At 65.5% G+C, this 54123-nt stretch carries 58 protein-coding genes and 1 pseudogene (2 of these 59 running past the window's edge); 28 read left to right on the top strand and 31 right to left on the bottom strand.

Annotated features, from left to right (window positions below):
* From BrevBR_RS08320 to BrevBR_RS08305, 4 genes are all read right to left on the bottom strand, one after another.
* Window positions 1-57: the start of a hypothetical protein gene (locus BrevBR_RS08320; protein WP_340000588.1), read on the bottom strand. It extends 198 nt beyond the left edge of the window; the window shows 57 of its 255 coding nt (coding positions 1-57); the start codon lies at window positions 55-57; its stop codon lies beyond the left edge, outside the window.
* A 1149-nt stretch (window positions 58-1206) separates the two neighbouring features.
* The gene (locus BrevBR_RS08315; protein ID WP_340000587.1) at window positions 1207-1599 is read right to left on the bottom strand and encodes a hypothetical protein; all 393 of its coding nucleotides are present in this window, start codon (window positions 1597-1599) and stop codon (window positions 1207-1209) included.
* Window positions 1600-2217: 618 nt separating this feature from the next.
* Window positions 2218-2493 (bottom strand): hypothetical protein, encoded by a 276-nt coding sequence (locus BrevBR_RS08310; protein WP_340000586.1) that lies wholly within the window; start codon window positions 2491-2493, stop codon window positions 2218-2220.
* A gap of 154 nt (window positions 2494-2647) precedes the next feature.
* Window positions 2648-3097: a hypothetical protein gene (locus BrevBR_RS08305; protein WP_340000585.1), complete on the bottom strand. Its 450-nt coding sequence runs from the start codon at window positions 3095-3097 to the stop codon at window positions 2648-2650.
* Window positions 3098-3255: 158 nt separating this feature from the next.
* On the opposite strand from BrevBR_RS08305, the gene BrevBR_RS08300 reads away from it, so the two are divergent.
* Window positions 3256-3723 (top strand): hypothetical protein, encoded by a 468-nt coding sequence (locus BrevBR_RS08300; RefSeq protein ID WP_340000584.1) that lies wholly within the window; start codon window positions 3256-3258, stop codon window positions 3721-3723.
* A gap of 120 nt (window positions 3724-3843) precedes the next feature.
* Here BrevBR_RS08300 and BrevBR_RS16545 read toward each other — a convergent pair whose 3' ends face one another.
* The 3 genes from BrevBR_RS16545 to BrevBR_RS08290 all read right to left on the bottom strand — a co-directional run bounded on the left by BrevBR_RS16545 (window position 3844) and on the right by BrevBR_RS08290 (window position 4746).
* On the bottom strand, window positions 3844-4122 hold the full coding sequence (locus BrevBR_RS16545) for a phytanoyl-CoA dioxygenase family protein (RefSeq protein WP_445214753.1): 279 nt from the start codon (window positions 4120-4122) through the stop codon (window positions 3844-3846).
* Window positions 4119-4448: a hypothetical protein gene (locus BrevBR_RS08295; protein ID WP_340000583.1), complete on the bottom strand. Its 330-nt coding sequence runs from the start codon at window positions 4446-4448 to the stop codon at window positions 4119-4121. The genes BrevBR_RS16545 and BrevBR_RS08295 overlap by 4 nt, the downstream gene beginning before the upstream one ends.
* A 118-nt stretch (window positions 4449-4566) precedes the next feature.
* Window positions 4567-4746 carry a hypothetical protein gene (locus BrevBR_RS08290; protein ID WP_340000582.1) on the bottom strand — a complete coding sequence of 60 codons (180 nt, stop codon included), beginning with the start codon at window positions 4744-4746 and terminating at the stop codon, window positions 4567-4569.
* A gap of 296 nt (window positions 4747-5042) precedes the next feature.
* Here BrevBR_RS08290 and BrevBR_RS08285 point away from each other — a divergent pair, with 296 nt between their 5' ends.
* The 3 genes from BrevBR_RS08285 to BrevBR_RS08275 all read left to right on the top strand — a co-directional run bounded on the left by BrevBR_RS08285 (window position 5043) and on the right by BrevBR_RS08275 (window position 9717).
* Entirely contained in the window at window positions 5043-6920 is a 1878-nt protein-coding gene (locus BrevBR_RS08285) for a ParB/RepB/Spo0J family partition protein (protein ID WP_340000581.1), read from the top strand.
* Window positions 6921-7165: 245 nt separating this feature from the next.
* Window positions 7166-8791: a recombinase family protein gene (locus tag BrevBR_RS08280; protein ID WP_340000580.1), complete on the top strand. Its 1626-nt coding sequence runs from the start codon at window positions 7166-7168 to the stop codon at window positions 8789-8791.
* A 317-nt stretch (window positions 8792-9108) separates the two neighbouring features.
* Window positions 9109-9717 carry a hypothetical protein gene (locus BrevBR_RS08275; RefSeq protein ID WP_340000579.1) on the top strand — a complete coding sequence of 203 codons (609 nt, stop codon included), beginning with the start codon at window positions 9109-9111 and terminating at the stop codon, window positions 9715-9717.
* Between the two features lie 708 nt (window positions 9718-10425).
* Here the strand turns inward: BrevBR_RS08275 and BrevBR_RS08270 are convergent.
* Together BrevBR_RS08270 and BrevBR_RS08265 are read right to left on the bottom strand one after the other, a co-directional pair.
* The gene (locus BrevBR_RS08270; RefSeq protein WP_340000578.1) at window positions 10426-11025 is read right to left on the bottom strand and encodes a 3'-5' exonuclease; all 600 of its coding nucleotides are present in this window, start codon (window positions 11023-11025) and stop codon (window positions 10426-10428) included.
* 81 nt (window positions 11026-11106) lie between these two features.
* Window positions 11107-12483, bottom strand: coding sequence for a patatin-like phospholipase family protein (locus BrevBR_RS08265; RefSeq protein ID WP_340000577.1), 1377 nt, complete (start codon window positions 12481-12483; stop codon window positions 11107-11109).
* Between the two features lie 147 nt (window positions 12484-12630).
* Between BrevBR_RS08265 and BrevBR_RS08260 the strand changes: the two genes are divergently transcribed.
* Window positions 12631-13107 carry a GNAT family N-acetyltransferase gene (locus tag BrevBR_RS08260; protein WP_340000576.1) on the top strand — a complete coding sequence of 159 codons (477 nt, stop codon included), beginning with the start codon at window positions 12631-12633 and terminating at the stop codon, window positions 13105-13107.
* On the opposite strand, the gene BrevBR_RS08255 is transcribed toward BrevBR_RS08260, so the two are convergent.
* Together BrevBR_RS08255 and BrevBR_RS08250 are read right to left on the bottom strand one after the other, a co-directional pair.
* Complete coding sequence (locus BrevBR_RS08255) at window positions 13104-13958, bottom strand: aKG-HExxH-type peptide beta-hydroxylase (RefSeq protein ID WP_340000575.1); 855 nt, start codon at window positions 13956-13958, stop codon at window positions 13104-13106. The two genes, BrevBR_RS08260 and BrevBR_RS08255, sit on opposite strands and share 4 nt — an antisense overlap.
* 296 nt (window positions 13959-14254) lie before the next feature.
* A complete protein-coding gene (locus BrevBR_RS08250) occupies window positions 14255-14977 on the bottom strand; it encodes a sulfite exporter TauE/SafE family protein (protein ID WP_340000573.1) in 723 nt (240 codons plus the stop codon).
* Between the two features lie 184 nt (window positions 14978-15161).
* Between BrevBR_RS08250 and BrevBR_RS08245 the strand changes: the two genes are divergently transcribed.
* From BrevBR_RS08245 to BrevBR_RS08235, 3 genes are all read left to right on the top strand, one after another.
* On the top strand, window positions 15162-16112 hold the full coding sequence (locus BrevBR_RS08245; RefSeq protein ID WP_340000572.1) for a hypothetical protein: 951 nt from the start codon (window positions 15162-15164) through the stop codon (window positions 16110-16112).
* A complete protein-coding gene (locus tag BrevBR_RS08240) occupies window positions 16105-16476 on the top strand; it encodes a hypothetical protein (protein WP_340000571.1) in 372 nt (123 codons plus the stop codon). Before BrevBR_RS08245 ends, BrevBR_RS08240 begins: the two co-directional genes overlap by 8 nt.
* Window positions 16477-16564: 88 nt before the next feature.
* Window positions 16565-16756, top strand: a complete 192-nt coding sequence (locus BrevBR_RS08235) for a hypothetical protein (protein ID WP_340000570.1) — start codon at window positions 16565-16567, stop codon at window positions 16754-16756.
* On the opposite strand, the gene BrevBR_RS08230 is transcribed toward BrevBR_RS08235, so the two are convergent.
* Window positions 16753-17460 (bottom strand): hypothetical protein, encoded by a 708-nt coding sequence (locus tag BrevBR_RS08230; RefSeq protein ID WP_340000569.1) that lies wholly within the window; start codon window positions 17458-17460, stop codon window positions 16753-16755. The two genes, BrevBR_RS08235 and BrevBR_RS08230, sit on opposite strands and share 4 nt — an antisense overlap.
* Before the next feature lie 599 nt (window positions 17461-18059).
* Between BrevBR_RS08230 and BrevBR_RS08225 the strand changes: the two genes are divergently transcribed.
* The 3 genes from BrevBR_RS08225 to BrevBR_RS08215 are packed head-to-tail and all read left to right on the top strand — an operon-like array spanning window position 18060 to window position 23720.
* Complete coding sequence (locus BrevBR_RS08225) at window positions 18060-19127, top strand: DNA cytosine methyltransferase (protein ID WP_340000568.1); 1068 nt, start codon at window positions 18060-18062, stop codon at window positions 19125-19127.
* Entirely contained in the window at window positions 19124-22159 is a 3036-nt protein-coding gene (locus BrevBR_RS08220; protein ID WP_340000567.1) for an ATP-dependent helicase, read from the top strand. Before BrevBR_RS08225 ends, BrevBR_RS08220 begins: the two co-directional genes overlap by 4 nt.
* A complete protein-coding gene (locus BrevBR_RS08215; RefSeq protein WP_340000566.1) occupies window positions 22146-23720 on the top strand; it encodes an ATP-dependent nuclease in 1575 nt (524 codons plus the stop codon). The genes BrevBR_RS08220 and BrevBR_RS08215 overlap by 14 nt, the downstream gene beginning before the upstream one ends.
* A gap of 578 nt (window positions 23721-24298) precedes the next feature.
* Here the strand turns inward: BrevBR_RS08215 and BrevBR_RS08210 are convergent.
* On the bottom strand, window positions 24299-24733 hold the full coding sequence (locus tag BrevBR_RS08210) for a helix-turn-helix domain-containing protein (protein ID WP_340000565.1): 435 nt from the start codon (window positions 24731-24733) through the stop codon (window positions 24299-24301).
* Window positions 24734-24740: 7 nt separating this feature from the next.
* On the opposite strand from BrevBR_RS08210, the gene BrevBR_RS08205 reads away from it, so the two are divergent.
* From BrevBR_RS08205 to BrevBR_RS08190, 4 genes are all read left to right on the top strand, one after another.
* On the top strand, window positions 24741-25334 hold the full coding sequence (locus BrevBR_RS08205) for a hypothetical protein (protein WP_340000564.1): 594 nt from the start codon (window positions 24741-24743) through the stop codon (window positions 25332-25334).
* Window positions 25335-25356: 22 nt separating this feature from the next.
* Window positions 25357-25779: a hypothetical protein gene (locus tag BrevBR_RS08200; protein WP_340000563.1), complete on the top strand. Its 423-nt coding sequence runs from the start codon at window positions 25357-25359 to the stop codon at window positions 25777-25779.
* A gap of 7 nt (window positions 25780-25786) precedes the next feature.
* Entirely contained in the window at window positions 25787-26365 is a 579-nt protein-coding gene (locus tag BrevBR_RS08195) for a hypothetical protein (RefSeq protein ID WP_340000562.1), read from the top strand.
* An 86-nt stretch (window positions 26366-26451) separates the two neighbouring features.
* The gene (locus tag BrevBR_RS08190; protein ID WP_340000561.1) at window positions 26452-26928 is read left to right on the top strand and encodes a hypothetical protein; all 477 of its coding nucleotides are present in this window, start codon (window positions 26452-26454) and stop codon (window positions 26926-26928) included.
* A gap of 190 nt (window positions 26929-27118) precedes the next feature.
* Here BrevBR_RS08190 and BrevBR_RS08185 read toward each other — a convergent pair whose 3' ends face one another.
* From BrevBR_RS08185 to BrevBR_RS08165, 5 genes are all read right to left on the bottom strand, one after another.
* Window positions 27119-28105 (bottom strand): DNA/RNA non-specific endonuclease, encoded by a 987-nt coding sequence (locus BrevBR_RS08185; RefSeq protein ID WP_340000560.1) that lies wholly within the window; start codon window positions 28103-28105, stop codon window positions 27119-27121.
* Between the two features lie 38 nt (window positions 28106-28143).
* A complete protein-coding gene (locus BrevBR_RS08180) occupies window positions 28144-28437 on the bottom strand; it encodes a hypothetical protein (protein WP_340000559.1) in 294 nt (97 codons plus the stop codon).
* 67 nt (window positions 28438-28504) lie between these two features.
* A complete protein-coding gene (locus tag BrevBR_RS08175) occupies window positions 28505-28978 on the bottom strand; it encodes a DUF1353 domain-containing protein (RefSeq protein ID WP_340000558.1) in 474 nt (157 codons plus the stop codon).
* A gap of 24 nt (window positions 28979-29002) precedes the next feature.
* Window positions 29003-29212 (bottom strand): hypothetical protein, encoded by a 210-nt coding sequence (locus BrevBR_RS08170; RefSeq protein ID WP_340000557.1) that lies wholly within the window; start codon window positions 29210-29212, stop codon window positions 29003-29005.
* Window positions 29213-29349: 137 nt separating this feature from the next.
* The gene (locus tag BrevBR_RS08165) at window positions 29350-29613 is read right to left on the bottom strand and encodes a hypothetical protein (protein WP_340000556.1); all 264 of its coding nucleotides are present in this window, start codon (window positions 29611-29613) and stop codon (window positions 29350-29352) included.
* Window positions 29614-29775: 162 nt separating this feature from the next.
* On the opposite strand from BrevBR_RS08165, the gene BrevBR_RS08160 reads away from it, so the two are divergent.
* The 3 genes from BrevBR_RS08160 to BrevBR_RS08150 all read left to right on the top strand — a co-directional run bounded on the left by BrevBR_RS08160 (window position 29776) and on the right by BrevBR_RS08150 (window position 33559).
* On the top strand, window positions 29776-30678 hold the full coding sequence (locus BrevBR_RS08160) for an ArdC family protein (RefSeq protein WP_340000555.1): 903 nt from the start codon (window positions 29776-29778) through the stop codon (window positions 30676-30678).
* Between the two features lie 107 nt (window positions 30679-30785).
* Complete coding sequence (locus tag BrevBR_RS08155; RefSeq protein ID WP_340000554.1) at window positions 30786-31964, top strand: type IV secretory system conjugative DNA transfer family protein; 1179 nt, start codon at window positions 30786-30788, stop codon at window positions 31962-31964.
* 89 nt (window positions 31965-32053) lie between these two features.
* A complete protein-coding gene (locus tag BrevBR_RS08150; RefSeq protein ID WP_340000553.1) occupies window positions 32054-33559 on the top strand; it encodes a recombinase family protein in 1506 nt (501 codons plus the stop codon).
* Here BrevBR_RS08150 and BrevBR_RS08145 read toward each other — a convergent pair.
* From BrevBR_RS08145 to rdgB, 7 genes and pseudogenes are all read right to left on the bottom strand, one after another.
* Window positions 33517-34560: pseudogene (locus tag BrevBR_RS08145) on the bottom strand (YifB family Mg chelatase-like AAA ATPase); the annotation flags it as partial. The gene BrevBR_RS08150 and the pseudogene BrevBR_RS08145 sit on opposite strands and share 43 nt — an antisense overlap.
* An 84-nt stretch (window positions 34561-34644) precedes the next feature.
* Window positions 34645-35589 (bottom strand): glutathione synthase, encoded by a 945-nt coding sequence (gene gshB, locus BrevBR_RS08140; RefSeq protein ID WP_340000552.1) that lies wholly within the window; start codon window positions 35587-35589, stop codon window positions 34645-34647.
* 100 nt (window positions 35590-35689) lie between these two features.
* Entirely contained in the window at window positions 35690-36505 is an 816-nt protein-coding gene (locus BrevBR_RS08135; protein WP_332638878.1) for a SirB1 family protein, read from the bottom strand.
* Window positions 36502-36900: a YraN family protein gene (locus tag BrevBR_RS08130; RefSeq protein ID WP_332638889.1), complete on the bottom strand. Its 399-nt coding sequence runs from the start codon at window positions 36898-36900 to the stop codon at window positions 36502-36504. Before BrevBR_RS08130 ends, BrevBR_RS08135 begins: the two co-directional genes overlap by 4 nt.
* A 50-nt stretch (window positions 36901-36950) precedes the next feature.
* Window positions 36951-37823, bottom strand: a complete 873-nt coding sequence (gene rsmI / locus BrevBR_RS08125; protein ID WP_332638877.1) for a 16S rRNA (cytidine(1402)-2'-O)-methyltransferase — start codon at window positions 37821-37823, stop codon at window positions 36951-36953.
* 42 nt (window positions 37824-37865) lie between these two features.
* Window positions 37866-39029 carry a radical SAM family heme chaperone HemW gene (gene hemW / locus BrevBR_RS08120; RefSeq protein ID WP_340000551.1) on the bottom strand — a complete coding sequence of 388 codons (1164 nt, stop codon included), beginning with the start codon at window positions 39027-39029 and terminating at the stop codon, window positions 37866-37868.
* Window positions 39022-39624, bottom strand: a complete 603-nt coding sequence (gene rdgB / locus BrevBR_RS08115; RefSeq protein ID WP_340000550.1) for an RdgB/HAM1 family non-canonical purine NTP pyrophosphatase — start codon at window positions 39622-39624, stop codon at window positions 39022-39024. The genes hemW and rdgB overlap by 8 nt, the downstream gene beginning before the upstream one ends.
* Window positions 39625-40186: 562 nt before the next feature.
* On the opposite strand from rdgB, the gene BrevBR_RS08110 reads away from it, so the two are divergent.
* The 4 genes from BrevBR_RS08110 to BrevBR_RS08095 all read left to right on the top strand — a co-directional run bounded on the left by BrevBR_RS08110 (window position 40187) and on the right by BrevBR_RS08095 (window position 41863).
* Complete coding sequence (locus tag BrevBR_RS08110) at window positions 40187-40693, top strand: DUF2975 domain-containing protein (RefSeq protein WP_332638875.1); 507 nt, start codon at window positions 40187-40189, stop codon at window positions 40691-40693.
* A gap of 91 nt (window positions 40694-40784) precedes the next feature.
* Window positions 40785-41045, top strand: a complete 261-nt coding sequence (locus BrevBR_RS08105) for a helix-turn-helix domain-containing protein (RefSeq protein WP_332638874.1) — start codon at window positions 40785-40787, stop codon at window positions 41043-41045.
* Window positions 41042-41587: a Smr/MutS family protein gene (locus BrevBR_RS08100; RefSeq protein WP_332638873.1), complete on the top strand. Its 546-nt coding sequence runs from the start codon at window positions 41042-41044 to the stop codon at window positions 41585-41587. Before BrevBR_RS08105 ends, BrevBR_RS08100 begins: the two co-directional genes overlap by 4 nt.
* Before the next feature lie 3 nt (window positions 41588-41590).
* Window positions 41591-41863: a hypothetical protein gene (locus BrevBR_RS08095; protein ID WP_340000549.1), complete on the top strand. Its 273-nt coding sequence runs from the start codon at window positions 41591-41593 to the stop codon at window positions 41861-41863.
* Here the strand turns inward: BrevBR_RS08095 and BrevBR_RS08090 are convergent, their stop codons facing one another.
* Entirely contained in the window at window positions 41864-42883 is a 1020-nt protein-coding gene (locus BrevBR_RS08090) for an adenosine kinase (protein WP_332638871.1), read from the bottom strand.
* Between the two features lie 62 nt (window positions 42884-42945).
* On the opposite strand from BrevBR_RS08090, the gene BrevBR_RS08085 reads away from it, so the two are divergent.
* Window positions 42946-43845, top strand: a complete 900-nt coding sequence (locus BrevBR_RS08085; RefSeq protein WP_340000548.1) for an ATP-grasp domain-containing protein — start codon at window positions 42946-42948, stop codon at window positions 43843-43845.
* A 6-nt stretch (window positions 43846-43851) separates the two neighbouring features.
* Here the strand turns inward: BrevBR_RS08085 and nth are convergent, their stop codons facing one another.
* Both nth and BrevBR_RS08075 read right to left on the bottom strand, forming a co-directional pair.
* On the bottom strand, window positions 43852-44589 hold the full coding sequence (gene nth, locus BrevBR_RS08080) for an endonuclease III (RefSeq protein ID WP_445214748.1): 738 nt from the start codon (window positions 44587-44589) through the stop codon (window positions 43852-43854).
* On the bottom strand, window positions 44586-45866 hold the full coding sequence (locus BrevBR_RS08075; RefSeq protein WP_340000547.1) for a flavin monoamine oxidase family protein: 1281 nt from the start codon (window positions 45864-45866) through the stop codon (window positions 44586-44588). Before BrevBR_RS08075 ends, nth begins: the two co-directional genes overlap by 4 nt.
* Window positions 45867-45987: 121 nt before the next feature.
* Between BrevBR_RS08075 and BrevBR_RS08070 the strand changes: the two genes are divergently transcribed.
* The 5 genes from BrevBR_RS08070 (at window position 45988) to BrevBR_RS08050 (ending at window position 50605) form a co-directional block, all read left to right on the top strand.
* Window positions 45988-47100: an HlyD family secretion protein gene (locus BrevBR_RS08070; RefSeq protein WP_340000546.1), complete on the top strand. Its 1113-nt coding sequence runs from the start codon at window positions 45988-45990 to the stop codon at window positions 47098-47100.
* Window positions 47097-48671 carry a DHA2 family efflux MFS transporter permease subunit gene (locus BrevBR_RS08065; protein ID WP_340000545.1) on the top strand — a complete coding sequence of 525 codons (1575 nt, stop codon included), beginning with the start codon at window positions 47097-47099 and terminating at the stop codon, window positions 48669-48671. The genes BrevBR_RS08070 and BrevBR_RS08065 overlap by 4 nt, the downstream gene beginning before the upstream one ends.
* On the top strand, window positions 48671-49264 hold the full coding sequence (locus tag BrevBR_RS08060) for a TetR/AcrR family transcriptional regulator (RefSeq protein ID WP_332638866.1): 594 nt from the start codon (window positions 48671-48673) through the stop codon (window positions 49262-49264). The genes BrevBR_RS08065 and BrevBR_RS08060 overlap by 1 nt, the downstream gene beginning before the upstream one ends.
* 61 nt (window positions 49265-49325) lie before the next feature.
* The gene (locus BrevBR_RS08055; RefSeq protein WP_332638865.1) at window positions 49326-50081 is read left to right on the top strand and encodes a creatininase family protein; all 756 of its coding nucleotides are present in this window, start codon (window positions 49326-49328) and stop codon (window positions 50079-50081) included.
* A gap of 20 nt (window positions 50082-50101) precedes the next feature.
* Entirely contained in the window at window positions 50102-50605 is a 504-nt protein-coding gene (locus BrevBR_RS08050) for a phasin (RefSeq protein ID WP_340000544.1), read from the top strand.
* Window positions 50606-50638: 33 nt separating this feature from the next.
* On the opposite strand, the gene BrevBR_RS08045 is transcribed toward BrevBR_RS08050, so the two are convergent.
* From BrevBR_RS08045 to BrevBR_RS08035, 3 genes are all read right to left on the bottom strand, one after another.
* Entirely contained in the window at window positions 50639-52084 is a 1446-nt protein-coding gene (locus tag BrevBR_RS08045) for an AMP nucleosidase (protein WP_340000543.1), read from the bottom strand.
* Window positions 52085-52160: 76 nt separating this feature from the next.
* Window positions 52161-53018, bottom strand: coding sequence for an alpha/beta hydrolase (locus BrevBR_RS08040; RefSeq protein WP_332638861.1), 858 nt, complete (start codon window positions 53016-53018; stop codon window positions 52161-52163).
* A gap of 72 nt (window positions 53019-53090) precedes the next feature.
* A protein-coding gene (locus BrevBR_RS08035) for an AsmA family protein (RefSeq protein WP_340000542.1) crosses the window boundary here: on the bottom strand, window positions 53091-54123 show its 3' portion. 1010 nt of this gene lie beyond the right edge of the window; the window shows 1033 of its 2043 coding nt (coding positions 1011-2043); its start codon lies off the right edge, out of view; the stop codon is at window positions 53091-53093.

Genomic DNA, 54123 nt, shown 5'->3' with positions numbered 1-54123 from the left:
ATCGTCACCGACATCGGGCAATTGCTCGCCCGGCGAGAGATATATGACCTTGGTCATCCGACGATCATATCTTCAAGCCCACCGATGTCCGCAATGGGTCGAGAGCAGACTGTCGCCTATGGGTGGAAAGCGGACTCTTCTGCCATCGTTGGGACCCGGCCTTCGCATGACGAGGTTCTGTGGTATCGACCAACATGCATGAAGGCGCGTCTGATCCGATTCGAAAGCCCCAGCGGAAGATGGGGTGCTTTGTGGGCCTCGTTGCGGTTTTGCTACTATGTAGCGCGGGGTGGGCAGGCATCACCGGCTATCTACCGGTTTACTTTTTCGACTCTGCCAGTTGGAAGAATCCGCAATCCGGTTACACGCGCGTCAGGATGGTGAGCGCGCTTCTGCTCACTCATGACCTCAAAGGAATGACCAAAGCCGAAGTGATCGAGCTACTCGGCGAACCGCCACCCAGCAATTATTTTCGAGACTGGGATTTCGTTTATAATCTTGGTCCCGAACGAGGGCTTTTCAGTCTCGACTCTGAATGGCTTGTTCTACGATTTGGACCTGATGGTCGGGTGTCTGAATGGGATATTGTGAGTGATTAAACCCTCCGCTTTGAGGTCGGTAGCTGACGTATCGTGATCGGGCTGATGCCGATTAAAAAGGGGTCGGCTTGGAGACCTTTCACCCGACCGGGTTCTGGTTCACCATCGGTAGATGCAGGAGTTTCTAGGCACCTTCATCGGCGACCCGTATGACTGGGGTGGCATATACATGGCTGTCTATCTTGCCTTCCCGATCCTCGCGACCGCCGGGCTATCATTGCATTGGCGGCATGTGAGAAAGACGATAATTGTCATCCTCGCCACTACGACTTCAGCTACGGTCTTCATCCTTCTTTACTGCGTCGCTTGGGGCGTTCATTCGACCATCGGTATTGGCTTCATGTTTGCCCTGTATGTCTTCTCGCTAGTTAGCGTGGCCACCGTGCTTGCGGTGCGCGCAGCGCAAAGCGTTTGGCCTCCGCGCCCTAGGAGACGACCAGATTAGCTCGTCCCTTTCCGCTCAGAACGCTCAAGGAGCGGTCGGCGACCGACGTCCGCAATGGGTCGGGTGCTGTCATCTGCACCCCGCCTGGAACCGGACCTTCGACCGGCGCACCATCAGCGGACATCCCGAGGTCGGTTAGGTGTGGGAAGCGGTCTTTGACGATCAGCCTTTCCGCCGATCCAAGAAATACCGCCACGCGACTTTCCTATAGTCCGGATCGAGAGTGTCGAACTCAATTTCGTCGAACTTGGTAGGCGACTTTCGCCATCGCTTAGACCATGTGGCGAAACGAACCTCCTGCTCTGGTGACGTGAATATAAGTCCGAAGTTCACCGCCCAGCAAAGCGGAACCATGATAGCGAGCACTGCCGACCATATTCCGTAGTCGCTACCGTGCCGAGACAACGGTAGATGTTGAACGAGGCTCCGCGTGCGGTCGGAGAAGATCAGACTGACAAGCAGCAGCACGGTGAGCAGGGCCGCCATAATCGAAAGCCGAGCAATCGCTTTGATCTTCTGGTCTTGGTAGGTCAATCCGAAGCCCGGCTTGTGCATGACCTGTTATCTTCGCATCCGCCCCGCAATGTCCGCAACGGGTCGGGAGCCGACTGCCGTGGAGAGCGGAATACGGACCTTCGGCTTGTCATCAGGGACTCCGACAGAGAGACTTGACTGCTGGCTAGGTCGCGGAGTGTCGATGTCGAAAGCACGCATCGCTGGTTCGATATTCGCCGCCCTTGCGTTGGGGTGTGCGGGCTTGGCTTGGTCCGGGAGTGAAGTGTTGGTTGCAGAACGATGGGAAGAACCTGAGACACCGGCATTGGCAGTCGCGCTCAGTGGTCGTTGGGCTGACGGAACGCCCGTAAACCTCAATAAGCTTCGACTGAAATGCACCTATTTCACCGGCTCCTCGCTAGACCGAAGGGTCTACAAGGTCGATCATCAGCGGGGCGAGGGAACCTTCAGTTGCCCATCATTCGTTGGCGGCGAGCCGGTCGCCGCCAACGTCCGCTAAGGGTCGAGAGCTGACCGTCGCCTGAGCGTGGAAAGCGGAAGATCAGGACATGCGCCGCACCAGGGTCCTGAGCCAGTTGAAGAGGGCTGCCTGTAGGCCAAACCCAACGGCGAAACTATAGCGAATTTGTATTTGACAAATCTGTCGCTAGGGCTGGGTCAGTTCCAGCGCCCGTAGACATACCGGCGGGCGATTCCGCAGCCCCAGCCGAACGCAACGACTCCGCCAAGAACCCAAAACTCCAGCGGTGTGACCCCGCGTTGTTTGGCCCAGACGAACAACGCGAACAGGCTGAGAGCGCCGACGCCCATGCCCGCCCCCAGCGCCCATTCACCTTTTGGAGCGTCAGCCCCAGCCTGCCCGGAGACGCGAGGGCGGCGGCTTACGGCTACCGTCGCGATGGCCAAGATCGTGACTACGAAGGCGACGATCAACCTTTCCGCCTCCTGAGTCATTCGCTTGCAAAGCCCTGCGCCAGGCGCAGTCGCCGACTGACGCACCCTGTCCTCGAAGGGCGATGGGCGCAATGTCCACTTCGGGTCGTGAGCCGACCGTCGCCTAAGGGTGGGGAGCGGGCCATCCGGCCCGTTAGCTCCCACACCCCCAGCTGGCTTGGAACTGTTCTCGTTGATCCCCCGAGGCCACCGTCACTTGCGCTTCGGAAGCGGTGCCTGCGCGGACGTCGATTGTCAGACCATCGGTCTCGTAGCGGCCTCCCTCCCAGTCGAACCCTGATTGACCTCCGCTGAGCTTCCTGACTATGCCGCCGCTCTTTGCAATCGACCCCTCCCCGAGGATTACGAGCAACAGAAGATGCTCTCCACTGTAAAGACTGCAGCCGATGCCGTCTTTGATATTGGCCTGCAATTCGGTCTCGGACATCGGCTGAAGGAGCTTGACCGGCTCGACCTTTTGCTCGGGAGCGGCCTCGTTTCTGACAACCGGAACGGACGGAGATTCTGAGGTAGAGGAGCGGTCCGGACCACAGGCCCCTACCGTCAGCGAGGCGATCGCAAGAATGAAAAGCCGGGGCGTCATACGGTAGTTTCTCACAGTTCCTCGCTCGGGGCGAGGAACGTCCGCTAAGGGTCGAAGGCGGTCGGTGGTTTAAGGGCGGAAAGCGGACGCCGCTTGTCTTTGCATTTCGGGGATGAAACAGTCGGTCAATACTGAAATACGATAGGGGTTGTCCGCCAATGCGTGGCGTTGCTGTTGCCCTGATTGTTATGACGTTGGGAGCCGCCCTGCTTGCAGGCGCGATGGCCTCCGAACGAAGTGCCCACTTCGATCCCGCATTGTCGCAGCGCGACTACCCCTGCTCCTGGAATTCATCTCAAAAGCCTGAGCCGTTGTGGCCAGATTTCGATAGTTGGTTCGGCGGTGCTCTTCGCGGAGCAAATGAGCCCTCCCTCTATCGCCAAGCCCAAGCCGACCCCTCCAAGGAGACGATTCGCCTTACGTTCCTGCCGTCCTTCACCGATACCCGGGTCCGCCCGGCCAAGGTCGTCCATAGCTCCTTGGCAGATAGCCCGACAGCAATAGGCGAAACCAATGCAGCCCCTGCCCATCCGCGTCCCAAGTCTGACATGTCGGGGGAGAAGGCGAGCACTATCCATGGCGCAGCTGCGGGCACGAACCAGATCGCAGCGCGCTTTGCGTGGTAGGCCGGATTGCGGTGGGCAATGATCAAGCGGTTTTCCCCTCAACGCCGACGATCTTCGCAGGTGCTCAAGAGTCCGCAATGGGTCGGGAGCGGACTGTCATTCTTGGCTGGTGAGCAGAGGTTAGACGCCAAGCCATTCCAGTCCGTGGGGGAGAGCTTCAGCAGCGAAATCGACCTGAAGGACGCGTCTGCTCGTTGGGTCGGTGGCCGCCTCGGACGCATGAAGAATGGGGGTCGCGTAGAGCCATACATCCCCCGCTTCTGCGAGGCAGGTGGCGGTACCGCACTGCTTTACAACTTGATCAACATCCTCGACGGCGATCCGTCCGAATGTATGCGAACCAGGGGCGATCAGCAGGGGTGCGTTGCTGCTGGGCACGTCATCAAGATGCGCCCTCAGGGCACCATTTTCGACAATAGTTCAAATGGCGGCGCGACGTGAAGCATGCCGCCCTTCACCGTCCACGGTCCAAACCCCGGGGCTTCGCGCCTCTCTCTCACGCAGATCGTCCGATCCTGATGCCAGGCCAGCGACCAGTTGGTTTCGGCTGACTTGTTGAACAAGATCGCCCGAACCGGCTTCGCGCCTTGACCCAGCACGCTCGCGGCGACGGCCCCGATACAGCCCTCAGTCGCCAGTAGCGGTGCAAGTGGCTTCAATCCGTGAAGCCGGATCCCGACTTCGTCCGTGCGAAGCGTCGCAAGCGCGGCTTCGAGCAGTGCCATGCATGGCTTCAACGAGCCTTCGAAACGCTGTGCGCCATACGTGGCGAAGTCTGGGTGTGCCGTCAGCATGGAGACCGGTTAAGCCCTAATCTGGCGCCGGCACAACGTCCGCTACGGGTCAGAAGCCGACCGTCGCCGAGGGGTGGAAAGCTGTCGGCTCTGGGCCGGAGCGGTCCGTGTGAAAGCGGCTCCGCTCGACACGGGCCTGCGCAACGATCGCGGCCGCATCGCCCTGGACGCTCGGCGTCCAGCTGGCCAGGAGCCAGGCGCCGGGGTCCAGCGCGGTCGGCGACCGCATCTACCTCGCCCGCGAGGACCGTAAGTCGGCCGCCCTGCCGTCCCCGCCCGAGGGCCGCCTGGCCCGGGACCTTCCGAGACCGCAAGGGCTAGGGGACTCCGTCCCCCGCGCGCGCCAGGGTTCGCGGCTGCGCCGCCGGACCGCGGGGTGTCCCCGGTCTTCCTCCGCTTCGCTCCGTGCAGACCGGGTGATCCCCCTCCCCGCGGTCCGCCCTGGCGCTTGCTACCCCTGGTCTCGCCGACGGGCAGGGGTTCGGGCGGCTTTGCGCCCGCACCCCAAGCCCAAGGAGCGATCCCATGACCATCCACCAAGCCCGGCCCGCCCAATGCGCGGAAGAAGTCTTCATCCCCCTCGACCGGCTGAAGAAGTCGCCGCGCAATGCGCGTAAGACGCCGCACGCGGCGTCGGACGTGGAGGCGCTCGCCGCCTCCATCGCCGTCAAGGGCGTGCTGCAGCCGCCCGTGGTCGAGGCCGAACGCAACGGCGACGGCGCGGAAACCGGCGACTATCTCGTCACCATCGGCGAAGGCCGGCGGCTGGCGTTGCGGCTTCTGGCCAAGCGCAAGAAGCTGTCGAAAACCGAGCCTGTCCGCTGCCTGCTCGACAGCGCCAACGACGCCTTCGAGATCAGCCTCGACGAAAACATGACCCGCTTCGCCATGCATCCGGCGGACCAGTTCGAGGCCTTCCGCGAACTCGCTGAAACCAAGGGCTGGAGCGCCGAGGAGATTGGCGCGCGTTTCGGCGTCTCCCCCACCCTTGTGCGACGGCGACTGCGGCTCGGCGCGGTCAGCCCGGTGTTGATGGCGGCCTACCGCCTCGATGCCCTGACCCTCGACCAGCTGATGGCCTTCGCCGTCAGCGAGGATCACGCCCGCCAGACCCAGGTCTGGGGCGACCTCTCTCACAACCGCTCTCCGGCCTACATTCGCCGGTTGATGACCGAGCACGAGGTCGAGGCCTCCGACCGCCGCGCCCGGTACGTCGGAGCCGAGGCCTATCAGGCGGCGGGCGGGCGCATCCGCGCCGATCTGTTCGGCGAGGATGGTCAGGGCTGGTTCGAGGACGCGGCCCTGCTCGACCGGCTGGCGCTCGAAAAACTGTCGGCCGAGGCCGAGGCGGTGCGCGCCGCCGAAGGTTGGGCGTGGGCCGAGGCCCGGCTGGACTATCCGCACGACCATGGCTGCCGCCGCGTCTATCCGCGCACCGTCGAACCCGACGCCGAAACCCAGGCCCGGCTCGACGCCCTCGCCGAGGAATATGACGCCATCGTCGCCGCCTGCGGCGACGACGTCATTCCCGAAGCCGACGACGCCCGGTTGACCGAGATCGACGCCGAGCTGGCGGCGGCCTGTCCGGACGTTTACGACCCCGACGCCGTGGCGCGCGGCGGGCTGTTCGTCATCCTTGGGCAAGGCGAACCGCGCATCGAGCGCGGTTTCATCCGGCCCGAGGACGAGGCTCCACCCGAGGACGCGTCTGGCGTCGAAGACCCCGATGCGGAAGAACAGGCGGAGGCGGGTCCCAAACCCCTGCCCGAGCGGCTGGCCGCCGACCTCACCGCCCACCGCACGGCGGCGCTGCGCGACGCCATGGCCGAACAGCCGCGCCTCGCCTTTCTCGCGGCCCTGCACGTCCTGACGCTGCAGGCCTTCTATCGCGGGGCCGAAAGCTGTCTCGACCTCAAGGTCACGAGCTCCAGTCTCGAGTCCTGGGCCGAGGGTCTGAACGAGAGCGTCGCGGGCCGGGCCATGGAGACTCGTCACGGGACGTGGGCGGGGCGTCTGCCGGAGGACCCCGAGGCCCTGTTGTCGGCGCTGGCGGACTGGCCCGACGACGACCGGCTGGCCCTGTTCGCCCACTGCGTCTCGCGAGGGGTGAACGCCGTCCGCAAGGTCGGAACCTCGCGCGCCGCCCTGGCCCACGCCGATGTGCTGGCCGGGCTGCTGGCGCTCGACATGGGCCGCTACTGGTCCCCGACGGTCGGAAGCTATTTCGGGCGCATCACCAAGGCGCAGATCGCCGAGGCCGTGGCCGAGGGGGTCTCGCCCGAGGCGGCGGCCCGGCTCTCCGACCTTCGCAAGGAGGCCATGGCCGACAAGGCCGAAATCCTGCTGAACGGAACCGGCTGGCTGCCGCCGTTGCTGCGTCGGTCCGGGCCCGCTCCGGCGTGAGCGGGCGGGGAGGGCCGGAGTTGAGGTCGGCCCTCCCCCTGCTCCGGGCGGCCCCGGCCAAGACGGACGTCCGCCGTGCGCATCGGGCGCGCCCGGGCTCCAATGTCTGGACCGGGCGGCGCGGCTATCCCCCTCCGCACGTCGCGCGAAACGCCCCGGCGCCCTAGAATCCCAATTCGTCCGGCGACGTCTCCCGGCCCTCCCCTGACGGGGAGGTCGGGGACGTCAGGGACATCCCTCTTCCCATGAAATATTTTCTCTACTGCCGGAAATCGACCGAGTCCGAGGACCGTCAGGTCCTGTCCATCGAATCCCAACGCCGCGAAGTCGAGCGGCTGGTGCTGGCCGTGCCCGGAGCCGAGATCGTCGAGATCATCGAGGAGTCGCGCAGCGCCATGACGCCGGGACGCCCCCGGTTCGACGCCATGGTCGCCCGCATCGAAAACGGCGAGGCCGAGGGCATCGCCACCTGGGCCCCGGATCGCCTCGCCCGCAACTCCATCGACGGCGGGCGGCTGATCTACCTGCTCGACCAGGGCGTCCTGACGGACCTCAAGTTCTCCAACTACGGCTTCGAAAACAATTCGCAGGGCAAGTTCATGCTGCAGATCATGTTCGGCCAGTCCAAATACTATTCCGACGCCCTGTCCGAAAACGTCAAACGCGGCATCCGCACGAAGCGCGAGCACGGCTGGCAGGCCGGACGGCCTCCCGTGGGCTATCTCAACGATCCGGTCACCCGCACCATCGTTCCCGACCCCGAGCGTTTCCCGCTCGTGCGCCGCATGTTCGACTTGGCGCTTGCAGGCCAGTCGCCCAAACAGATCGCGGTGATCGCCCGCGACGACTGGGGGCTGACCAGTTCGCCCGGCAAGCGCATGGGTCGGCCCTTGGCCTTGGCCACAGTCTACAAGATCCTCAGCAACCGCTTCTATGTGGGGGAGATCACGCATGCCGGGACGGCCTATCCCGGTCGGCACCGACCGATGATCACCCACGCTGAGTTCGAGAGCGTACAGGCCCGCCTTCGGCGGCCGGATCGCCCCCGTCCCAGCCGTCATCGCTTTGCCTTCACCGGCCTGATCCGTTGCGGCGCCTGCGGCGGAATGGTCACCGCCGAGCACAAGACGAACGCCTACGGCGCGCGGTACGTCTACTACCACTGCGCCAAGCGTCGGCTCGGCCCACGTTGCCCCGAACGCTCGATCGAAGTCCGGGACCTCGAGCGTCAGATCGTCGCCTTCCTCTCCGGGCTGACCGTTCCGGATGGGTTGGCCGATTGGGGGCGGGATCGACTGCGGGTGACCAGCAAGGCGGAGGCCGCGTTTCGGGAGGTCCGCCGGAAAGCCGTCGACAAGGCGTTTGCGGCGACCGAAGCGCAGTTGAGGGAGCTGACAGGGCTGCGGCTCCGGCGAATGATCGACGACGCCGAGTTCGGCGCGGAACGCCAGCGGCTGGACCGCGAACTCGCCGCGCTGCGGCAGGGGCGCACCGACGCCGCGGCAAAACCCTCGGAAGTGATCGAACTTTTCGAAGGCGTTGTTTCGTTCAGCAAACAGGCCGTGGATCGGTTTTCCAGCGGTGATCAGACGACCCGCCGCCGAATCCTCGAATTGGTCGGTTCGAACTTTTCTCTGAGAGGCAAAAAACTCACCATTCAGGCCGCGAACCTGTTCCGCTGGAGGCGTGAAAACCCCAACATTCTCTCTGGGCGGGGGCAGGTAGAGGACGTTCGAACTTTCCGGCCTCGAGGGGAGGCTCAGGTGTGGTTCAAGGAAATGCTAGCACATGCTGACAGCCGCGAATGTGACGAGACGATCAAAGATATCCGATCGCTGATGCCGCCGGCCGAACAGGCTATGGCCGCATAAATGTTAGATAAACATCCCTGACATCCCCAACTCCCCCACCAGCCGTGGAGCCTTGGGAATTGCGGAGCCCTGCCATCAGTCCGGAGAGCAGCGGTTCTTGAAATGCGGCCTGAGAACATCTACCACTTAGGGTGTGTTATTGCGCCCCTAGGTAGATCGCGGGCGCATCGTGGGCGTTCCTTTCCGGTTCTGCGGCTTCCGAGTAATCTAACCGCCGCAGCACGGATCACACCTTCTGGGGGAGAGCTTCTGTGCGCTGGAGAGAACGAGCCATACGGGAGGTGCGGGACGAGCTGGACCGCTTCCTGAACTATCCCATGATCCGAGATATCGCCCTCGGCGATTACGGCACATATGATGGGAAGAAGTGCCGGTTCGAGTGGGACGGCAATGTGTCCGACCTAGGACTGGAGACCGCCTCCTCCGGTTTCCAGCACGAGATGAGCGAGACCTACGCCACCTCGGGAAAGGTCAGCGTGCAAAGCCTTCTGTCGTTCGACGGACAGCACCCTGCCGTCGATGTCAGCTTCTCCAGGACCTCCGCCCTTGCGTTCCGAGGCTGCAAGATCGGCTACAGTCAACTGCAGCTGGATGCCCTGTCCAAAGCCTTTTCCGCCGCGATCCGTGGCGGCTTACGATGGGACAGCAAGAAGGTGATCATCACCCAAGTCTGGCAGGCGAGCGGCTTCACCCACCTGGTAGCTGGCGGGAACAACGCCAAGGTTCAGATCGAAGCGACGGCGCCGAAATCGGTTCCGATGTTCAACTTCGCCGATCCTGAGGCGGGGCTGAACGTCGTGGCGGAACGGTCCATGAGCTACTGCGCTGTCGGGCAAACCGAGGTGAAGCCCTATTTCAGCATTCACAGGCTCCGGGAACATGCGCCGGGCGACTGGATGCTGTATCGCTACGGCTTGAGACGATAGCCGTCCGGCTCTGATCCTGGCAGATAGCATAAAACCGGCCCCCAATAGGAGGCCGGTCGGTAAGTTGTGGTAGAGGCTTAGGCGTAGATGGGGGGCCGGGTGGACCCAAGAGCTCGGACCGTTTCCATCCGCTCGACAGAGCAGACGCTCCACCCACCTTCCTTTTCTGAAAGGATTGCCTTGTCCTTGGTCGGGAGTCTCATTTGATTTCCTCCTCTACCAAGAACAGTGTTTCATATAGTTGTTATTTTTCAACTGGTTGCCTGCCCGGCAGGTATTGGCCGCCCGCCGGCTTTCAAATCAGCCGAGGTCGCAGACGCATCAAAAAGCCCCTAGCAGGCGACAAGCTGTCAAGGGGGCCTTTCTGACATCCCCAAAGTCCACTAGCGGGGGCAGGTAGAGGACGTTCGAACTTTCCGGCCTCCACCGGAGGCCGAGGTGTGGTTCAAGACAATGCTAGCACACGCCGGGACCGGCGAAGCCGCGGAGACGCTCAAGGCGATGCGAGCCGTGGCGGGACCCGTGGATCTGGCCAAGGCGGCATAGTGCGCGATCAACATCCCTGACGTCCCCACGTCCCTCCAGCGGCTGGCAGGCGTTCACGACCCACCTTCGCAAGTCGGGCGTCGTTTCAGACCATCGATATGAAAAGATCGACGGCGAATGCGGGCTGTTTAGGCCGCCTACACGGCAACGCGGTGGAGGGTTTTAAGCGTCCACTCCGCACAGGTCCCGGTGGCGAACGAGCCGGATTGCTGCTCCTAGCAAACGGGCCGTCGCCCGCGCGTCGGCCAGCGCAGTGTGTCGACCCGCCGCCTCGGGCGTGACCTTCAGAAACGCGAAGGCGCCGTCCGAGGTCGTTGCGGCCGCGGGCGCCAAACCACAAAGATGCAAGAAGCGCATGATCGACGCCGTATCCACCGATCGATGGCTGAACCGGCTGTCAAAGGGCACCTCCGCCAAACGATAGAGACGCTTCAGGAAGCCGATGTCGAAGCCGACGTTATGCCCTGCGAGCACCACCTTCTCGCCCGCCGCGACGGCTTCGGCGAAATGCGCGGCCACGAAGCCTTCGATCTGTTCCACGGCCGATTTGGGCGCGACCGCGCTCGCCATGTGGCGACCGATGTCGATCCGATTGACCGCCATGGCCTCCGGCGTCGTGACGAGCGGGTCTTCGGCAACCAGGATCTCCAGCTGCGCGCCGAGGCGGCCGGCGTCCCAGACGACCAACCCCACCGACAAGAGGCTCTGCGTTGCAGGATCGACGCCGCCCGTCTCGGTATCGACGACAAGGAATTTGGTCATGGAGCGCTTTCGGCGTGGGAAGCCATTTTACGAGCGCGGCTGAAACGCGTCATGCCGCTATTTTATCACGGCCCCGGCGGCTCAGTCCTGCCAAATGGGTCGATTGAGGAGAAGCTGGAGTTCCGCTTCATCGATCAAGGTCTCGTCGGGCTGGTCGGGGTCTGCCGTGGCGCGGATCGCTCTCAAGCCATCGACATAGCCGGCGGTGATGCGCTTTTCGGACAGCGCCGGGCTAAAGTCGAGGAAGTCGCCGAGATCGCTCGTCGGGCCGATCTTGACCAGCGGCTTGGTCACCCGCGCCGTTCGGCCGCCCAGTCCGCCGAAGGCCGCCTCCAGCTGGGCCTTGACCTCGTCTCGTGTCTTGGGGAGCAGGGGCGCGGCGTCGAGCCACGCCGCGATCTCATCGATCTTTTTGCGATGGCTTTCGACTTCCCGATTGATCCGGGTCCAGGCGTCAACGATCGGGGCGGTGTGGACATACTGGAAGACGTCGAGCGTCCTCTGGACGATTTCGAGGAGGCCGCGCGGTCCCGCGCCGTGCTGGAAAATGCGCGGCGGATCCTGAGTCACGCAGAAGACCGTGTTCACCGTGCCTTCTCCGAGCTCCTCAAGATACCGGGAAAAATAGGCCGCCTCGCGCGTGGGCGTATTGTTGCCCACCCCGCCGTCGACGAAGGCGCTCGCCTCTGTCACGCCGGCGTGGACGATCTGAATACTGACCGGCGGAAAAAACACCGGGATGGCGGCCGAGGCCAGCAACGCATCGATCAAGATCTCGGTGTTGCCGATCCTGCGCAGGTGTTTCAGACGGCGGGCCCGCTCCGCCGCCTTGGCGTCTTCGGCGACGACCCGGTCGACGATGTCGCCGTGATAGAAGGCCCGCAGTCCGCCGCTGGTGTAGTCCGTGACCGCGACGATCAACGGGCTCTTGAGATCAGCGAGGTCGGCGTTCGTTTCCATGAGCCGCCTCAGGGCGGCGTTGTCGTACATGGAGAAGGGGACATTCCGAAATCCGCAGGACGTGATCCGTCGAATGAGACGCGGCAGACTGGGGGGCTCGTCCGAGCCGAGGATCGCTTTGTTGGAGAGGGTTCTCCAGAAGCGGATGAGTTCGTCGGGCCCCCGCGCTGCGAGCATGTAGGCGTTCAGCGCACCCGCCGAGGTGCCGATGTAGCACAAGGGCCGGTCGACGGCCTTGCGCTGTCGGTAGACCTCAAGCGCCTTGGCGACGCCGGCGCCATACGCGCCATTGGCCCCGCCTCCGCTCAGAACCAGGCAATCGTAGTCTCGTTGCGCGGGCAGATTCGACATCGGGCGAGTGTCTCCGGGCAGAAGAACAACGCGCTTAAGTAGCGCTCCCCAAGCCCCGCTCCAAGCAGGTTGCTCTCGGCGCCGAGGATGAACATGCGTCGGCTTGCGCCGTCGTGCCCGAGACGGACCAGCTGGTGGATAACACAATATTATCCACGTTGCTCGATCATGGCGGACGCAAGCCGCACCCCGGCGGGGGCAGAATCGATTTACGGGTGCGACAGTCTGGGGCCGGGAACCCCGCTTGTGATCTGACGAGGGGTGGGGGTCGACATGGTAGGATTGGCAAGCACCATGCTGCGCCCGCTACCTGCTTTCCCATCCATTTGCATTGAACGCCTCGCTGCCGAACACGTCCTGGAGACGACGGCCTGGGACGTCTCGCGCCTCACGACCCAGCTCTGTGAGAGGACGGTTGAGCTGACCGTCGCGGACCTCCGCCGGATCGCCGACGCGACGGAAGTCCTGGTGGCGATCAGCGACGACGGCGCCTATGCGCACATCGTTGGAATGGTCTGCCTTGTTTGGATGCCGCTGCCGCAGGGGCTTCGGCTTCTGGTCGAGAGCTTCGTGGTTGACGTTGACCATCGAGGGACGGGCATCGCCTCAACGCTGATGGACGCCGTCGCGCGGCGGGCTGAAGCGGAAGGCGTCTCTCACATCAGCCTGACCTGCAATCCCAAGCGGGAGGCGGCCCAGGCGTTTTATCGCACCGCGGGCTTTACGGCCGCTGCGACCGCGGTCCTGCGGAAGCCAGTCCAGGGCCGTTAGACTTCGGCCTCCATCTCACGGATCATTTGCCGGCCGGCCTCGGTGAAGGTGCACGCCTTGCGAACGACCTCCAGGGCGAGTTCGAGGCTGCCGGACAGGGTGCCGCTGTAGGAGGCACCCCGTCTCAGGCCGGCCGCTTGCATCAATGGGTCGCCCGGATGGGTGCGCTCCAGGCGTCGCATGAACGCCAGGGCCACAGCCGCATGAAAGCTCTGGATCGCCGGCCGATCCACCCGGCGGATCTCGGAGTAGACCGGAGCCGCCGGATCCGACGTCAGGATCGGATCGATGCTCTGCCAGGTCATCAGCACCTGATGGCCGACCTCGTGGATGACGTCGATCGCGATGTCGTAGGCGTCGTTGTCTTCAGGCAGGCTTCGGAAAACAGCCCCGCGCGCCAGATGGGTGCTGAAGCCCCTGTTCCGCCCGCCGCCCAAGGGGACGACATAGTCGACCGTCTGGTCATAGAGCCGCCGCGTGAAGGCGTCCGAGCGCTCGATGATGTCTACAGCGCCTCGAAAGACCGCCGCGACATCTGAGGGCCGTGGAAGCCAGGCGGTGTCCTCGCCCGGCAACTCGGCGATGGCGGGCCTTCCGTCTCCAGCCATGAAGTCCGCCATGATGGCAAGGATATCGGGGTCGTCAACCAGATGGCCGCGCCTCGGCGGCCGGAAATAGATCAGCCGGGGATCGATCTCGTCGAGAAGCGGCGCAAAGCACAGCCAGGGGCCGTACTCGGGGACGATGCAGGCCCACTTCCGGCGCGCATATTCCGTGGTGGCGGATTGCAGGCCGTTATGGAGCTCGGTGAAGGCTCCATCGATTTCCGAACCGATGAGTAGCGCCCCCACGGCTCATTCCTTGCCTTAGGCCTGAGCAGACGTCCTGAACTGCATGTCGAGAACATACTGCGGGCGAGCGACGACGGTGCCTTGGCGGATGGCTTTCAGCAGCGGCGCAACCGCGCGGGTTTGGACGGGGATTGAGACTGCGGCCGACATATTCAAACCTCCTCAATGAGGATTAACGATACCACGAAACAGCGGCAAATGGATCCGATTCCGGCGGCCGGGCCAAAGAATTCGCAAGACTTGGACATATGGTGGGCAGCGTTCTCTAAACCACAAGATGCAGCATCCGGCCCCCTTCAAACGAACATGAGCTTCGCGCCCGAGACAATGAGCACGATGCTCAGGGCCCGCAGAATTCCCGACACATGAAACTTCGTTCCCAAGGTGGTGCCGACGAAGGCGCCTGTCAGAGCACTGGCGGCGAACAGCGGAAGACTGTCCGGAAGCGAGCCGACGGCAGAGAAATTTCCCAGGAGCCCGGACGTGGACGCGGCCAGAATGAAGACGGCCGCCACGCCTGAGGTGGTGCGGGCGTCCGACCAGCCCATGAGGAGCAGGAGCGGCGAGAGAAATATTCCCCCGCCCGTTCCGGTCAGTCCCGAGATGAGGCCGATCCCGGCACCGGCGGCAATCCCTGCGATCGGAGGCGGATCATGGAGCTCGCGTTTGGCTGCCTTTTGCGGCCACAGCAACCGGATGGCACCGAGCCACAAGACGACGCCCAGTACCGGCTTGTAGAGATCGCCGGGAAGCTGGATAGCCCCGCCAATAAAGGCGAAGGGCGCCGCGCCGATCAAAAACGGCCAAGCCGTCCTCCAGCGGAACATGCCCGCCCGGATGTAGCGAAACGAAGCAAACGTCGAAACCAGCACGTTTAGGACCAAGGCTGTTGGCCGCATGGTCGCCGCCGGCACCGAGAACAGTGCCATTAAGGCGAGGTAGGCGGTTGCTCCTGCATGGCCGACGGACGTGTACAGAACGGCCGCCAGGAATATGCACGTGGCAAGAAGTAGCTCCATGATCCGGCCCCCGCCCGAAACACCAGCCCAGCGCTGGGACGCTTCCGATAGCGAACAGCATGCTGGTCCGCCCGTCGCTCTTATCTAATGGGCCGCCAGAGCGCACGACACGGCTCAACCCGCCGCTTCCCTTTCGCCAAATGAAGTTGTATCAATATCGTACAAGTTGTGACAGGAGGCGTTTATGCGGCTGTTTGCGTCGCGTTTGTCGATCACGATCATCGCTGCGGCGTCACTGGGCGGCTGCGTCAGCGTCGACTTCAAGGAACCGGTCACCAGCTTCACCAGCACCATGGCGCTCTCGAACGCGACCCTGCTCGGCTACTACTCCGAGCTCAACGCCTTCGAACGGGAGCTCTACCTCCAGCGCGTCGCGGAGAACCCGAACCTCGAGGTCCTCGAGATCGGCGCCGACGGCCAGCGGACCGGACTGATCGCCCAGTTCTCTCCCGAGTCGATCAAGGCCCGGACCGACGCCATTGCCCTGCTCTCCAAATACGGCGAGAAGCTCGCGGCGCTCGCGGGTGCCGACGCGCCGCAGCGGTTCAACGCCGGCGCCCAGACCTTGGGCACCAACCTGGCCACCCTCGACACCACCTTCCGGGCGCTGAAGGACGCGCCGGGATCGAGCGATCCCACCGCCGGCGACTACGCCGGCCCGATCAGCGTCATCATCGGGGTCGTCGGCGAGGCCGTGCTGGACCACCAGCGGGACGCCGCCATCCGGCGCGCGGTCCAGGAAGGCAGCCCGGCCGTGAACACGGTGCTCGATCTGCTGGACCACGACCTGAAGACCATGATCGGCCCGTTGCAGGCCACCGGCCAGGACCAGGCCCTCACCGGGCTTATGGTCGCCTACAACCGCGATCGGCACGGCATGAGCTTCGATCAGCGCCGCGCGGCCCTGGCGCGCATCGACGTCGCGGCGCTCCGCTACGAGACGACCGTCGCCCAGCAGCCCGCCGCGCTCGTCGACGGCATTCGCGACGCCCACGCCGCGCTCGTCGTCTATGCGAACTCGCCCGGCAAGCCGGCCGATCTGGTGTCGCTGACGGCCGCCCTGGAAACCTTCAACAACCGAGTCCGGCCTCTGGCCGATGCGGTCGTGACCCTGCAGGAGCTCGACGATGACTAAACTGCTGGGCGAGCTGCGCGCGGACGAGATCGCAGAGGACCAAACCGTCGACGGCCCCGGTCTGGCCGCCGCAGTGTCGGTCTGCTTCCGCATGGCGCGGGACGGACGCTATTCCTCGGAGGCGCGGACCGCCTTCTACGACAGCGGCGTCATGCTCCGTGACCAGATGAAGATCCTGCTCGCGGAAGTTTTCAACGAGGGAACGGACGATCTGCTCGAGGCCAATGCCCTTATCAAGACCGTCAACGCCGACTTGGCGGCGACCTTGGCCGACGTCAATCGTGCGGCCGACACCATCGAACAGCTCGGGGCGCTCGTCACCCAGCTTACCAAGCTGGTCGAACTGGGGGATGTGCTGATCTAGCTCCGGCCCTATCTCCATATCCGCCAGACACCGGGGGAAGCTCCGTTTGGGCGGGTGGCGCCGGCCTGGACCTTGCTACACTGACCCCATGGCCGGACCGAAAATTACGCTGGATACGAACAGCATCCTGAATGTCGCCGACGACGACCACACCACGGCGACGTCGGTGGGGTCGCTTCAGACGCTGATCAACTACGGGCTTTCCGGAAAGGCGGAGATCGCGGCGACGACGCGCGCCGAGGCCGACATCGCCAGGCGCCGTGTCGGAAATCTGCTCTAGTCGTCCTGCGGCTGCGACCGGGACCGGCGAGCCTCGAGAAGATCATGCGCGGGACGGCCCAACCGGACCGCGACGAGCAAGGCGAACACATAGAGCCAGAGAATGCGGGCGTCGCTCATTTGACCGAGCCGCCTGGCCTCCGGGTTGAGCGCCTGCAGCCTTTCTGTGTTTTCGTTGAGCCAGAGAATTTCTTGGCGAACCTTCTCCCAGCCGACGTCCAGAACGACGCCGTCTTGCCCGGCGGACGCGCTCGTCACGGTCGATGCTACGCCGCCCTCTATTCCCGGTATGCGGCTGACAGTCTGGCGGGCGTCGTAACTGCGCACTGCTTGGGTGAGACGTTCATGGGCTCTCGAATTGAGCTGGCAGAACGCGTCGATGTCGCGGTCAGACACTTCAGCCCTGCGTCTCGAAGGGCCTATGCAGTAGATTTCGAGATTGTCGCTGGCCCTATCCCGCCCCCAGGTCACATGCTGCAGGTAGTTGTTGAGTCCGAGCTGCCCGGGCGCCTGGGACGCGTCGTCGAGAAGCCCGATCCCGATGAAGGCCAAGGTGACGGCGCTTGAGGCCACCCAGACGGCGTCCACCCAAGGCCAACTGATGCGGCCACCCCATCGCTGCACGACCAGAAAGACCACCGCGAACCCCGCCGCCACGATCAGCAGTAGAAGGAACGGCACCCACGCGAGCAGATAGTCCGTCATCAGCTCTTCCCCGTCGCTCAGAACCCCGCGGTTGGATTGGCGGCCTGATAATGCGCGGTAATCAAAACCGGCACCGCGGCAGCTCAACGTCCTGCGCTTGGATCCCCGCTTGAGTGCAACTCAACGTCGTTGCTATCCGCCCTCCGCGTCCGGTACGGCTGGCCGCTCTATTTGATGGGGCGGGTAAGGTGCGATGGGTCCACGAAGGTGAAGACCTGAGCGGCCGACCTACCCGCCGGTTGCGATCAACCCTTTGGTCAAATTGAAAGCTGCTCGAGCCAGCATCCGATCAATCCAAAATGCTGGAGTTATCGCCCGCCGGCTCGGCGACTTTGAGCATTTACTGGGCTCGCCGGCAGGCCGGAGACCCGACACTTCCCTTGGAAGGCATGCGACCGACCAAGCGGGGGTTTTTGACGCAAAGGTGTCTTCACTTGGCAGAATGGGCCGCCGCGCAACGCGGTGTACGATCTATTTAAGGCGTCTGCTTGCGGCCAACAATGTATATGGAGGCAAAAATCAACCTCGCGTTGTCTTTCGGATTTGTCGAACCAGCGTAGCTGATTCATAATGCCCTGAGAGGGGTCAGGCGAATCTCAGTGACGAAAGACAAAGGCAGCCAACGCGGCCGACATTGGCCGACCGTGGTGGATCTCTTCAGTGGATCAGGCGCGGTGACGACTGCGCTGAAGCGCAGCCGCTTCCGAGTGGTCGCCGCGGTCGATAATGACCCTATCGCGTGCGCCACTTATCGGCTCAACCATCGTAGTGTCCGGATGTTTCAGCATGACATTCGGAAAGTGGACCCCGCTATAATCCGTAAGTCCTGCCTGAAGGGCGAAGACCTGGACGTGCTCGTGGTTTGCGCGCCTTGTCAGCCATTCAGCAGTCAAAATCGAAAGCGCGGCACTGACCTGCGCTCGACCTTGATCTTGCAGGCTGGCCGGTTCGCCAAGACCCTTCGCCCCCGAATTATATTCTTTGAGAATGTCCCAGGTCTCGCCGCTCGTGACGAGTTATTGGACCAGCTCAAAGAGGAGCTAGGCGAAGATTACATCCTTGGCGATCCAGAGCGGATAGATGCCGCTGACTTCGGCGTGCCGCAGCGTCGCATTCGCTGCATCATGCTTGCGACCCTGAGGGCCACGCCTCCGAAGCTACCCGATCCGATAACTCCAAAGGGCGCGCGCATCGACGTGCGCCAGACCATTGGCCACCTGCGATCACTTAAGGCTGGTGAGGTCGATCTCAAGGACCGACTGCACGCGGCGCGCAAACACCAAGACATTGCTCTTAAGCGCCTTGCGGCAGTCCCGAAGAACGGAGGGAGCCGTTCCTCCCTCCCGCCCGAGTTGGCCTTGGCCTGTCACACCGGACTTGGCACCGGCAAGTTTTCCGACGTCTACGGCCGCATGCGCTGGGACGACGTCGCCCCGACGCTAACCACGGGCTGCACGGATATCACCCGTGGGCGGTTCGCTCATCCCGATGATGACCGAGCAATCACCGCGCGCGAGGCCGCCCTGCTCCAGACTTTCCCCCCCGACTACAAATTCACTGGCAACGGGTCGGAAATCCAAGTGCAGATCGGCAATGCGGTCCCGGTCAAGCTCGTCGAGGCGCTCACTCCCACCTTCCGAAGGGTACTTGCCGAGATTACACGGTGATCACACCCACACCCGCTCAGCAGGAAGCGATCGACCATGTTGGCGGCAATCTGCTAATTGTCGCGTGCGCCGGGAGCGGTAAAACTGAAGCCATTTCTCGCCGGATTGCGCGGATCGTTCGTGACGGAGACGACGGCAAAGCCGATGGGGCGTCAAAAGATGCGATCGTCGCGTTCACTTTCACCGAACACGCTGCTGCGGAGCTGAAAGCCCGTGTTCGGCGCCATCTTGAACTGATCGTCCCCGAAGAACCCTCGCTCGGCGATATGTATGTCGGGACAATTCATTCGTTCTGTCTGCGACTACTCAAGGAGCTTTCGTCCGAATTCCGAAACTGGGAAGTCATGGATGAAGTCCGCCAGGCGGCCCTCATTTCAGCCAACTTCACTCGTTGGGAAGATTCTAATCGTGGCCTCGGCTTGGACCGTCTCCGCGGAGAAACCCGGACGGGAACCTACTGGGAAACCGTTCGACGCTTCACCACCACCCTCAACATCATGCACCAGAAGGGCATAGGGCCCGCCGATCTCGATAACCGTCGGTTAGCCGATGTGGTCGAGCGATATCAGGTTCTGGCCTACGAACGCCCCAACTACTTTGTCGACTTCAACCGAATTATCGATCAACTCATCGAGCGACTGAAGACAAACCCGGCCGATCTCTCGAAGATTCAATCCAAGTTCCGACACATCGTTGTCGATGAATATCAAGACGTCGATGATCGCCAGGAGGAACTGATCCAGCTGCTGTCAGGCTATGGGCGCACGGCAAGCGTCACCGCAGTTGGTGATGACGATCAGGCGCTCTACGGGTTTCGCGGCGCCAGCGTCCACAACATCCTGACCTTCTCGGACCGCTACCCGGATGTCCGCCGTGTCGACCTCGTCGAGAATTTTCGATGCACGCATGCGATCGTTGAAATCGCTGACCAAGCGATCAAGAAAGTGCCCGAGCGCCTAGCCAAGGAGATGTCGGCGCGTCGCCGGAATCCTGCTGGCGAAGTCGTGGAGCGGCTGGCGGATCCTGGCGACATTCAACTGGCCCTGTTGCCCAGCGAAGAGGCCGAAGCGGAATGGGTCGCCGATCGCATCGCAGCGCTGCGTGGAGTCGTCTTCGAAGAGAAAGACGGCACCACGCGGGCCCTCGACTACGCAGATATGGCTATCCTGCTGCGGAGCGTGAAAACTGCTGGCAACACCTTCGCTCGGGTTCTTCGCGACCGCGGGATACCGGTCGTCGTTAGCGGTACTCGAGGCCTCTTCAACAACGACGAAGTTCGACTAATCCAAGCGGCCTTTTGCCTGCTCTCCCGGGCCGATTTCGCCATGCCCGATGATGAAGGCCAGCTCCAGATTCTCAACACTTTGGAAACCCGGGAGTTCGTTCGCGATTGCATAGGGCGACTTCGCCAGCATCAGATGACCACCGCGTCTGCCAGCCATTTCCTTGGCTGGATTGGTTCCAAATTGGAGGAGTTGGATCGTAGGAACCAGAAGCGCGAGGAACGGGGGCGCCTCGCCAAGCGGATTTATCCGCAGGAAATCTTCCAGGAAATGCTGCACGCCTTGGGTAGCCAGGACGGCCCCTGGACGTCTGATGTGATGTTCAACCTAGGCGCCTTCTCCACACTCCTGGCTCAGTTCGAGGCCGTCCATCAGTGGGTGACGCCGTCCAACCTGAAGGGCCTGTGCCTGTTTCTTGGCAACTGGGCCGCCAGCAACGCCGACGAAGGCGGCCTCGATGAAGTCGTTCGTCTCAACTCAGTGCAGATCATGACGGTCCACGCCGCCAAGGGCTTGGAATGGCCGGTCGTGTTTCTGCCCCGCATCTCAAGCTCGAACTTCCCGAGCAGCCGCCGCAATCACGGCCCGGAAACCTTCCTTTCCCCTGGCATTTTCGACCCGTCGGACTATGCGGGCGGCGACGCGGGCGAACGGCGGCTTTGGTACGTAGGTCTGACCCGTTCGGCCAAGTTCCTCAACGTCACCTCGCTCGACCGACCGCGCAAAAAGCCAACCGACTACTACAAGGAAATCCACCACCACATCGTGCGCCGAGACGGAAGCGATCCAACGGTTCGTCAACGCGACGTTCCGCGGCCGCCGGACGACGCCGACATGCTGCCAACGACCTTCTCGGACCTGACCTATTGGTGGCGTTGCCCGCAAGAGTATCAGCTGAGATCACTGATGGGTTTTGGACCCGGCGTCGGCGAGCAGTACGGTTACGGTCAGCAGCTGCACAACATCCTCGCCGAGATTCACGATCTGGCGCGGTCGGGAACGGTTCCGTCCATCGCCGACGTTGAGAAGCTTGTCAGCGACCGGTTTCACCTGCGCTATACGCAAGGCCCGCCGTTGGACGCCCTGAAGGAAGCGGCCCGCAAGGCCTTGGTTCGCTATGTCCAGGAAAATGCCGAGGCACTCAGCCGGACCCATTCCGTCGAGAAGCCCTTCGAGTTCATCGACAAGGAGAGCGGCGCGCTGATCACCGGCGTGGTCGACTTGCTCGAACGGGCCGATCATCTCGCATCCGGCGATAGCCATAGGGAAGCCGTCGGCATCGTCGATTTCAAAGCGCACCGGATTACTTCGCCAGAGCAATTCGATGAGTTGAAACAGCAGGCGGAACGACAGCTGCGCCTCTATGCGCATGCCGTTCAGTACGCCTTTCCCTATCAACCGGCGATCGCGACGGCGCAGCTCATCACGCCGCGTGGGCCCTCCAAGGAGTTGGCCAGTCAGGGCGTTACAGATCGCATCAATGTCGATGTTTCGTCCGACAGTCAGGACGCCGCCTTGGACGAGGTTCGCGCAGCCGTTTCCGGTATTAAGACCAGCCTGAAAACGCAGAACTTCCCTTGTACCGGGCCGATCAACGGCTGGTGCAAGCGCTGCGATTTTAGAACCTTCTGCCCAGGCTTTTCCATCTGGCGCGATCGCAACAAGTCGTCGCCCCCTCCCCCGCCCCCGGCAGAAGAACGGGAGGCCGAGGTCAATGCGGTCATGGAGGAGCAGAATGCCGGGTCTTAGGCTCACTCACGCCGAGCGACGGCTGGGTGAGTTCTGGGACGCGCCTCCCGGAAATTTCCAGCGCCCGTTTCTGCGTCAACTACGGATCGAAGGTGGGCCTGGCCTTCGTGGCATCAATCAAATCGTCGTCTCCTTCCACTATCCGCTGACCGTTGTCTGCGGCCGTAATGGCGTCGGCAAATCCACTGTCTTGGGTCTGGCAGCGTTGTCCGCACGTCCTCCGGCCAACTGGCGGGTCTATTGGGGCAACGCCCGACCCCGCACTCAACCGGATGCCCGAACAAGATACGCGTTCAACGACTTCTTTCATCGCCGACGCGGTGCGCCCCCGATCGAGGGTCTGCGTCTTACATGGGTGTCGATGGACCGAGGCAATGAAGTAGAGATCGTTGAACGTGTCGAGGGCGGTCGCTGGAGGGCGGTCGGGGACGCTGGCCGCCATCGTCGGGCGGGTGATCGTCCAGTTCGCGAGATCGACTTCATCCCCATGGCGCGTGTGTTGCCCGCGATGGAGTATGGCGCGCTGCGAGCTGCATTCAATCGAGCCACAGCGGAGTCAATCGAACCGCTGTCTCCAGATTCTCTCGAGAAGCTCTCCTACATCATGGGCCGGCAGTACACCCAGGCCGAGACCGGTTTCATCCGAGGCTTGGGCTTGGCGTCGGCGACGTCGGGCGCCGCCTATACTGGGTTCGACATGGGCGGCGGTGAAAGCTCGGTCATTGTCCTCTTGTCGCGGCTCCAGGCCATTCCCGTGGGTGGACTGGTCGTGATCGAAGAAATCGAACTCGGCTTGCATGCCGAGGCGCAGATTCGGCTGATCGAAATCCTTCTTGGTTTCTGTGCAGATCGACGGCTGCAGATCATTTGCACGACCCATTCCGAAACGATCATCGACGCTGTTCCCCGCCGTGCACGCATCCTCCTTCGACGAAACGGACAAGAGCACGAGGCGCTCGATAACGTCAGCACCCGGTTCGCTATTCATGAGATGGCCGGCAGGGCCCAACCAGAGCTTCTGGTCTACACAGAGGACACATTTGCCTCGGTGATCGTCGAAGAAGCCATCGCCGGACCCCACCGTACCCGGGTCAGCATCCGGGACGTAGGCAGCAATGCAACCTTGGCCCGGCAATCGATCGCCCACCTTCGCATGAACCCCCAGATCAAGGCTTTAAGCGTCTTTGACGGCGACTGCACCGAGGCCCAGGTCAACGGCTGGCTACGCGACGAACGTGCTGAACGTGAGTTGCACCCTGATTGGCTCATTCTGCCTGGAGATGGGCATCCGCCAGAAGCCTGGCTGGTGGGCGAACTAACCGGCGAGTACCGCGACGCGTTGTGCCGTGAGCTCGCATGCACCGCAGCCATTGCCGACGGCCACATTCAGGCGATGAGCGTCCAGCTGAACCATCACGACAGCGGGTTCGAGCTGGCCCAGCGCACTGGGCAATCTCCGGAAACCGCGCGGCGCATGATTGTTCGCGCCGTTGCTAGGTCTCACCCGGCTCTTCAGCCGCTTCGCGACAAGATCGCGGAAATTCTGGACGGCGCGCGCTAGCTGACAGAGCATCTAGTGGCGTCCGGCCTGCGCCTCGCGATTTACCGCCCAAGACTGGCCATCGCGTGATAAACCGCGCCGAGCTGTAGTCGCTGCCGAAGAGCAGCCTTTCCCAATACCCGCTATGAGTCAAAAGCAGACACCGACCTTCAGCCTCTGCGCGGCTCGCGCCACAACCCGCTCGCCCTTCGCCCTCGCCTCAAGGCGCGAGAGACCGCCCGCCACGCCAACGATGTCCCCTCCCTTGGCGGCGCCATTTCGCGGTCTGTGGTAGAGTCCGAGCATATGAACAAACCATACGAACTATCCGCCCGAGAATGGGCGGAGATTGCAGACCTGCGGGAGGTAGAAGACGCTTGGGGGCTTGAGGACGAAAAGGACCCGGGCAAGTGGCTGTCGGAGGAGGCGTACGGCGTCCGTTTTGACTATCAGACTGACAGTCCCGGATACGTCGGGCCGCTCTATCTGCTGCAAGGCGCAGGAGCGCCAGAGACCAGCCCCATGACTTTTATCCGGACTGAGACGGGGCGTCTGAGGGTGGTCGAGACCGACTAGAAGGCCACCCGTCGATCCAAGCGCTAGGCCTCGGGCTTGTCAGCGAATTTCGCGATCATTTCGTCGAGCATCGTGTGCGGGTCCAGCTCCAGAGCTCGACAAAGCAGGACGAACTCAAGGACGTCGATGCGTCGCTCAACAAGTTCAATTTTGTTCAAGAACGAGACGTGCTTGCCCATGCGGCGCGCTACCTCGCGCTGGGACAAGCCTTTTTCAGTGCGAGCTGTCCGGAGCGTTTCGATAACGGCTCGGTAATTCGGCGAACTGACCCATGACCTCTGCATTCGCCTAACGCCGCTTTCCAACTCAAGCGGTCTTTGGTAAGCGTTCGCATAGAGTGTCCCCATTTTGGGGACACTATCGATTGCCGCGCGGTTTCGCGGCAGGGGGCAGACGATGCGAACATTGACGGTTTTAGGCGCAGCTCTGTTGCTCGCGGGCTGTGCGTCGAGCGGCATGCCCAATATGTCGATCCTGGGCATGCGCGGTCGGCAGGCCCAAGCGCCAACCGAGCACTTCGCGTACCCGCCGGCGTCAAATCGAGATGTGAGCGTGACCGTTGGCGATGTGGTTGGGCATGCCGATCCCGACTTCATTCCCGGCGACCCGAACTGGCTTCAGATCCGGGTGACGATCGCCAACGTGGGCAATCGCACGATCCGGTTCACGGAAGCCAAGGAGCAGCTCGCCGACGGCACCGTCATCGGGTCGGCGCGAACGGCCACCGAACTTCTGAAGCCGCCCAACATGGTGGCGACCACGGCCGGCATCATGGGCGTTGGCGCCGCTGGCATGGTTGTTGGCTCGTTCCTGTTCCCGCCCGCAGCCCTGTTGAGCGGTGCGGCCATCGTCCTCGGCCCCATGTTCATGGCGGACCGCATGGCGAAGACGGTTGAGCGGGTGAACCGCGAAGGCATTCAAGCCGGTCCGATTGCGCCCGGCACGAGCACTTCCGGTCTTCTGTTCGTGCCCGCCGTCACCGGCCAGACCGCCCTACTGGTCTTCTACGAAGTTGGCGGATCGCAGGAATCACTCGTCGTAGAGCGCGCCGCCAACTGATCATTCGACACAGGAGATCCCCATGGGAAAGAGCCTCGGCATCACCGCCTTTGTCCTGCTTCTCATCTCGTTGCCGATCCCGATCTTCGGCAACTACATCAGCCTACTCGCCGTCCTGATCCTCTCCCTCGCGGCGTTCCAGGGTGAGAAGAACTGGGTCGTCATCGTCGACCTCCTCGCCTGGGTGAAGATGTTCCTGCTCTCACCAACTTGGCACGTGATGATGTTCGGCAGCGGCTACATGCGCGGCGTGAACCGGGAGGTGGAGGGGCTCGGCACGGTGGATAGCGCGAGCCGAAGCGTGATGCAGGGCGCGACCAACGATATGGCGGCGCTCAACAACATGATTCTCCTGATCACCGTAGTGATCCTGGCGGCTCCAGTCGGGATCATGGTCTGGCGCTCGCGCGTGCCGACCATTACTGAGCCGGCCGCCGATGCGTAGACCCCTCATGCTCTCCACAAAGCTGGCCGTTGTGGCCGGGGTCTTCTTGATCGGTGCGGCATCGTCCGCGCACGCGCAGGTGACCCGCGGCCCCCATCCCGACACCGTTCTCAGCCGAAACGGCACCCTCATCTGGTACACCGGCCTACTCGACGTCCAAGGGCGCAAATGGCGGGAGATGGACGCAATCTGCCGGGGGGTGCCGGTGCCTCAGATTTCAGGCTGGCGCGCGCCGACCATGGCGGAGCTCCAGACGCTCATGATCGAGGTCCCCCGCGTGAACGCGGTAACGCGCTGGACGGAGCTACATTTCGCCGGAGACGGCGCCATGCTCGCGCCGGCGATCCCGCCGTTTCCGTACGGCGCACGCCAGCACCCGCAGATCTATATCATGTCGCGGGACCTCTTCACCTACGAGGGCCAACCCACCACCCTGGATCGGGTCATTCGCGGGCGGATGTATGTCGTGCACTGGTTCGATCGTTGGACGCACCCATTCCTCAGCCGCGACAGCTCGATCCGGCATGATCCGGGCAACTTCACCTTGGGCAGCCAGGCTCGGCTGCTATGCGTCGCGCCACGGTAGGTCACGGCACCGGTTGAGTTGCGCCCTCGGTTAAGCCGGATTGCCCCCGTTCTCCCCTCCGCCCACATGATAAAATGTGCCGGCGCATGGAGAACTCCTCTGACTACGAACGCCAGAAAACGGCTGCCAAAGATCTTTACAAAAGCACCGGACCGGTTCTTTCGCCCGCCTTGGGCGAGAGAGTTGCGTTCACGGCAGAGGGCTTCAACCATATCCTTTTTCAGGGAAGCCGTAGCGAACGAGAGCGCTCGTCCCAGATCATACGCTTCAAGCTTCTCCCGCGAGCTATTCGGCTCATCGGGCACGCAAACACCTTCCAGGAATTCGAGGAGACGACCCGGGAATACGAGGTGAAGGTCCGAAAGAAGCGGCGGCTGAGAACCAAGCTGGTCCGCTACTGGGGCATCATTGCCATCTTCGAGAAGCGGAAGATCAAGGTCATCCTCCGCAAGATCGGCGACGGCCAGATCCACTTCTGGAGCATCGTGCCGGCCTGGACCACAAACAGGCACCGCGATGTGATGTTCGTCAGCACAATGAAGGGCGATCCGGAGACGGATTGAACGAAAAACACCGCCCGTTTGGGCGGTGTCTATCGTGTGCCTGCCGTCGGCTTAGGATTCAGCCGGAATAGGGCTGACGCCCCACAGGCACGGGTTCAGAGTAGCAAAATTCCGCTGAAACGGCAATGAACCGACGTGGCGGCTGGGGACAGGCCAGGGTGCGAACCGGCTTTCAGCCGGCTCGCACGCCCTAGGGCAACACGAAGACCCGAGGGCTATCCGCGGCAATGGTTGCGCCTGTGGTTCTGCGGCAGGGTGCCGCCACCAAGCTCCTGAAGGACGCGTCCGTTACGTCCCAGAGCGCTGCATCCTCCGCCACACCACTTGACGCGCTGGGAAAGAAATCCGCTCCGGTGAGGCGCTCGACGGCCGCGAGGTTCGTGATGTGGGCGCTCAGGTAATCCACGGCGGCTTGACCATCCACGTCCGTCTGATCGTGCGGCAGGAGAATGGTCAGGGTGTGCAGCCGTTCGTCGCTTCCTTGGCGCGCCAAGATCTTGAAGTAGGCTGACGGCACGGCGACGTTGGTGCGCCCGGACCGAGACCGCATTCTGACGCTGTCGTCGTCTTCGTCCCGCAGCCCGTCCCCGTTCCGATCGAAGACGGCGCCGTTGAAGATATAGACCGGCGTCCCATCCTCGGCCCAATGCCGCTCGAATGTCTCGAGTATCTGCCAGACGCCTCTGTTGAACTGGCAGAACTGCGGCGACATGTTCGACATGATGAAGGTGTTGATGATGGGAATTTGCGCGAACGTCATGTCCGCGTTCGGGACCATGTGCCCTTGGTCGAAGATCGGCTCGTCGTAGTCTGACGGGCGCGAGGCTACCGCTCCGGGGATGCGAGGATCCTGCCTGAAACAGTCGATGCGGCCGCCCTTCAGTTTCTTCAAGCCGAGCACATTGGCTGCCCATATCGGACCCTGCAGGTCATCGTCATATTCGATCACGTAGTCCCGTTGGACCAAGCGCCGTTGGTTTGACGTTTCGGCAGTGACCGGCGCGCCCCACGGAAACACGATTTCGCTCGCAAGATTTCGGTCGCGCTGATTGAGCCAGAGCTGGCGATCCGCCGCCTCGCGCTGTGCGGCGGTGCAATCGGCGGCGTAGCTCACGCTCGGCAGCGCGAAGAGCAGGGCGAGCGCCCCGAAGAACCAGGCAAATCTCGTGGTCGACATGGCGTTCCCCCTGGAAGTCCTGATGGCTGACAACCGTCCTAGTGTGAGCGTCGATAGGCGGTGACCTGCGCTGCGGAGACGTCGCTGGCGAAGCAGAACGGGGCTTCGCCGCCCGGCCGGCTATAGGCGCTGCGACCGCCACAGCGACTGCCGTTGCGCGCAGTGCTGTAGGGGCACGGGCAAGAGCCCGAATAGCTGGCGATCGATTGTCGGATGATCGCCTGTCTGACCTGCGCGTCCGACATGGCCTGCCGGCCCGCTGAAGGCGAGGCGACGGCCAAGACCATCAGAACGGCCAATCCGACGCTCGCTACTGAATGCTTGGTCTTCATGTTCAGCCCCCCTCAAGGCGTCCCCGTGTGTTCGCGTGCCGCTTCATCGCGACGCGGCAATCTCACCTCAGTGTCCCCAGCCCCCTGCGCCGCCCAGCCGTACCGACGACCAGATCACGAACTGCTCCCACTTCCCCACCTTCCGGTCGGCCATGGCCTCCCTCAGGATGTCGTCAGCCTCTTTCCGGGAGTACGGCTTGTCCCGGGTGATGCCGACGTGGTCGTGCCATTCGCCCGTTCCCTTCGTCCAATACAGAAAGTCATGGATGACGGCGGCCTTCGCCCACGGCCCATCCGGCGGATAGAACGTCCAGACCAGCTGCGGCACTGACGCCAGGTCGGTGACGAAGCCCGGAGGGACGACGATCAGCTCCTCGGGATTGTCGCCAACCTGGTATTCAAGGGCCCGCTGAACAGCCCAAAGCGATCTGCCATTGCGGATCGACGGGCCATCCTTGTTGTCGAGTAGAACCAGCACGAGCTTGCCAGCGAAGCGGCCGAAGCGATCAGTTTTGGGTCGTCCTGGAAGCTTGCCTGCCATTAGACGCTCCTCGCTCTTGTAGGCCTAGCCCTTGTGACAGGCAGCGCAGCAGAAGGCGCAGCCGTCCGATGAACGATAGATCGTTTTGGCCTTGGCGACAGCGCCACTGCAGGACGAGTAGTCGCCCAAGTAGGTCTTGCTGGCGATCAGCGGAAACCAGCTGCAGGTCGATACATGGACCTCGTGATCCCCAGACACGGGCTGGGCGTTATCGTTGACGTAATAGGCAGCCATTGGAACCTCCCCCGAGGATGAAACTGCTAGTTTAACGTGTAGTTTTCTCGAACGCTACCGAATTCCCTGGTCGGCGGGGGTGCTCGCGCCGGCGCGTCCTCGGCCAGCGGATCCGCTGAGGCGCGAGGACCGCGGCGCTATTCCCTTGGGTGGGTCTCGGCTTCCGGATTTGGGGGCGGTGTACGCCATGGTGGGTTGGGCGCGCGTGGGAGTTCGTCCGGAGCGGCCGAGCGATCAAGGACGATGCGATACAGCTCCTCCAAACGGTCGGCGAGATCGAGGGCCTCTCCGTCGGAGAGCTTGATATTGAAGGCGTGCTCGTAGCGCTTCTTGAACTCCTCGATCTCATCTGGCGACAGCGGCATGCGACCCATGATCGCCGACGGGAGGCCGTCGAGCACGGCGGCTGTTTGGCGGTGCTGGCGTCGACCTTGGCCGGGCCGCTTTGGCGTCGTGACCGGCGTCTCTCCGCGCGAGAGACTGGCGTCAGATTGCAGCTCCGTTCCCCGGGCGTCCGGGAGCGCCGGAATAGTCCGACGCTCCCCAGCGCCAAGGAGCGAGCAATGCAACCCCCTGTACCTTCGAATGACCGGTTCGACCTGTATCGGACCGTTACCGACAAGATCGTCGCCGCCATCGAGGCCGGCGCCGGCAAGTTCGTCATGCCCTGGCATGTGAGCGCCGCGACCGGCCGGCCGACCAATGCCTTTACCGGGCACGGCTATCGGGGCGTGAACGTCGTGACGCTTTGGGCTGAAGCCGTTGTGTCCGGCTATGGCACCGGATGGTGGGCCAGCTACCGGCAGTGGGAGCGGCTCGGCGCCCAGGTTCGCCGCGGCCAGCGCGGGACGGTGATCGTGTTTTACCGCCACCTGAACACGGCGCCAGCTGAAGAGCTGGATGAGTCAGACCGGTTCCGGCTCATCGCGCGCGCCTCACGGGTCTTCAACCTGGACCAAGTGGCCGGCTGGCAGCCTCCGGACGCTGCTCCGATGGCTACGGTAGACGTCTTGGCCGATGTGGATGCGTTCGTCGCCGCCACCGGGGCGGTGATTGTCCATGGGGGTTCGAGCGCTTGCTATCGACTTGCCCAGGACCGTATCGAGCTTCCTGCTCGCGACCGGTTCAAGGGCTCGCCGACCAGTTCATCGAGCGAAGCCTACTACGGCACCCTGCTCCACGAGCTGACGCACTGGAGCGGTGCGCCCCAACGTCTGAACCGGACCTTTGGCGAACGGTTCGGCGACGATGCCTATGCAGTGGAGGAGCTCGTTGCCGAACTCGGTGCTGCGTTCCTCTGCGCGGACTTGGGGATCGCCAACGAGCCCCGGCCGGATCATGCGGCGTACGTCGCTTCCTGGCTCAAGATTCTGAACGACGACCGCCGCGCCATCTTCACGGCTGCCGCCCGGGCGAACGATGCGGCCATCTACCTGCAGACGTTCAATGATCCGGATACCGACTGACCTGAGGGACCCCGAGATGCTCGGGGTCCTTTCTTAGTGCTTTCGCCGCCAGAAGGGCCGGCTGTAGGTCGTGCGCAGGCCGGTGCTCAGACACACAATAGACGGCGATGACTGACCCTCGCGACCAGCCGTCCTTCTTCGGCGTGTCGAACTTCCACGGGTCGACGAAGCGTGTCGGCATTGCCCAGGCCGATCGCCTGTCGCACCTCTACATCATCGGCAAGACCGGTGTTGGGAAGTCGACCCTGCTCGAGATTTTGCTGCGGCAGGACATAGTCGCCGGTCGCGGTTTTGCGCTGATCGATCCCCATGGCGATCTGGCGGAGCGCGTATGGAAGTGGACGCCCCACGCGCTTCGGGACCGCATCACCTATCTGGACGCACCCAACCCAACACAGCCATTCGGATACAATCCGCTCCGCCGCGTGCGGCCGGAGCGGATTCCCCTCGCGGCTGCCGGCATCTTGGAGACCTTTCGAAAGCAGTGGCCTCAAGCATGGGGCGTGCGCATGGAACATGTGCTCCGGAACGCACTCTACGCGCTCCTGGAGCGCGACGACGCTACCTTGCCGGATATCCTGCGCCTGTTCTCGGACAAGAAGTTCCGGAAAGCTGTGGCGCGAAAGATCGAGAATCCGGTGGTGAAGGAGTTCTGGACGGCGGAATTCGAGAATTATCCCGCCCGTCTACGCGCCGAAGCAGTGGCGCCGATTCAGAACAAGCTCGGCGCTCTCCTAGCCGATCCGACGCTGTTTCGTATCCTCGCAGCTCCGGTGATGGAGGTCCGCCTGCGCGCGCTTATGGATGAGAGTCGCGGGCTGATCGTGAACCTGTCGAAGGGAGAACTCGGGGAAGACGCCTGCATGATCTTGGGCGGCCTCCTCGTCACCACATTAGGGCTGGCAGCATTCAGCCGAGCGAACATCGCCCCCGCCGAACGCCGCCCGTTCTTCATCTACGCCGACGAATTCCAGAACTTCACCACCCTTTCGTTGGTGAACATGATGTCGGAGCTGCGAAAATATGGAGCCGGCCTGACGCTTGCCCATCAACATCTCGGCCAGCTAGATCCAGACCTGCGCAGCGCGGTGTTTGGGAATGCTGGCAGTCTCGTAGTCTTCAGGACCGGCGCGGAAGATGCTCGTTCCCTTGTCCGGGAATTCCAGCCGACCTTCGTGGACCTCGACCTGCTCAATCTGCCTAACCGCACCATCTATTTGAAGCTCATGACGGATGGTGCACCGACCCGGCCCTTCAGCGCGATAGTGAACGGTCTTGGGGCGTGACCCACTGTCCTCGCTGCGCTTGACGGCTTGTCAGCCGCAGGAGTCTACTAGGCCCCAGACCGGTACATTGGCACCAGCGAGGACGGGCCATGAACAAACGCGTCGGTATCTGGCTGAGAGTTTCCACGGAAGATCAGGTGCGCGGCGAAAGTCCGGAGCACCACGAAAAGCGCGCGCGCGGGTACGCAGAAGCGAAAGGCTGGGACGTCGTTGAGGTATTCCGTCTCGACGCCGTCAGCGGCAAATCCGTCATGGCGCACTCGGAGACCCAGCGGATGCTCGGCCTGGTCCGATCACAAGCGATCACCGGCCTAGTATTCTCCAAACTTGCTCGTCTAGCCCGCAATACGCGCGAACTGCTGGAGTTCGCCGAAATCTTCCGCGTCGAAGGTGCCGACCTCGTTTCTCTCCAGGAGTCGATCGATACGAGCTCTCCGGCAGGGCGTCTGTTCTTCACAATGATCGCAGCCATGGCGCAGTGGGAGCGCGAGGAGATCGCAGACCGGGTATCCGCATCCGTGCCGATCCGGGCGAAGCTCGGCAAACCCATCGGCGGCGCTGCGCCCTTCGGCTACCGCTGGCACGAAAAGCGTCTGGTCCCTGATCCAGCCGAGGCTCCGGTGCGCGTTCTCCTTCATGAGCTATTCCGTGAACACCGGCGGAAGAAGGCCGTGGCTCGCATCCTCAACGAGCGGGGCTATCGCACTCGGAACGGTTCGCCCTTCTCCGATACTACCGTCTCCCGGCTCCTTCTCGACCCAACCGCAAAGGGCCTCCATCGCGCGAACTACACGCGCACCGACGATCGTCGGAAAAACTGGAGCCTGAAGCCCGAGAGCGAGTGGGTTTATACGCCCGTAGAAGCCGTCGTCCCGGAGGACCTTTGGGAGGAATGCGCGAGCATCGTGAACGCGGGGAAGGCCGCCGCGAAGCCTGCCACCCGCCGCACCCGACATCTCTTCGCTGGCTTCGCGCACTGCGTCTGTGGAACGAAGATGTACGTTCGATCCGGCTCATCGAAGTACGTCTGTGAGACCTGCCGAACTAAGATCCCCAGCAGCGACCTGGAGGCCATCTATCGCGAACAGCTCCACCACATTCTCGTCTCCCCTGAGGAGGTCGAGGCGCACAATCTGGCCGCGGTCGAGGCCATGCGCGAAAAGCAGCGGCTGATCGAAACAGCCGAAGCCGAACTCAAGCGCATCGCGTCTGACGAACAAGCCCTGTTCGATCTCTACGCTGCCAAGGCGCTTTCAACCGAAGACTTCGGTCGCCGGCATAATCCACTCTCTGCACGCCGCGCCCAGGTGGAGAACGAGTTGCCGCGCCTCCAAGCCGAGCTCGACGTCCTTCGGATCACAGCCGCATCACGCGAAGAAATCCTTGAGGAGGCTCGCGACCTGACCACTCGGTGGGACGACCTTCCTGAGGAAGAGAAACGGCAGATCGTCGAGGCGATCACGGAGCGGATCGTGATCGGCCGTGACGATGTGGAGATCAACCTGCTCCACCTTCCAGAAGCCGGAACACGCGTTGACAAGGCAACACGGCCACAGGGGTTCATGGCGGCCACCAGCTGGAAACGGGCCGGATAGCGGACATGGGCGTTGGCCCGCGCCACAACGATCTCGCCGGTCTCCAGCGGCGCGCGCAGGGAATCCAGCGCCTGGGCCGAATATTCGGGCAGTTCGTCGAGGAACAGCACCCCGTTGTGCGCCAGCGAGGCCTCGCCCGGTTTGGCCTTCAGCCCGCCGCCGGTCAGGGCCGCCATCGAGGCCGAGTGATGCGGCGCGCGGAACGGCCGGGCGCGGGTCAGGGCTCCCCGCTCGATCAGACCGGCCACCGACCAGACCATCGAGGTCTCCAGCAGTTCCTGCGGCGTCAGCGGCGGCAGCAGGCCCGGAAGGCGCGCCGGCATCATCGACTTGCCCGACCCCGGCGGACCGACGAACAGCAGGTTGTGGCCGCCCGCGGCGGCGATCTCCAGCGCCCGCTTGGCGCTCTCCTGACCCTTGACCTCGCGCAGGTCGGGGACCGCCACGCCCGTCCTCACCGGACCAGGTTCGGGCGGCCGCAGCACCTGCGTCCCCTTGAAATGATTGACCAGTCCGATCAGCGACCGCGGGGCGAGGATGTTGACGTCGCCCGCCCACGCCGCCTCGGGTCCGTTGGCCTCCGGACAGATCAGCCCCAGCCCCATGGCCGAGGCCGCCACCGCCGCCGGCAGGGTTCCGCCGACGGGCGCGATCTGTCCGTCCAGATTCAGCTCGCCGACCGCGGCCCATCCGTCGAGGGCATCCGGCGCGATCACCCCCATGGCCGCCAGCAGGGCCAGGGCGATCGGCAGATCGAAATGGCTGCCCTCCTTGGGCAGGTCGGCCGGGGCCAGATTGGCGATGATGCGCCGCGACGGCAGGGCCAGTCCGATGCCGGCGAAGGCGCCGCGCACCCGTTCGCGGCTCTCGGCCACGGCCTTGTCGGGCAGGCCGACGATGGCGAAGACGATCGGCCCGTCGTTGCCGACCAGTTGCACCTCAACGTCGACGCGCCGCGCCTCGACGCCTTCGAATGCGACCGTCACCACCCGAGCCGCCACCGTGTCCTCCCGCTGTCCGGAAGGGAACGAAACACGAACCCGTGTCGGGCGCAACCTTAATTCAAGGCAGCGCTCAACCTGAGATCAGCCGACCCGCTTGCGCTCGATCGCGTCCCACATCAGGGCGGCCGCATCGACGCCCGTGAACCGCTTCAACTGCTGGGCGCCGGTCGGCGAGGTCACATTGATCTCGGTCAGCCAGTCGCCGATCACGTCGATGCCGACGAACAACAGGCCCCGCTCCCGCAGCGTCGGCCCGATGGCGGCGCAGATCTCGCGGTCCCGATCCGTCAGCTCGACCGGCGCGGCCGTGCCGCCGACGCGCAGATTGGAGCGCACCTGATCCTTGGCCGGAATGCGATTGATGGCCCCGACCGGCTCGCCGTCGATCAGGATGATGCGCTTGTCGCCCTTCGAAACCGCCGGGATGAATTTCTGGATCACCAGCGGGTCGCGGCTGCCCGTCATGTGGATCTCGATCAGGGCCTCGAGATTGGGATCGCCGGCCTTCAGCCTGACCACGCCCGAGCCGGCCGCGCCGTGCAGGGGTTTCAGCACCACATCGCCATGACGTTCATGGAAGTCGACCAGCGCCACCGGGTCCGCGCTGATCAGCGTGGGCGGGGTCAGACCGGGGAACCGCGTCACCAGCAGCTTTTCGGGGGCCGAGCGCACCTCGGCCGGATCGTTAACCACCAGGGTCTTCGGGTGGACCGTCTCCAGCAGATAGGTCGCCGTGACATAGGCCATGTCGAACGGCGGGTCCTGGCGCATCAGGATGACGTCGACGTCGGCGCCCAGATCCAGTTTCACCTCTTCGCCGAGGCTGACGTGATCGCCCGCGGACTGGCGCAGGGTCACCGGCCGGGCGCGGCAGAACAGCCGGCCGTCCTCAAGCGCCAGGGTGCGGAAGTCATAAACCCACTGGGCGTGGCCCCGGTCCTGAGCCGTGGTCATCATCAGCCAGGTGGTGTCGGACTCGATGTTGACCGCCTCGATGGGGTCCATCTGGATCGCGACTCTCAACATGCCCTGTCCTTCCAAGCGTCAGGCTTGGCTAATGGGCAGCACGGGGCGGCGGCGCAAGCCTTGGTCCTGCCTCAAGTAGCCCGAAAGGCGGCAGGCCGCTTCAATTAAGCTGAAGCCGCACCCGATCGACCGACATCCGGCGCGTGACCTCCATCGGGTCGTCCAGCGTCCGGGCATGGGACAGGGCATCAAGGGCGCCGGTCAGCGCGCCCTGCTTCTCCCGTGCGGCGGCCACGTCCAGCCACGGGCGATGATCCTCGGGATCCAGCAGGGCGCGGCGCAGGGCCGAGCGTTCGGCGCCCTCGAAATCCTGGGCGCGGATGGCGCGGCTGAACAGCACGTTCTGCATCCGGATCAGGGCCTGGCGCTCGCTGACCGGAGCCATCAGCACGTCCAGCCGGTCGGCGACATGCGGCGTCAGTCCGGCCCGGAGCGCCCGGCGGGTCAATTCCGACGGCAGGACCAGCCGGCCCTGGCTGAAGGGATCCAGCGCCACCGGCCCCTCCGGGGTCTCGACGCGCAGCAGGAAATGGCCGGGGAAGTCGACGCCCTGCGCCTTCACACCCGCCCGCCGCGCGGCGTCGAGATAGAAGACGCCCAGGGTCACCGACAGGCCGCGCCTGCGCTCGGCCACGTCGATGACGTCGGTGTTCGCGGGGTCGTCGTAGTGCAGCAGGTCGCCGTTGAGGCGCAGGTCGGCGGCCATGGTCTCGGCCAGCGCGTCGTCGGGGCTTTCGCCGATAATACGCTCGGTCAGCCGGTCGGCGGCGTGATTGGCCAGGGTCCGAACCGGCTCGGGGTCCCGGAACGGATAGTCGTGGATGGCGCAGGCGATCGCCGCCTCGAGCAGCGGAAAGGCGCCGTCCTCGGCCTGCCCGGCCTCGGTCAGAATGGCGATCGCGTCGTCGCGGGTCATTGGGCGCCCCTCCCGAAGGCGTCAACGCCGCGACGATGGCGCGGAAATCGTCCGGGAGCCAGCGCCACCATATCGATTCTCAGCGAGTGACCGGCCAAGCTGGGTCTTTGACGCAACACCGCCCGGCCCGCCGCCAGCAGGCGATCGAACTGATCCGGGGTCAGGGCGATCAGGGCGGCCTCCAGCGTGGCCCGGCGCTTGACCTCGACCACGGCGAGCGTCCGACCCCGCCGGGCGAGGATATCGATCTCCCCGGCCCGGGTCTTCAGCCGGAAGCCGAGGATCTGATAGCCCTCGAGCATCAGCAGCGCCGCCGCCAGCCATTCCGATCCGTGGCCGGTCCGATGCGCCTTCGATCCCAGACCCACCCGCCAGTCCCGTTTGACGCGCACCATCTTCGGCGCCTTCAGCCGGGTCGCGGGCCCATGGCTGGACCTGGGCGGTTTCACCGGCCCTGCATCTCCAGCGCCCGTTTATAGAGCGGTTTGCGCGGCAGGTTCAGGGCCCGGGACACCTCTGCGGCCGCCTCGCCGGGCGGCAGGCGGGTCATGGCTTCGGCCAGCGCCGCATCGGCGTCGGCCTCGGAAGCGACCTCGGCTTCGCCCGGCCCTACGACCACGACGATCTCGCCCTTGGGCGACCGGCAGCGCGGATCGACGGCCAGTTCAGCCAGCGAACCCCGGACGCATTCCTCGTACAGCTTGGTCAGTTCGCGGGCGACGGCGGCGGGGCGCGGCCCCAGCACGGCGGCCATGTCAGCCAGGCTGTCGGCCAGACGCGGGCCGCTCTCGAAGAAGACCAGCGTCTGGCGCGCGGGCCGCACCTCTTCCAGCATCGTCCGCCGCGCCCCGGATTTCGGCGGCAGGAAGCCGGCGAACAGGACCCGATCGGCGGGCAGGCCGGCGATGCACAAGGCGGCCAGCAGGCTGGACGGACCCGGGATCGGGTGCACCGGCAGCCCCTCGGCGATGACGGCGCGGGCGACGACGAAGCCGGGATCGCTGACCAGCGGCGTGCCCGCATCGGACACCAGGGCGACGACAGCTCCCTCGCGCAGCCGCTCGATGGCCAGGTCGGCGGCCCGCGCCGAGGCGTGGTCGTCACAGCGCTCAAGCCGCACCTTCAGCCCGTAGGCCGACAACAGTTTGGCGGTCACCCGCGTGTCCTCGGCCAGCACCAGATCGGCGGCGGCCAGCACGTCCAGTGCTCGCAGGGTCATGTCCCGCAGGTTCCCGATCGGCGTCGCCACCAGATAGAGGCCCGACGCCACCGTGCGCGGCGGCGGAGCGGTCGGCGGAAACGGCGAAGGATCAGACATCGGCGGGACCGTGCCAGCGGGGGCCGCGCCGCTCAAGGGCGGTCATACCAGCAAGGCCCTGAGCACGGCGTCCAGGACCGGGCGGCCGCGTGGTGTCGCAACAATCCGTTGGCCGCGCCGCGACAGGAAGCCGTCTGCGATCAACCCCGCCAGCGGCTCGGCGTCCGGCGACAGGCCCAGGGCGGCCGGTTCGCCCATCCCGACCCCCTCGACCGTGCGCAGGCCGAGAAGCACCCTCTCCTCCGCCGCCTCGACTGGCGACTGCGTCGCCCGTACCGACCATGGCGCGCCCGCCGCGACTCCGGCGAGGTAGCCCCCGATCCCCTTATGCGCGACTGTAGCCGTCCGCGCTCCGCCCAGCGTCAGCCGCCCATGCGCACCGGGGCCGAGGCCCAGATAATCCCCGCCGCGCCAGACATGCAGATTGTGCGCCGACCGGGCCGCGACGCCGCGGGCGTGGTTGGACACCTCATAGGCTTCGAACCTCGCACCCTCGAGCACGCCCTGCGTGGTCTCGTAGAGGGCGGCGGACAGGTCCTCGTCCGGCGGCGCCCAGGCGTGGCGGGCGACGGCGCGGCCGAAGGCCGTCGCGGGCTCTATGGTCAGCTGATAGGGCGAGACGTGCTCGAACCCCATGGCCAGCGCCTCGGTCAGTTCCGCCTCCCAGCCGTCCACGGTCTGGCCGGGCCGGGCGTAGATCAGGTCGATCGACAGCCGGCCGAAGGCGCGGCCCGCGACCGCCACGGCCCGGCGGGCCTCGTCCGCCGAATGGTTGCGGCCGAGGAAGGCGAGGGCCGCGTCGTCCAGCGCCTGCACCCCCATGGACAGGCGGTTGACCCCGGCGTCGGCCAGGGCGCTGAACCGGCCGGCCTCCGCGTCGGTGGGATTGGCCTCCAGGGTGATCTCGATCGGGCCGCGCGGTTCGAACAGGGCGCAGGCCCGGGCGATCACCGCGCCGACCGCCTCGGGCGCCATCAGCGAGGGCGTGCCGCCGCCGAAGAAGATCGACGCCAGCCGGCGCCGTCCGGTCAGAGCCGCCTGCGCCTCCATGTCCGCCAGGATGGCGCGGACCAGGTCCGCCTGTTCGTCCGTCCGCCCCCGGTCGCGCACGACGTTGAAGTCGCAATAGGGGCAGATCCGTGCGCAGTACGGCCAGTGGACATACAGGGCGACGTCGTCTCCAGGGCCTGGGACCGGATCAGTCAATCAGCGCGGCCTTCAGCTTGGCGAATGCGCGGGCGCGGTGGCTGATCGAATCCTTCAGCGCCGGGTCCAGTTCGCCGAACGTCTCGCCATACCCCTCAGGCAGGAAGATGGGGTCATAGCCGAAGCCCCGGTCGCCGCGGGGCGGGAAGGACAGCGTCCCGTCGACCCGGCCTTCGACGACCACCGCGGGCCCGTCGGGCCAGGCGACGGCGAGAGCGGAGGTGAACCAGGCGCGGCGATCGTCAGACCCGATCTCCTCGAGCCTTTCTTCCACCCGGCGCATGGCGAAGGCGAAATCCTTGTCCGGCCCGGCCCAGCGGGCGGAAAATATGCCCGGCGCCCCGTCCAGCGCCGCCACCGACAGGCCGGAGTCGTCCGCCAGGGCGACCTCGCCGGACAGGTCCGCCGCATGGCGCGCCTTCAGCAAGGCGTTGCCCGCGAACGTGCTCTCGGTCTCGTCAGGCTCGGGAAGGTTAACGGCTGTGGCCGTGACCACCTCGTAATGTCCGCCCAGAAGCGCGTTGATCTCGACCGCCTTGCCGGGGTTATGGGTCGCCACCACCAGACGCATCCCCTTGATAAGCTTGAGTTTCATCCCGATCACGCGCTCCGCAACAATCCATTGCCAAAGTTTAATATCGTTAAACGATATGTAACATGACTTTCTTCAACGCACGTCCTATCTATGTCTTCAAGAACGGACGCCGCGACGTTCCCCGAACAAGCCGAAACCGGCAAGATCGATCCAGCGGAACAACGAACGAGGGGTGAAAACATCCCTCACTCAGGAACTACGGAGAAAGACCATGAACACCATGAACGCTTCCTACTTCATCGAAAAGGTTGGCCACGGCGTCCTGAACGCCATGCTGCTCGCCGCCCTGCCGACCGCCCTGGTCGCCACCCTGATCCAGGCCCTGTGATACTTCCCCGGCCTCATGCAGCCCGCAGGGCGATAGGCCAAACAGAATGTCTCGCAGGAGCTTTGACGATCGGCATGACAATCGCGATGAATAAGCCCGCGTGTGGGTTCGCCGGACCCCGCGCGGCATCCTCGCCCCGACCCCCGGCCTGAACGAGGCCCGCCCATGCGCTTCCCGAAGACGATACCGCTCGGGATTCGCCCGCCCGCCCTTCCGGGAATTGGTCCCGGATCCATGTCCAGCCTTCTCGGCGTCGCCCTCGGGGCCGCCTTCTGGATCCTGGCGCTGCTGACCCTGGCCGCCGCCCTCTTCTTCATCTTCATGGCCTTTGTGCCGATGGGCCCCCTGGGCCTGACCGCCACGTCCGATGACGGCGGCACCAGCGTGCCCGTCCCCCGGGCCTATGTCCTGTTCGGCGTCGGCGCCATCACCGGCTATCTGGGCGGCTTCGCCCTGATCCTGCGCCACCTGCGCCGCATCGTGTACAGCCTTCGCATCGGCGATCCGTTCGAGCCCGCCAACGTCAGCCGGCTGAAGCAGATCGGCCTGACCCTGGCCATCGTCACCGGCGGCGCCTGGATCGGCCAGACGCTGGTGTCGCGGCTGGTGCGCGGCGCGCTTGAGCCGCCCAGCATGTTCGATCTGGTCACCCCCGCCTTTTCCGTCCTCGTCGTCTTCGTTCTCGCCGAGGTGTTTCGCGAGGGTGCGCGTCTGCGCCGCGAATCCGAACTGACCATTTAATGTGGCCGCGCGCTCAAAAGGCTCCGCCCTTTTGGCGCTTCGCGCCGCCCTCCGGGTCGACCCTTCACGCGCCACGAGATAGAGAGCTCCCATGGCCATCCGCGTCCAGCTAGATCGCATCCTCGTCGAACGGCGCATGTCGCTGACCGAGCTGGCCGACCGCGTCGGCGTGACCCTCGCCAACCTGTCGATCCTGAAGACCGGCAAGGCGCGGGCCATCCGGTTCACGACCCTGGACGCCCTGTGCCGGGAGCTGAACTGCCAGCCGGGCGATCTTCTCGCGCAGACGCCGGGGCCGCAGGATCCGGGCTCCGACGAGGACGCCGACGGGACCGCGCCCGGTACGACATGAGCCGCCGGGACGACCTGAGCCCCGACGACCGCCGCATCTGGGCCCGCGTCGCCGGCTCGGTCACCCCCGCGAAACCGAAGAAGCCCCCCCGGATCATTCCCGGAGCCGCCGTCGTCGATCCGCCCGCCGCGCCCCGTCCGAAGGGAGAGGCGAAGGCCCGCGGCGCGCCCGCCCCCTATACGCCGCCGCCTGTTTCCTCCTCCCGCCCGCGCGGCCTGCCCGAGGAACTGGAACCGCGCCGCCAGCGCCGGCTGTCGCGCGAGCGCGATCCGATCGAGGCGAGGATCGATCTGCACGGCTTCGGCCGTTTCCAGGCCCAGGACGCCCTGACCGCCTTCCTGCTGGGCGCGCAGGCGCGGGGCTACCGCTCGGTGCTGGTGATCACCGGGCAGGGCCGCCGGGGCGGGACCGGCGTCATCCGCGCCTCGGTCCATGAGTGGCTCCAGGGTTCAACCTTGCGAGGCGTGGTCTCGGGCTTCGCCTCGGCCGCGCGCCATCACGGCGGCGACGGCGCGCTGTATGTGACGATCCGGAGACTTTGAACCATGGCCCATCTCGTCGCCATCCAGACATCCACCGGCGAATGGCAGGCCTTTGTCGTCGCCCATCCGTCGAACCGCTTCGTCGGCGACATCGACGTGATCGGGCGCGAGGTCCCGTCCTTTTGCCACATGCGGGCATGGGACGGCGTCCCCAAGGCCGAGGCCGAACGTCTGACCCGGAGTCTCAGGGGGGTGCCCAAGGCCGCCCGGCACGCCGCAATCCTGAAGGCGTCTGAAGGCCTGCGCCTGTCAGCCTCGGCGGGGACGCCGGTCTGATCAGCCCAGGATCAGCCCCGCCTCGCGCGCCAGCGCTTCCAGCGACGTCATGGGACGGGGTCCCCAGTGGGCGATGACCTCGGAGGCGGCCAGCGAGCCCAGCTTGCCGGCGTCTTCCAGCGGCAGACCCCGCGCCACGCCCAGCAGGAAGCCGGCGGCGTACTGGTCGCCCGCGCCCGTGGTGTCGATCACCTTGTCGACGGGGAAGGCTGCGACCGCGACGCGTTCGTCGCCCGACAGGACCACCGAGCCGGCCTCGCCGCGGGTGACGGCCGCGACCTCGACCATCGAAGCCAGCCGGGCGGCGCCGGCGTCGAAATCCTCGGTCTCGAACAGGGCCGCCAGCTCGCCCTCATTGGCCAGGACGATATCCGCCGACGCTTCGATGAAGGCCAGCAGTTCGGCGCGCCAGCGGGCGACGACGAAGGTGTCGGACAGGGTGATGGCGACCTTGCGCCCGGCGGCGTGGGCGGCGGCGGCGGCGGCCTCGAAGGCGGCGCGGGCCGGGGCCGGGTCGAACAGATAGCCTTCCAGATAGACGATGGCCGAGGCGCCGATCAGGTCGGCGTCGATGTCCGCGGCTTCCAGCTGGTTGGCGGCGCCCAGGAAGGTGCACATGGTGCGCTGGCCGTCGGGGGTGACATTGATCATGCAGACGCCGGTGGCGCGGCCCGAGACTGCGCCGTCCTTGAGCGGGGGCGTCTCGAAGGCGACGCCGGCGGCGCGGATGTCGTGGCTGAAGACCCCGCCCAGCACGTCGTCGGCCACCTTGCCGATATAGGCCGCGCGGCCGCCGAACGAGCCGACGCCGGCCACGGTGTTTCCGGCCGAGCCGCCCGAGGCCTCCACGCCCGCCGCCATGGCGGCGTAGAGGGCGGCGCTCTGCTGGGCGTCGACCAGCTGCATCGAGCCGGGGGTCAGGCCCTGGGCCGTCAGGAAGGCGGGTTCGCAGGGGGCGAGGACGTCGACGATCGCATTGCCGACGGCGCAGACGTCATAGGTTGGGGGGATCTGGATCATGAGGCGCCCTTTAACGGACCGGAGCCGTCGCGCCACAAAAAAACATATAAGGATATCTTTATATGTTTTTCAGGCTTCGCTATACCCGGGGCATGACACAGATCGCCATCCTCACGCCCGACCCCGCCGACCCCTCCTATGACGGCCAGTGGCAGGGTGTGCTGCAGAGGCTGGCCGAGGCCTTGGCGCCCGCCGGAATCGAGGTCGCGCCCAGCGCCTGGACGGCGCATGTCGAGGACGCTTCCGGCCTGACCGGCTATCCTCTGGTGCTGCCGCTGATCGTCTGGGGCTATCACCGCGACCACGACCGCTGGATGCAGGCCTGCGCGACCTGGGCCGAAGCCGGACTGACGATGCTGAATCCGCCGTCGGTGCTGGGCTGGAATTCGGACAAAAGCTATCTCGGCCGGCTGGCCGACAAGGGGATCGCCATCCCCGATACGATCTGGATCGACAGCCCGACACACGCCGACGTCGACGCCGCCTTCGACCGGTTCGGAACCGACCAGCTGGTGGTCAAGCCGCGGGTCTCGGGCGGGGCGTGGAAGACGCTGCGGCTGTCGCGCGGCGACGCGCTGACCGACGCGCCGCAGGGCCCGGCGATGATCCAGCCCTATCTGCCGACCATCGAGACCGAGGGCGAGACCTCCCTGCTGTTCTTCGGCGGCAAGCTGAGCCACGTCGTCAACAAACGGCCCGCGCCCGGCGAGTTCCGGGTGCAGGTCCAGTATGGCGGCGGCTACACCGCCCTTCCCGAACCGCCTGCGGGCGCCCTGGCGCTGGCGGAGGCGACGCTGGCGGCGATCGACGAGGACCTGCTGTACGCCCGCATCGACATGGCCCCGGACGCCGACGGCGGATGGCTGCTGATGGAGGCCGAGATGATCGAGCCGGACTTCTATCTGGGGTCCGCGCCGGAAGGCGGCCGGAATTTCGCCGAGGCGGTTCGCGCCCGGCTCTGACGGAGATCAGGCCGCCTCGCCCAGCGCCTGAAGCCCCGCCCGCGACGGGCACAGGTCGCTGATCAGGCAGGCGCTGCATTTCGGCCGGCGCGCCGTGCAGGTGTAGCGGCCGTGCAGGATCAGCCAGTGGTGGGCCTTGGGCAGCCACTGCTCCGGCACGACGCGAAATAGCTGGGCCTCGACCTTGTCGGGCGTGGCCGCGTTGGCCAGCCCCAGCCGGTGCGAGACGCGGAAGACATGGGTGTCCACCGCGATGGCCGGCTCGATCCCCAGTTCGTTCAGCACCACGCTGGCCGTCTTGCGCCCCACGCCGGGCAGGGCCTGAAGCTCGGCGCGGTTTAGCGGGACCTCGCCCCCGTGCTGCTCCAGCAGGATCCGGCTCAGGGCGATGACGTTCCTCGCCTTGCCGCGATACAGGCCGATGGAGGCGATGTAGGGAACCAGTCCCGCCTCGCCCAGCGCCAGCATCTTCTCCGGCGTGTCGGCGACCCTGAACAGCCTGTCGGTCGCCTTGTTGACCGAGACGTCGGTGGCCTGGGCCGACAGGGCGACGGCGACGACCAGGGTGTAGGGGCTGGTGAAATTCAGCTCGGTCTTCGGCTCGGGCATAACCCCGGACAGCCGTTCGAAGACGGCCTCGACCCGGTCCTCGTCGGGCGGCCAGCCGAGCGTGGGAATGACCGCGCCGGTCATGACGGCGGGACGTTTCACCACGGCTTTCGGGCGGGCCTTCGGAGGCTTCATGCCCCGTCGTCGCCGGGGCCGCGGCCGGGGTCAAGTCCGAGCGCCGACAGCGCCTGACGCGCCGCCCGCTCTCCCTCCATCCATGCGCCGTGGGCCGTGCCGTAGAAGTCGGGCGAGGTCGCCTCGCCAGCGAGGAACAGCCGGTTCTCGACGGGCGCCGCCAGACGCGCCCGATCGTCCGCATGGCCCGGCAGGGCGTGGGAATAGGCGCCCATCGACCAGGGCTCGGCGCCCCACATGGAGGCGGCCACGGGCGCCAGCCGGCGGCGCATGGCCGAGCCCAGCAGATGAACCAGCTCGTCCGAGGCGAAGGCGAAGAAGGCGGCCTCGCCCTCGGCCTCCAGCGCCCGGGCGATGTCGCCGCCGAACCAGCCCTCGATCATGGGCCGTCCGAAGGGGCGCAGATGGTAGCCGCCCGTGTCCGCCGTATCCGCCCGGCCCCACAACTGGCTGTCCTTCGGGAAATCGTCCGCCCCATCGACCGTCATGTGCAGTTTGGAAGCCAGCCCCAGAGGGAGGCCGGCGGCGGCCTCGACGAGGGTCGGCAGGGGCGGATCGAAGCGCAGGGCCTCGCGGGCGATCAGGTCGGTCGGGACGGTGACGATGACGGCCCGCGCCTCGACCGTTCCACGGGCGGTCAGCAGCTTGAGGATCGGGCCGGAGCGGTCGATGCGGGCGACCGGGCAATCGGAGACGACGGGCGGATCCTCGCCGAGCCGGGCGATCAGACGTCCGTAGCCCTCGGCCACGCGCCAGTTCACGCCGGTGTCCCGGTAGGCGTCGTAGTCGCGGATGGAGACCTCGGCGAACCGGGCCCCGTTCAGGGCGCCGGAGATGGCGTCGATGCGCGGATTCCAGCGGCCGCCCGGTTCGAACATCGTGGAAGCCGGTCCTTCACGGCCGCCGCCCGCCGCCTCGGCGACGCGTTCCTCGAAGGCGGCGAAGGCGGCGCGGAATTCCGCCTGTTCGGCCGCCGACATCTCGTGATTGAAGGCCTGGCTTTCCCACGGCGGCGGGGTGCGGTCGATCGTAAAGCCCTGGGCCTCGGCCATGCCCGCCAGCACATTCTCATCCGCCGAATGCAGCCAGCCGCAGCCCATGTCGAGACCGGTCCCGTTCATGTCGAGGGTGCGCGCCCGGCCGCCGATCCGGTCCCGCGCCTCCAGCACCACCACATCCAGCGGCGCCCGCGCCAGCGCCCGCGCGGCGGCGATGCCGGCGGCCCCGGCCCCGATCACGGCGACATCGACGAAAGAGGGCGGGCGGTCAGCAGGCATCACGAACTCCGGACAGGGCGAAACAAGACGTGTTGCGGCGCCGAAACAAGCGGGATTGAATTCTGGACAGTATCGTCCATTTTATACGCGTCCTCCCCGACATGTCTTTGCCGAGCTCGTCATGGCCCTTTCGCCCGTCCTCAAGAAACGCCTTCCCCTGATCGTCGGCGCCGTCGTCGCCGTGGCCGTCGTCATCGGCGGCGCGGTCTGGTGGCAGGGCAAGCAGCGGTGGGAGGCGACTGACAACGCCTTCGTCGCGGCCGACACTACCGAGGTCAGCCCCCAGATCGAAGGCTATGTCGTCGAGGTGCTGGTGGCCGACAACCAACGGGTCGAACCCGGCCAGATACTGATCCGGCTTGATGACGCCAACGCACGCGCCGCTCTCGCGCAGGCCGAGGCGAATCTGGCCTCCGTTATCGCCGCCGTCGGCAATGTCGACGCCCGCGCGGCCCAGGAACAGGCCCTGATCGCCTCGCGCGCCGCCGGCGTGGCGCAGGCGCAGGCCCAGGCCGATCTGGCCCGCCAGCAGGTCGACCGTTACGGCAGGCTGGCCGAGCAGGGTTGGGTCTCGCAGGCCCGCATCCAGACCGAACAGGCCGGCGCCCGCACGGCCCAGGCCAGCGTCGCCGAGGCGCAGGCCGCCCTGGTCGCCGAACAGCGCACCGCCGGCGTGCTGGGCTCGACCCGCAATCAGAGCGTGGCCGCCGTCGAGGTCGCCCGCGCCCAGGTCGAACAGGCCCGCATCGCCCTGGATCGCACCGTGATCCGCGCGCCGGTCGGCGGCGTCATCGGCGCCCGCGGCGTGCGCGTCGGCCAGTATGTCCGTCCGGGCGGCCAGATCCTGTCGATCGTGCCGCTGGGCGACGCCTATGTGGTCGCCAATTTCAAGGAGACCCAGCTCGACCGCCTGCGCCTCGGCCAGACGGTGGAGATCAGCGCCGACGCCTTTCCCGGACAACACCTGACCGGCCACATCGACAGCTTCGCCCCGGCCACCGGGTCCGAATTCGCCCTGATCCCGATCGAGAACGCGACCGGGAATTTCACCAAGATCACCCAGCGCGTGCCCGTGCGCATCCGCGTCGACCACGCCTCGGCGGCAACCCTGCGACCCGGCCTGTCGGTCGAGGTCAAGGTTGATCTGAAGAGCCGCGGCGGCCTCAGCTTCGCCCAGGCGGCGACCGGAACCGCCGTCGCGGCCGTCGCGAACACGGGCGTCGCGGTCCGGTGACCGCCGCCGCTGCGGCTCCGTCAGCCGACCCGAAGATCAACTGGACCATCCTGCTGCTGGGCTTCGCCGGCATGGTCATCGGCCAGTTCATGGCCATTCTCGACATCCAGATCGTGGCCTCGTCCCTGCCGCAGATCCAGGCCGGCGTCGGCGCCTCGGCCGACGAGATCAGCTGGATCCAGACCGCCTATCTGATCCCCGAGGTCGTGATGATCCCCCTGTCGGGATATCTCTCGCGCCTGTGGGGGACGCAGAAGGTCTTCCTCGTCTCCTGTACGGGCTTCATGCTGATGAGCGTGGCCACGGGCCTGTCTTCGTCGATCGACGCCATGATCTTCTTCCGCGCCCTGCAGGGCTTCGTCGGCGGCGCCATGATCCCGACGGTCTTCGCCGTCGCCTTTACCGCCTTCCCGCCCGACAAGCGCATCACCGCCAGCGTGGTCATGGGTCTGATCGTGACCCTTGCGCCGACCGTCGGCCCGACCCTCGGCGGCCACCTGACCGAATGGCTCAGCTGGCGCTGGCTGTTCTTCATCAATGTGCCGCCGGGCCTGCTGGTGCTGTTCCTCGTCGGCCGCTACGCCAATTTCGACAAGGGCGACCCGTCGCTGACCAGGGGCTTCGACTGGTGGGGTCTGGGCCTGATGGCCGTCTTTCTGATGAGCCTGCAGTTCGTGCTCGAGGAAGGGTCGAAGAACGACTGGTTCGCGGACGACAACATCCTGTGGCTGGCCGTGCTGGCGGCCATCACCGGTCCCGCCTTCGTCTGGCGGTCGCTGACGTATTACAATCCGGTGGTGGAGCTGCGGGCCTTCACCAACCGCAACTTCATGGTCGGGGTTGTGATGACCTTCACCGTCGGGGCGGCCCTGTTCGGGGGCACCTTCCTGCTGCCGCTGTTCCTGTCCCGGGTGCGCGACTATTCGGCGGCCGAGGTGGGCACGACCATGGTCGTCTCCGGCCTGGCCATGTTCGCCACCGCGCCGTTCGCGGGCCGTCTGGTGCGCAAGGTCGACGCCCGCATCCTGATGTTCGGCGGCTTCATGTTTTGCGCCTGGGGCATGTGGGACGCCCACGCCGTGACCAGCGAATGGGGCTTCTGGCAGTTCGCCGGGGTCCAGGCCCTGCGCGGCGCCGGCGTCATGATGGCCATGATCGCAGCCCAGCAGGTGACCATGTCGACCCTGCCGCCGCACATGGTCAAGAACGCCTCGGGGCTGGTGAACCTGTCGCGCAATGTCGGCGGCGCCTTCGGCCTGGCCCTGCTGAACACCTCCCTGACCACCAACACCGCCTCGCACATGAGCGAGCTGACGCAGAACATCTCCGTGACCAACGGCGGCATGCAGGCCATGCTGGCCGGGATGCAGGAGCGGTTCGCGGGCTCGATAGATCCGGCGGGCGCGGCGATGAAGGCGGTCCAGGGCATGTTGAATCTTCAGGCGACGACCCTGGCCTTCGGCGACGCCTTCGCCATGCTGGCCGTCGGCTGCGTCTTCGCCGCCTTCGTGACCCTGCTGTCCCGTCCGGTGAAGGCCGCGACGGGCGGCCCGCCGGTGGACGCGCACTGATGGCCCGGGTCGCCGGACAGATCGACGAGACCAAGACCGAGGCCATTCTGGACGCGGCCCTGGCCCTGTTCTCGGAAAAGGGCGCCCTGGCCTCGATGGACGCCATCGCCCGCAAGGCCGGCGTATCGCGCCAGACCCTCTACAACCGCTTCCCGTCCAAGGTGGAGATCGGCCGCGCCCTCGCCGCCCGCCGCTCGGACGCCATCAGCACGCCTCTGCGGAGCGGCGGCGATCCCGAAACGGTGCTGACCGCGATGGCCGCGGGCATGCTGGAAAAGCTGTGCGGAAAACAGGCGGCCGCCTCGATGCGCGGCGTCGCCCTGATGTCCCCCAGCGATCCGGAACTGGCCCAGGCCATCTATCAGGCCGGCCCCGCCGAGGGCCTGCGCCGGCTTTCCGCCTGGCTGGCCGAACAGGACCGCCTGGGACGGCTGCGCGTCCCCGACCCCGACGCCGCGGCCGAGATGTTCTCGGGCATGGTGCTGGGACACGGCCATCTGCGCGGCGTGCTGGGCGTGGCCCATCCGGCCTTCGACCGCGACGCCCGCGCCGCCGAGGCCGCCCGCCGCTTCCTGCGCGCCTTCGCCGTCTGAGACGGTTGGCCTGCCCGTCCAATCGGCCTAGACCGCGCCGATACCGTTGCGGAGCGTACCCATGCTGATCCACCTCTCCTCATGGCCCGAGATCGATGCGCGGCTGAAGACGACCAGGACCGTGGTCGTGCCCATCGGCTCGAACGAACAGCACGGCCCCACCGGCCTGCTGGGCACCGACTGGCTGTGCCCCGAGATCATCGCCCACGCCGCCGAGAAGCAGGACGAAAGCCTGGTCGTGGCTCCGACTTTCAACATCGGCATGGCCCAGCATCACCTGGCCTTCGCGGGCACCATCTCCCTGCGACCCTCGACCTTCATGGCCGCCATCACCGACTGGGTCTCGTCGCTCAGCCGGCACGGCTTCGAGCGGATCTATTTCCTCAACGGCCACGGCGGCAACGTCGCCACCATCGAGGCCACCTTCGCGGAAATCTACGCCGAATGGTCGTTTGTCGAGGAACAGCCGCCCTTCGTGCTGAAGCTGAAGAACTGGTGGGATCTGCCGGGGGTCCACAGCCTGTGCAACCGCATGTTCCCGACGGGCCACGGCATGCACGCCACCCCGTCCGAGATCGCGGTGACCCAGGCCGCCTATCCGGACCGGATCAAGACGGCCGACTACAGCCCGCAGATCGCGCCCGTGGGGCCGATCCGCGACGCCCTCGACTATCGCGCCCGCTTCCCCGACGGCCGCATCGGCTCGGACCCGGCCCAGGCCAGTCCCGAGAAGGGCCGGACCATCATCGACGCGGCGGTCCCGGCCCTGCTCAAGGATGTGGCCGACTTCTCGGCCGAGGTCTTGCCGGGCGTCTGAAAGAGGTCCAGGCAGGGGTCATGACCCAGTTCGACAAGGCTTTGAAGACCGGCCGCCGCCTGACGCGCCAGGCGACCACCGCCGCCAACGCCGCCCTGTCCGGCGGGGAGATGCTGCAGGCCGCCGGCGACGTGATCAACGCCCGCCTCGGCATCATGGCCGCCGGCCTGGCCGATCCGCGCAAGGCCGACCTGACGGAAATGTCGCTGATGAGCACGGAAAAGGTCGAGGCCCTGTCCGCCTCGGCCTCGGCCATGGTGAAAACCTTTGGCGACATCAGCGGCCGGGTCGGCTCCAGCGCCCTGACGGAAGCGGGACTGGCCTCGAAGGCGGCCGCCTCGATCGCCTCCGCCTCGACCCCGGCGGCGGCCCTGCAGGCCCAGTACAGCTACGCCGTCGGCTGGTGGAGCCGCGCGGCCGGCCAGATGCTGACCCTCAACAGCGAACTGCTGAAGGGTCAGGCCGACGCCCTGCGCCCGATCCACAGGACGGCCGTCGCCAATGCGAAGCGCCTGAAGAAATAGCCTTCGCCTCAAGTAGCGAAGCGGCGGGCGACCTTATCTGAACGGCGGCTCGTCGAAGGCGCGCAGCTTGCGCGAATGCAGCCGGTTGCCCTCGGCGCGCAGCAGATCGATGGCGTGGATGCCGATCTGCAGATGCTCCGAGATCGAGCCTTCGTAGAAGCGGTTGGCCTGACCCGGCAGCTTTATCTCGCCGTGCAGCGGCTTGTCCGAGACGCACAGCAGGGTCCCGTAGGGCACGCGGAAGCGATAGCCCTGGGCCGCGATCGTGGCGCTTTCCATGTCGATGGCGACGGCGCGTGACTGGTTGAAACGCAGCGCTGATTTGGAATAGCGCAGCTCCCAGTTCCGGTCGTCGGTGGTCACCACCGTGCCGGTGCGCAGGCGCCGCTTGACCTCCTCGCCGGGCGCGCCGGAGACGATCTTGGCGGCATCATAGAGGGCCCGCTGGACCTCGGCGATCGAGGGGATCGGGATGTCGGGCGGCAGCACCGCGTCCAGCACATGGTCGTCGCGCAGATAGGCGTGGGCCAGCACATAGTCGCCGATGTTCTGCGAGGGACGCAGGCCGCCGCAGTGGCCGATCATCATCCAGGCGTGCGGACGGGTGACGGCCAGATGGTCACAGATGGTCTTGGCGTTGGACGGGCCGACGCCGATGTTGACCAGGGTGATGCCCTTCCAGCCCGGCGCCGTCAGGTGGTAGGCCGGCATCTGGTGCTTCTTCCAGGCCGCGTCCATGACCGCGGTCTCGGGATTGGGCGTGTCGCGCGTGATCTCGATGCCGCCGGCGCAGACCAGTTTCTCATAGGCGCTGTTCGGGTCCGCGATCTGGGCGCAGGCCCAGCGCACGAACTCGTCGACATAGCGGTTGTAGTTGGTGAACAGGATATAGCTCTGCACATCCTCGACCGGCGTGCCGGTGTAGTGGCGCAGGCGGGCCAGGGAGAAGTCGGTGCGCAGGCCGTCGAACTGGGCCAGCGGGAAGTCCCGCGTCAGGTCGAACATGCCGTCCGAGATCTCGTCGCCGATATGGGCCAGGTCCGTGGTCGGGAAATAGCGGGCCACGGCCGCTGTCTGGCTGCGGTCCAGGGCGACGTCCGAGCCGTCCATCACATAGGGGAAGGGGATCTCCTGATCCGACGGGCGCACCTCGAACGTGGCGCCGTAATCGGCCTCCAGCAGGGTCAGCTGTTCCAGCAGATAGGGGCGGTACAGATCCGGCCGGGTGATGGTGGTCGAATAAACGCCGGGCCGCGACATGCGGGCGAAGGCGCGCTGCTCAAGATTGGCCGGCCGCTCGCCGTACCAGCTGACCCTGAGTTCGGGATAGCAGAACAGGCCCTTGGCCCGGGCCCCGGGATCGGCGCGTTCGCCGGTCCGGAGGAAGGTCCCCACCGCGGTGCGCAGGTTGGAGACGGACTGGTTGTAGAGGTCTTCGAGACGGTCCAGCGCCGCCGTTGGGTTCATCGTTTCTGTCATGGCCTCCTCTAGCGGAAGATCATGACCTTGGCGAGACGGCCAAGCCTGGCGGTCGCGAGAGACATGGGGGAGCTGGTCAGCCCAGCTCGCGGTGCAGGAAGCCCGTCACGTCATCCAGCACCGGCGCCTTGCGGCGGAACAGGGGAGAGAATGTCGCTATCAGGTCGGCGTGGTTCAGGCCGGTATAGAGTTTCGCCTCGCAGCGGCCGCCGACGGCCTTCATCCGGTCGCACAGGATTGTGGTGTCCTCGGCGTGGACGATCACGTCCTCCGTCCCGTGGCCCAGCCACAGCGGCGGGGCGTCGGCGCGGGCGAAGGTGACAGGCTGGGTCAGGGTCGGGTCGGGGACCCGCCTGAAGGCGTTGATCGAGGCCGGCACGTCGAACGGCAGGAAGTCGTAAGGCCCAGCCAGACCGGCGGCCGCCCTGATCAGGTCCGGCGCCCCGGCCGCCAGCATGTAGCGGCGGTCCAGGGCGATCATCATGGCCAGATGGGCGCCGGCGGAATGGCCGAGGACGCCCAGACGCGCCGGGTCCGCGCCGTACTGCCCGGCGACCCGGCCCGCCATGGCTGTGGCCGCCGCCGCGTCCTCGGTGAAGGCGGGAAAATGGACCTGCGGGACCAGCCGGTAGTCGGGCGTCGCCACCACGAATCCGCGCGCCGCCAGCGCCTGCGCGGCCCAGGCGTAGAGCTTCCGCTCGCCGCTGTCCCAGCCGCCGCCGTAGAAGAAGACCAGCATCGGCCACGGACGCGGGCCGGTCTCGACCGGGGCGTGGATATCCATCTTCTGCCTGGGGTCGTCGCCATAGGCGATGTCGCGCGCCACGCGCCGCACCCCCCGGTCGCGCGGACCGAGACTGTTCAGCACGCCCAGCGGCGAACAGGCGGCGGCGATCAGGCCGAGAGCGGGGGCGAACAGGCCTCTGCGGGTCATGCGTTCCCTGGAGTCAGATGAAGACCCGTCCAGATACGCACGGAAGACCGCTCCGGCTCAACCACGCCCGATTTATCGCGCGCCCGAGATCAGGGCGCCGCAGTTGGCGTCCTCGGCCAGACCGGGATCGACGAACGGCAGCAGGGCCACCAGCGGGTTGATCAAGGCGCCCAGGGCGGCGCCCAGCCCGACCTGGCCGGCGACCGAGGCGCTGTCGACGCCGACCTTCGGCGCGGTCAGCGGGCCGCTGATGGTGATCGGCGACCACAGTCGGATCAGACGCGCCTGTTTGGTCTCGCCGTCGATGCGCAGGTTCATGGTCTCGGCGCCGAGGTTGATCGTGCCGCTGCCCTTCGCCAGCACGGGCGTCGTGTCGATGACGAAGGTCCGGGCCGTCGCCGTCCCCCCGCTGACCGTGAAGTCGGCCACGGCGCAGCGGATTTCGGAAACGCCGGTGTCGCCTGACAGCAGCTTGCCGAGCCCGGCGGTGACATTGATGCCCAGCAGTTCGGCGAAGGCGGCCCGCATCTGGCCCTGCGGCACCACAAGGCTCAGCGTGCCCTTCGAACCGGCGGCGAAGTCGTGGATCGAGGCGCCGGACCCCTCCAGTTTCGCCCTTCCGATCGCCCGGCCCGTAACGGTCGGCGCGCCGTTGCGGGCGGGAATGATCGATTCCAGCGGATAGCCCCTCAGGCGGAAATCGACCGCCGAATACGGGACGTCGCGGGTGGCGTTGATGCGGGCCGTCCCGTCCAGCTCGCCGCGGTTGAAGTCGAAGGACACGGGGTCGAGGTTCAGGATTCCGTCCTTGAGCCGGGCCCCCAGATTGACCCGGCGCACATCCAGTTCGTTGCGTTTCACCTGGGCGGCCCGATAGGTCAGCGTCCCGTCCATGACCCGCAGCCGCTCGACGTTCAGCGGGGCGTCCGGCAGCAGTTTGCCGGGCGCGCCGGAGGTCACCACCGTGTCGCCGGAGGCGGTCACGCGCGGCGTTCCGCCCAGCACGGCGGCCAGGTCGTCGATGTCGAGCAGGCGGGAATAGAGCTGCGCCTGGACCCGTCGGCGGTCGCCGACCTTGTCGACCGTCAGGTCGCCCGACAGGTCG

Source organism: Brevundimonas sp. BR2-1 (assembly GCF_037626195.1).
Lineage (GTDB): Bacteria > Pseudomonadota > Alphaproteobacteria > Caulobacterales > Caulobacteraceae > Brevundimonas.
The sequence above is the reverse complement of the archived record's forward strand: the minus strand, read 5'-3'. Positions and strand labels throughout refer to the sequence as shown.

What these genes read in the sequence shown, in the direction of transcription:
- BrevBR_RS08085 (WP_340000548.1), top strand. Translation starts at nt 42,946, where the DNA reads ATGTTTTTCAGGCTTCGCTATACCCGGGGCATGACACAGATCGCCATC.
- BrevBR_RS08130 (WP_332638889.1), bottom strand. Translation starts at nt 36,900, where the DNA reads ATGGTGCGCGTCAAACGGGACTGGCGGGTGGGTCTGGGATCGAAGGCG.
- BrevBR_RS08280 (WP_340000580.1), top strand. Translation starts at nt 7,166, where the DNA reads ATGAAATATTTTCTCTACTGCCGGAAATCGACCGAGTCCGAGGACCGT.
- rdgB (WP_340000550.1), bottom strand. Translation starts at nt 39,624, where the DNA reads ATGAAACTCAAGCTTATCAAGGGGATGCGTCTGGTGGTGGCGACCCAT.
- BrevBR_RS08100 (WP_332638873.1), top strand. Translation starts at nt 41,042, where the DNA reads ATGAGCCGCCGGGACGACCTGAGCCCCGACGACCGCCGCATCTGGGCC.
- BrevBR_RS08170 (WP_340000557.1), bottom strand. Translation starts at nt 29,212, where the DNA reads ATGGCTGCCTATTACGTCAACGATAACGCCCAGCCCGTGTCTGGGGAT.
- BrevBR_RS08075 (WP_340000547.1), bottom strand. Translation starts at nt 45,866, where the DNA reads ATGCCTGCTGACCGCCCGCCCTCTTTCGTCGATGTCGCCGTGATCGGG.
- BrevBR_RS08155 (WP_340000554.1), top strand. Translation starts at nt 30,786, where the DNA reads ATGACTGACCCTCGCGACCAGCCGTCCTTCTTCGGCGTGTCGAACTTC.
- BrevBR_RS08095 (WP_340000549.1), top strand. Translation starts at nt 41,591, where the DNA reads ATGGCCCATCTCGTCGCCATCCAGACATCCACCGGCGAATGGCAGGCC.
- BrevBR_RS08295 (WP_340000583.1), bottom strand. Translation starts at nt 4,448, where the DNA reads ATGGCACTGCTCGAAGCCGCGCTTGCGACGCTTCGCACGGACGAAGTC.
- BrevBR_RS08045 (WP_340000543.1), bottom strand. Translation starts at nt 52,084, where the DNA reads ATGACAGAAACGATGAACCCAACGGCGGCGCTGGACCGTCTCGAAGAC.
- BrevBR_RS08230 (WP_340000569.1), bottom strand. Translation starts at nt 17,460, where the DNA reads ATGACGGACTATCTGCTCGCGTGGGTGCCGTTCCTTCTACTGCTGATC.
- BrevBR_RS08200 (WP_340000563.1), top strand. Translation starts at nt 25,357, where the DNA reads ATGGGAAAGAGCCTCGGCATCACCGCCTTTGTCCTGCTTCTCATCTCG.
- BrevBR_RS08260 (WP_340000576.1), top strand. Translation starts at nt 12,631, where the DNA reads ATGCTGCGCCCGCTACCTGCTTTCCCATCCATTTGCATTGAACGCCTC.
- BrevBR_RS08250 (WP_340000573.1), bottom strand. Translation starts at nt 14,977, where the DNA reads ATGGAGCTACTTCTTGCCACGTGCATATTCCTGGCGGCCGTTCTGTAC.
- BrevBR_RS08105 (WP_332638874.1), top strand. Translation starts at nt 40,785, where the DNA reads ATGGCCATCCGCGTCCAGCTAGATCGCATCCTCGTCGAACGGCGCATG.
- BrevBR_RS08240 (WP_340000571.1), top strand. Translation starts at nt 16,105, where the DNA reads ATGACTAAACTGCTGGGCGAGCTGCGCGCGGACGAGATCGCAGAGGAC.
- BrevBR_RS08285 (WP_340000581.1), top strand. Translation starts at nt 5,043, where the DNA reads ATGACCATCCACCAAGCCCGGCCCGCCCAATGCGCGGAAGAAGTCTTC.
- BrevBR_RS08090 (WP_332638871.1), bottom strand. Translation starts at nt 42,883, where the DNA reads ATGATCCAGATCCCCCCAACCTATGACGTCTGCGCCGTCGGCAATGCG.
- BrevBR_RS08215 (WP_340000566.1), top strand. Translation starts at nt 22,146, where the DNA reads ATGCCGGGTCTTAGGCTCACTCACGCCGAGCGACGGCTGGGTGAGTTC.
- BrevBR_RS08150 (WP_340000553.1), top strand. Translation starts at nt 32,054, where the DNA reads ATGAACAAACGCGTCGGTATCTGGCTGAGAGTTTCCACGGAAGATCAG.
- BrevBR_RS08235 (WP_340000570.1), top strand. Translation starts at nt 16,565, where the DNA reads ATGGCCGGACCGAAAATTACGCTGGATACGAACAGCATCCTGAATGTC.
- BrevBR_RS08315 (WP_340000587.1), bottom strand. Translation starts at nt 1,599, where the DNA reads ATGCACAAGCCGGGCTTCGGATTGACCTACCAAGACCAGAAGATCAAA.
- BrevBR_RS08195 (WP_340000562.1), top strand. Translation starts at nt 25,787, where the DNA reads ATGCTCTCCACAAAGCTGGCCGTTGTGGCCGGGGTCTTCTTGATCGGT.
- BrevBR_RS08290 (WP_340000582.1), bottom strand. Translation starts at nt 4,746, where the DNA reads ATGCGGTCGCCGACCGCGCTGGACCCCGGCGCCTGGCTCCTGGCCAGC.
- BrevBR_RS08110 (WP_332638875.1), top strand. Translation starts at nt 40,187, where the DNA reads ATGTCCAGCCTTCTCGGCGTCGCCCTCGGGGCCGCCTTCTGGATCCTG.
- BrevBR_RS08210 (WP_340000565.1), bottom strand. Translation starts at nt 24,733, where the DNA reads ATGCCGCTCGACGCACAGCCCGCGAGCAACAGAGCTGCGCCTAAAACC.
- BrevBR_RS08160 (WP_340000555.1), top strand. Translation starts at nt 29,776, where the DNA reads ATGCAACCCCCTGTACCTTCGAATGACCGGTTCGACCTGTATCGGACC.
- BrevBR_RS08185 (WP_340000560.1), bottom strand. Translation starts at nt 28,105, where the DNA reads ATGTCGACCACGAGATTTGCCTGGTTCTTCGGGGCGCTCGCCCTGCTC.
- BrevBR_RS08055 (WP_332638865.1), top strand. Translation starts at nt 49,326, where the DNA reads ATGCTGATCCACCTCTCCTCATGGCCCGAGATCGATGCGCGGCTGAAG.
- BrevBR_RS08070 (WP_340000546.1), top strand. Translation starts at nt 45,988, where the DNA reads ATGGCCCTTTCGCCCGTCCTCAAGAAACGCCTTCCCCTGATCGTCGGC.
- BrevBR_RS08180 (WP_340000559.1), bottom strand. Translation starts at nt 28,437, where the DNA reads ATGAAGACCAAGCATTCAGTAGCGAGCGTCGGATTGGCCGTTCTGATG.
- BrevBR_RS08050 (WP_340000544.1), top strand. Translation starts at nt 50,102, where the DNA reads ATGACCCAGTTCGACAAGGCTTTGAAGACCGGCCGCCGCCTGACGCGC.
- gshB (WP_340000552.1), bottom strand. Translation starts at nt 35,589, where the DNA reads ATGTTGAGAGTCGCGATCCAGATGGACCCCATCGAGGCGGTCAACATC.
- BrevBR_RS08205 (WP_340000564.1), top strand. Translation starts at nt 24,741, where the DNA reads ATGTCGATCCTGGGCATGCGCGGTCGGCAGGCCCAAGCGCCAACCGAG.
- nth (WP_445214748.1), bottom strand. Translation starts at nt 44,589, where the DNA reads ATGAAGCCTCCGAAGGCCCGCCCGAAAGCCGTGGTGAAACGTCCCGCC.
- BrevBR_RS08275 (WP_340000579.1), top strand. Translation starts at nt 9,109, where the DNA reads ATGATCCGAGATATCGCCCTCGGCGATTACGGCACATATGATGGGAAG.
- BrevBR_RS08270 (WP_340000578.1), bottom strand. Translation starts at nt 11,025, where the DNA reads ATGACCAAATTCCTTGTCGTCGATACCGAGACGGGCGGCGTCGATCCT.
- BrevBR_RS08040 (WP_332638861.1), bottom strand. Translation starts at nt 53,018, where the DNA reads ATGACCCGCAGAGGCCTGTTCGCCCCCGCTCTCGGCCTGATCGCCGCC.
- BrevBR_RS08245 (WP_340000572.1), top strand. Translation starts at nt 15,162, where the DNA reads ATGCGGCTGTTTGCGTCGCGTTTGTCGATCACGATCATCGCTGCGGCG.
- BrevBR_RS08135 (WP_332638878.1), bottom strand. Translation starts at nt 36,505, where the DNA reads ATGACCCGCGACGACGCGATCGCCATTCTGACCGAGGCCGGGCAGGCC.
- rsmI (WP_332638877.1), bottom strand. Translation starts at nt 37,823, where the DNA reads ATGTCTGATCCTTCGCCGTTTCCGCCGACCGCTCCGCCGCCGCGCACG.
- BrevBR_RS08190 (WP_340000561.1), top strand. Translation starts at nt 26,452, where the DNA reads ATGGAGAACTCCTCTGACTACGAACGCCAGAAAACGGCTGCCAAAGAT.
- BrevBR_RS08305 (WP_340000585.1), bottom strand. Translation starts at nt 3,097, where the DNA reads ATGACGCCCCGGCTTTTCATTCTTGCGATCGCCTCGCTGACGGTAGGG.
- BrevBR_RS08060 (WP_332638866.1), top strand. Translation starts at nt 48,671, where the DNA reads ATGGCCCGGGTCGCCGGACAGATCGACGAGACCAAGACCGAGGCCATT.
- BrevBR_RS08300 (WP_340000584.1), top strand. Translation starts at nt 3,256, where the DNA reads ATGCGTGGCGTTGCTGTTGCCCTGATTGTTATGACGTTGGGAGCCGCC.
- BrevBR_RS08175 (WP_340000558.1), bottom strand. Translation starts at nt 28,978, where the DNA reads ATGGCAGGCAAGCTTCCAGGACGACCCAAAACTGATCGCTTCGGCCGC.